Origin of the sequence: Chitinophaga pinensis (assembly GCF_007896845.1) — a bacterium.
Classification (GTDB): Bacteria; Bacteroidota; Bacteroidia; order Chitinophagales; family Chitinophagaceae; genus Chitinophaga; species Chitinophaga pinensis_C.
The window spans coordinates 57,672-115,342 of record NZ_VOHS01000003.1; the positions used below are offsets into that span (position 1 = coordinate 57,672).

Annotated in this window: 51 protein-coding genes (1 of these 51 only partly in view); 34 read left to right on the plus strand and 17 right to left on the minus strand. The window is 44.6% G+C overall.

The genetic code is table 11. The annotated features are described in order from the left end of the window. The 3 genes from FEF09_RS34670 to FEF09_RS03710 form a co-directional block, all read left to right on the plus strand. On the plus strand, positions 1-420 hold the final stretch of the coding sequence (locus FEF09_RS34670; protein WP_409994845.1) for a gliding motility-associated C-terminal domain-containing protein. The gene continues 2,727 nt to the left of window position 1, outside the view; the window shows 420 of its 3,147 coding nt (coding positions 2,728-3,147); its start codon lies off the left edge, out of view; its stop codon occupies positions 418-420. Positions 421-495: 75 nt separating this feature from the next. Continuing rightward, entirely contained in the window at positions 496-1,509 is a 1,014-nt protein-coding gene (locus FEF09_RS03705; RefSeq protein WP_146303859.1) for a PorP/SprF family type IX secretion system membrane protein, read from the plus strand. A gap of 17 nt (positions 1,510-1,526) precedes the next feature. After that, the gene (locus FEF09_RS03710) at positions 1,527-3,542 is read left to right on the plus strand and encodes an OmpA family protein (RefSeq protein ID WP_146303860.1); all 2,016 of its coding nucleotides are present in this window, start codon (positions 1,527-1,529) and stop codon (positions 3,540-3,542) included. A gap of 162 nt (positions 3,543-3,704) precedes the next feature. On the opposite strand, the gene FEF09_RS03715 is transcribed toward FEF09_RS03710, so the two are convergent. Continuing rightward, the gene (locus FEF09_RS03715; RefSeq protein ID WP_146303861.1) at positions 3,705-4,205 is read right to left on the minus strand and encodes a hypothetical protein; all 501 of its coding nucleotides are present in this window, start codon (positions 4,203-4,205) and stop codon (positions 3,705-3,707) included. Positions 4,206-4,619: 414 nt separating this feature from the next. Here FEF09_RS03715 and FEF09_RS03720 point away from each other — a divergent pair, with 414 nt between their 5' ends. Both FEF09_RS03720 and FEF09_RS03725 read left to right on the plus strand, forming a co-directional pair. Further along, positions 4,620-6,023, plus strand: a complete 1,404-nt coding sequence (locus FEF09_RS03720; protein WP_261387316.1) for an MATE family efflux transporter — start codon at positions 4,620-4,622, stop codon at positions 6,021-6,023. Between the two features lie 55 nt (positions 6,024-6,078). Continuing rightward, entirely contained in the window at positions 6,079-7,005 is a 927-nt protein-coding gene (locus FEF09_RS03725; RefSeq protein WP_146303863.1) for a PfkB family carbohydrate kinase, read from the plus strand. A gap of 73 nt (positions 7,006-7,078) precedes the next feature. Here FEF09_RS03725 and FEF09_RS03730 read toward each other — a convergent pair whose 3' ends face one another. Beyond that, the gene (locus FEF09_RS03730; RefSeq protein WP_261387317.1) at positions 7,079-7,879 is read right to left on the minus strand and encodes a S1/P1 nuclease; all 801 of its coding nucleotides are present in this window, start codon (positions 7,877-7,879) and stop codon (positions 7,079-7,081) included. A 110-nt stretch (positions 7,880-7,989) separates the two neighbouring features. Here FEF09_RS03730 and uvrB point away from each other — a divergent pair, with 110 nt between their 5' ends. From uvrB to FEF09_RS03750, 4 genes are all read left to right on the plus strand, one after another. Continuing rightward, positions 7,990-10,044 (plus strand): excinuclease ABC subunit UvrB, encoded by a 2,055-nt coding sequence (gene uvrB / locus FEF09_RS03735; protein WP_146303864.1) that lies wholly within the window; start codon positions 7,990-7,992, stop codon positions 10,042-10,044. A gap of 437 nt (positions 10,045-10,481) precedes the next feature. After that, entirely contained in the window at positions 10,482-11,870 is a 1,389-nt protein-coding gene (locus FEF09_RS03740; protein WP_146303865.1) for an ammonium transporter, read from the plus strand. 269 nt (positions 11,871-12,139) lie between these two features. Then, complete coding sequence (locus FEF09_RS03745) at positions 12,140-13,222, plus strand: porin (protein WP_146303866.1); 1,083 nt, start codon at positions 12,140-12,142, stop codon at positions 13,220-13,222. Between the two features lie 126 nt (positions 13,223-13,348). After that, positions 13,349-14,014 carry a DUF2461 domain-containing protein gene (locus tag FEF09_RS03750; RefSeq protein WP_146303867.1) on the plus strand — a complete coding sequence of 222 codons (666 nt, stop codon included), beginning with the start codon at positions 13,349-13,351 and terminating at the stop codon, positions 14,012-14,014. Between the two features lie 204 nt (positions 14,015-14,218). Here FEF09_RS03750 and FEF09_RS03755 read toward each other — a convergent pair whose 3' ends face one another. Then, positions 14,219-14,470 (minus strand): hypothetical protein, encoded by a 252-nt coding sequence (locus FEF09_RS03755; RefSeq protein ID WP_012788212.1) that lies wholly within the window; start codon positions 14,468-14,470, stop codon positions 14,219-14,221. A 300-nt stretch (positions 14,471-14,770) separates the two neighbouring features. Continuing rightward, a complete protein-coding gene (locus FEF09_RS03760; RefSeq protein ID WP_146303868.1) occupies positions 14,771-15,760 on the minus strand; it encodes an aspartate-semialdehyde dehydrogenase in 990 nt (329 codons plus the stop codon). 124 nt (positions 15,761-15,884) lie between these two features. Between FEF09_RS03760 and FEF09_RS03765 the strand changes: the two genes are divergently transcribed. The 3 genes from FEF09_RS03765 (at position 15,885) to FEF09_RS03775 (ending at position 21,267) form a co-directional block, all read left to right on the plus strand. Continuing rightward, positions 15,885-18,482: a lamin tail domain-containing protein gene (locus FEF09_RS03765; RefSeq protein WP_146303869.1), complete on the plus strand. Its 2,598-nt coding sequence runs from the start codon at positions 15,885-15,887 to the stop codon at positions 18,480-18,482. Positions 18,483-18,598: 116 nt separating this feature from the next. Continuing rightward, positions 18,599-19,249, plus strand: a complete 651-nt coding sequence (locus FEF09_RS03770) for a DUF5606 domain-containing protein (RefSeq protein ID WP_146303870.1) — start codon at positions 18,599-18,601, stop codon at positions 19,247-19,249. A 290-nt stretch (positions 19,250-19,539) separates the two neighbouring features. After that, positions 19,540-21,267, plus strand: a complete 1,728-nt coding sequence (locus tag FEF09_RS03775) for a M3 family oligoendopeptidase (protein ID WP_146303871.1) — start codon at positions 19,540-19,542, stop codon at positions 21,265-21,267. 77 nt (positions 21,268-21,344) lie between these two features. Here the strand turns inward: FEF09_RS03775 and FEF09_RS03780 are convergent, their stop codons facing one another. From FEF09_RS03780 to purN, 4 genes are all read right to left on the minus strand, one after another. Then, a complete protein-coding gene (locus tag FEF09_RS03780; protein WP_089810100.1) occupies positions 21,345-21,770 on the minus strand; it encodes a Fur family transcriptional regulator in 426 nt (141 codons plus the stop codon). Between the two features lie 19 nt (positions 21,771-21,789). Then, a complete protein-coding gene (locus FEF09_RS03785; RefSeq protein WP_146303872.1) occupies positions 21,790-22,419 on the minus strand; it encodes an SCO family protein in 630 nt (209 codons plus the stop codon). Between the two features lie 126 nt (positions 22,420-22,545). Next, the gene (locus tag FEF09_RS03790; RefSeq protein ID WP_146303873.1) at positions 22,546-23,208 is read right to left on the minus strand and encodes a hypothetical protein; all 663 of its coding nucleotides are present in this window, start codon (positions 23,206-23,208) and stop codon (positions 22,546-22,548) included. A 79-nt stretch (positions 23,209-23,287) separates the two neighbouring features. Next, positions 23,288-23,854, minus strand: a complete 567-nt coding sequence (gene purN / locus FEF09_RS03795) for a phosphoribosylglycinamide formyltransferase (protein ID WP_146303874.1) — start codon at positions 23,852-23,854, stop codon at positions 23,288-23,290. Between the two features lie 478 nt (positions 23,855-24,332). On the opposite strand from purN, the gene FEF09_RS03800 reads away from it, so the two are divergent. From FEF09_RS03800 to FEF09_RS03870, 15 genes are all read left to right on the plus strand, one after another. After that, positions 24,333-25,535, plus strand: coding sequence for a c-type cytochrome (locus FEF09_RS03800; protein WP_146303875.1), 1,203 nt, complete (start codon positions 24,333-24,335; stop codon positions 25,533-25,535). A 136-nt stretch (positions 25,536-25,671) separates the two neighbouring features. Next, entirely contained in the window at positions 25,672-28,758 is a 3,087-nt protein-coding gene (locus FEF09_RS03805) for a TAT-variant-translocated molybdopterin oxidoreductase (RefSeq protein ID WP_146303876.1), read from the plus strand. A 119-nt stretch (positions 28,759-28,877) separates the two neighbouring features. Further along, on the plus strand, positions 28,878-30,362 hold the full coding sequence (nrfD, locus tag FEF09_RS03810; RefSeq protein ID WP_146303877.1) for an NrfD/PsrC family molybdoenzyme membrane anchor subunit: 1,485 nt from the start codon (positions 28,878-28,880) through the stop codon (positions 30,360-30,362). Positions 30,363-30,434: 72 nt separating this feature from the next. Further along, positions 30,435-31,028 (plus strand): DUF3341 domain-containing protein, encoded by a 594-nt coding sequence (locus tag FEF09_RS03815; protein WP_146303878.1) that lies wholly within the window; start codon positions 30,435-30,437, stop codon positions 31,026-31,028. A gap of 77 nt (positions 31,029-31,105) precedes the next feature. Continuing rightward, on the plus strand, positions 31,106-31,750 hold the full coding sequence (locus tag FEF09_RS03820; RefSeq protein WP_146303879.1) for a c-type cytochrome: 645 nt from the start codon (positions 31,106-31,108) through the stop codon (positions 31,748-31,750). A gap of 39 nt (positions 31,751-31,789) precedes the next feature. Continuing rightward, on the plus strand, positions 31,790-32,998 hold the full coding sequence (locus FEF09_RS03825) for a quinol:cytochrome C oxidoreductase (RefSeq protein WP_146303880.1): 1,209 nt from the start codon (positions 31,790-31,792) through the stop codon (positions 32,996-32,998). A 91-nt stretch (positions 32,999-33,089) separates the two neighbouring features. Next, the gene (locus tag FEF09_RS03830) at positions 33,090-34,142 is read left to right on the plus strand and encodes a cytochrome c oxidase subunit II (protein ID WP_146303881.1); all 1,053 of its coding nucleotides are present in this window, start codon (positions 33,090-33,092) and stop codon (positions 34,140-34,142) included. A gap of 112 nt (positions 34,143-34,254) precedes the next feature. Then, the gene (locus FEF09_RS03835; RefSeq protein ID WP_222596917.1) at positions 34,255-36,090 is read left to right on the plus strand and encodes a cbb3-type cytochrome c oxidase subunit I; all 1,836 of its coding nucleotides are present in this window, start codon (positions 34,255-34,257) and stop codon (positions 36,088-36,090) included. A gap of 80 nt (positions 36,091-36,170) precedes the next feature. Beyond that, the gene (gene cyoE, locus FEF09_RS03840) at positions 36,171-37,049 is read left to right on the plus strand and encodes a heme o synthase (protein ID WP_261387318.1); all 879 of its coding nucleotides are present in this window, start codon (positions 36,171-36,173) and stop codon (positions 37,047-37,049) included. 24 nt (positions 37,050-37,073) lie between these two features. Then, positions 37,074-37,637 (plus strand): heme-copper oxidase subunit III, encoded by a 564-nt coding sequence (locus tag FEF09_RS03845; protein ID WP_146303883.1) that lies wholly within the window; start codon positions 37,074-37,076, stop codon positions 37,635-37,637. Positions 37,638-37,668: 31 nt separating this feature from the next. Continuing rightward, positions 37,669-38,343, plus strand: a complete 675-nt coding sequence (locus FEF09_RS03850; RefSeq protein ID WP_089810071.1) for a cytochrome c oxidase subunit 3 — start codon at positions 37,669-37,671, stop codon at positions 38,341-38,343. A 50-nt stretch (positions 38,344-38,393) separates the two neighbouring features. Beyond that, positions 38,394-38,798 carry a cytochrome C oxidase subunit IV family protein gene (locus FEF09_RS03855; protein WP_146303884.1) on the plus strand — a complete coding sequence of 135 codons (405 nt, stop codon included), beginning with the start codon at positions 38,394-38,396 and terminating at the stop codon, positions 38,796-38,798. Positions 38,799-38,921: 123 nt separating this feature from the next. After that, complete coding sequence (locus FEF09_RS03860; RefSeq protein WP_146303885.1) at positions 38,922-39,608, plus strand: SCO family protein; 687 nt, start codon at positions 38,922-38,924, stop codon at positions 39,606-39,608. Between the two features lie 180 nt (positions 39,609-39,788). Next, positions 39,789-40,307 (plus strand): DUF420 domain-containing protein, encoded by a 519-nt coding sequence (locus tag FEF09_RS03865; protein ID WP_261387319.1) that lies wholly within the window; start codon positions 39,789-39,791, stop codon positions 40,305-40,307. Positions 40,308-40,351: 44 nt separating this feature from the next. Then, positions 40,352-40,561, plus strand: a complete 210-nt coding sequence (locus FEF09_RS03870; RefSeq protein WP_146303887.1) for a hypothetical protein — start codon at positions 40,352-40,354, stop codon at positions 40,559-40,561. A 95-nt stretch (positions 40,562-40,656) separates the two neighbouring features. Here the strand turns inward: FEF09_RS03870 and FEF09_RS03875 are convergent, their stop codons facing one another. Continuing rightward, on the minus strand, positions 40,657-40,917 hold the full coding sequence (locus FEF09_RS03875; RefSeq protein ID WP_146303888.1) for a DUF2024 family protein: 261 nt from the start codon (positions 40,915-40,917) through the stop codon (positions 40,657-40,659). A 373-nt stretch (positions 40,918-41,290) separates the two neighbouring features. Here FEF09_RS03875 and FEF09_RS03880 point away from each other — a divergent pair, with 373 nt between their 5' ends. Then, entirely contained in the window at positions 41,291-42,556 is a 1,266-nt protein-coding gene (locus FEF09_RS03880) for a chloride channel protein (protein ID WP_146303889.1), read from the plus strand. Between the two features lie 42 nt (positions 42,557-42,598). Here the strand turns inward: FEF09_RS03880 and meaB are convergent, their stop codons facing one another. Continuing rightward, a complete protein-coding gene (gene meaB / locus FEF09_RS03885) occupies positions 42,599-43,501 on the minus strand; it encodes a methylmalonyl Co-A mutase-associated GTPase MeaB (RefSeq protein WP_146303890.1) in 903 nt (300 codons plus the stop codon). A gap of 62 nt (positions 43,502-43,563) precedes the next feature. Here meaB and FEF09_RS03890 point away from each other — a divergent pair, with 62 nt between their 5' ends. Continuing rightward, on the plus strand, positions 43,564-44,436 hold the full coding sequence (locus tag FEF09_RS03890; protein WP_146303891.1) for a glycosyltransferase family 2 protein: 873 nt from the start codon (positions 43,564-43,566) through the stop codon (positions 44,434-44,436). Positions 44,437-44,492: 56 nt separating this feature from the next. Here the strand turns inward: FEF09_RS03890 and FEF09_RS03895 are convergent, their stop codons facing one another. Further along, positions 44,493-45,536 carry a glycosyltransferase family 4 protein gene (locus FEF09_RS03895; protein ID WP_186774182.1) on the minus strand — a complete coding sequence of 348 codons (1,044 nt, stop codon included), beginning with the start codon at positions 45,534-45,536 and terminating at the stop codon, positions 44,493-44,495. A 10-nt stretch (positions 45,537-45,546) separates the two neighbouring features. Then, positions 45,547-46,596 (minus strand): glycosyltransferase family 4 protein, encoded by a 1,050-nt coding sequence (locus tag FEF09_RS03900; RefSeq protein ID WP_146303893.1) that lies wholly within the window; start codon positions 46,594-46,596, stop codon positions 45,547-45,549. Positions 46,597-46,725: 129 nt separating this feature from the next. Between FEF09_RS03900 and FEF09_RS03905 the strand changes: the two genes are divergently transcribed. From FEF09_RS03905 to FEF09_RS03915, 3 genes are all read left to right on the plus strand, one after another. Then, entirely contained in the window at positions 46,726-47,361 is a 636-nt protein-coding gene (locus tag FEF09_RS03905) for an LON peptidase substrate-binding domain-containing protein (protein ID WP_146303894.1), read from the plus strand. 88 nt (positions 47,362-47,449) lie between these two features. After that, positions 47,450-48,004 (plus strand): LPS export ABC transporter periplasmic protein LptC, encoded by a 555-nt coding sequence (lptC, locus tag FEF09_RS03910; protein ID WP_146303895.1) that lies wholly within the window; start codon positions 47,450-47,452, stop codon positions 48,002-48,004. Between the two features lie 363 nt (positions 48,005-48,367). Further along, the gene (locus tag FEF09_RS03915) at positions 48,368-48,706 is read left to right on the plus strand and encodes a tRNA-binding protein (protein ID WP_146303896.1); all 339 of its coding nucleotides are present in this window, start codon (positions 48,368-48,370) and stop codon (positions 48,704-48,706) included. A gap of 786 nt (positions 48,707-49,492) precedes the next feature. On the opposite strand, the gene FEF09_RS03920 is transcribed toward FEF09_RS03915, so the two are convergent. The 3 genes from FEF09_RS03920 to lysS form a co-directional block, all read right to left on the minus strand. Continuing rightward, positions 49,493-51,622: a S9 family peptidase gene (locus FEF09_RS03920; protein WP_146303897.1), complete on the minus strand. Its 2,130-nt coding sequence runs from the start codon at positions 51,620-51,622 to the stop codon at positions 49,493-49,495. 160 nt (positions 51,623-51,782) lie between these two features. Further along, positions 51,783-52,058, minus strand: a complete 276-nt coding sequence (locus FEF09_RS03925) for a hypothetical protein (protein WP_146303898.1) — start codon at positions 52,056-52,058, stop codon at positions 51,783-51,785. 184 nt (positions 52,059-52,242) lie between these two features. Beyond that, on the minus strand, positions 52,243-53,757 hold the full coding sequence (gene lysS, locus FEF09_RS03930) for a lysine--tRNA ligase (protein WP_146303899.1): 1,515 nt from the start codon (positions 53,755-53,757) through the stop codon (positions 52,243-52,245). Positions 53,758-53,894: 137 nt separating this feature from the next. Here lysS and FEF09_RS03935 point away from each other — a divergent pair, with 137 nt between their 5' ends. Both FEF09_RS03935 and FEF09_RS03940 read left to right on the plus strand, forming a co-directional pair. After that, a complete protein-coding gene (locus tag FEF09_RS03935; RefSeq protein ID WP_146303900.1) occupies positions 53,895-54,728 on the plus strand; it encodes a universal stress protein in 834 nt (277 codons plus the stop codon). A 110-nt stretch (positions 54,729-54,838) separates the two neighbouring features. Next, the gene (locus tag FEF09_RS03940; RefSeq protein WP_146303901.1) at positions 54,839-55,582 is read left to right on the plus strand and encodes a DUF4197 domain-containing protein; all 744 of its coding nucleotides are present in this window, start codon (positions 54,839-54,841) and stop codon (positions 55,580-55,582) included. Between the two features lie 77 nt (positions 55,583-55,659). Here FEF09_RS03940 and FEF09_RS03945 read toward each other — a convergent pair whose 3' ends face one another. Together FEF09_RS03945 and FEF09_RS03950 are read right to left on the minus strand one after the other, a co-directional pair. Beyond that, the gene (locus FEF09_RS03945) at positions 55,660-56,544 is read right to left on the minus strand and encodes a flavin reductase family protein (protein ID WP_146303902.1); all 885 of its coding nucleotides are present in this window, start codon (positions 56,542-56,544) and stop codon (positions 55,660-55,662) included. A gap of 9 nt (positions 56,545-56,553) precedes the next feature. Next, positions 56,554-57,561, minus strand: coding sequence for a fumarylacetoacetate hydrolase family protein (locus tag FEF09_RS03950; protein WP_146303903.1), 1,008 nt, complete (start codon positions 57,559-57,561; stop codon positions 56,554-56,556). Between the last annotated feature and the right edge of the window lie 110 nt (positions 57,562-57,671).

Below are 57,671 nucleotides of genomic sequence, written 5' to 3' on the forward strand. Positions count from 1 at the left end.
TCCGGTGCCGCAGGCCTCACACACGTTGTATCGGGTCTGACACCTACTCAGTCAGTAACTATACGTGTAAGAGCATTGGGTAATGCTGATTGTGAAACCAGCGCACTCTCTGCAGCGGTGACCGGCACAGCTGAGAATCCACAGGGTAACAAAATCTTTGTACCAAACATCTTCACGCCAAACGGTGATGGTTTCAACGATGTACACTATGTATATGGCAACACAATTGCCAATGTGGTGGTGAGATACTACAACCAGTTTGGTCAGCAGATCTTTGAGACAAAAGATCAGCGTACCGGATGGGATGGAACAATGGGCGGTCGCCAGCAACCGGTAGGTGTATATATCTGGGTGCTCCGCGCTACACTGCAGGATGGTTCAGTTGTTAACATGAAAGGAACCGTCACAATCGTACGCTAAACGGGTTAGAAACTACATAAGGCCGGGGTAGTCCCCTATCCCGGCCATTCCTTAAAAAGTCAAAAAAGTCTTCCTATGAAGAATAAGAATATACTTTTTGTTGTCGGAACTGTGCTGATTGCATTGATGCCAGGCTGGGTAAAGGCACAGGTAGATCCTCACTTCTCCCAGTATTATGCGTATCCTATGTGGCTGAACCCTGCGCTGACAGGTGTTGTTGATGGCGATTATCGTGTCAGTGCCAATTACCGTAACCAATGGGTAAATATCGGTAAGCCTTTTTCTACAGTAGGTGTATCATTTGATGCAGCCGGACCCAATAATATCGGCGTAGGTTTAAATATCACAAATATGTCTGCCGGTGATGCCGGGTATAATTACCTCAACGCAATGGCCAGTTTTTCATACCGTGGCGTACGCTTTGGTGAAACCGGTACCAGTCAGCTGGTGTTCGGTATCCAGGCAGGTATGATCAACCGCAAAATAGATCCTGCGAAATGGCAACTTGGTAGTCAGTATGATCCGGTGATGGGATTTGACCCATCTAAACCAAGTGGAGAGAATATCAATACAACTTCTTCCAACTCCTTTGATGCAGCCGCAGGAGCCATGTTCTTCGACGGAAACCCTAATCACCAGTTTAACCCATTTGCAGGTTTCTCTGCGGGACATCTTACACAACCACAGGATCCATTTGTTTCTGCCGGTTCTAATAAACGTTTGCCGGTAAGATATATCGGACATGGTGGTACACGTATCAAGCTGAATGAGATATTCAGCCTTACACCGCATGGCTTATATATGCGTCAGGGAAATGCGCATGAAACGGTGGTGGGATTATATGGTCAGGCATACGTGAATGAGGAGCTGGATTTTCTGCTGGGAGCAAACTATCGTATCAAGGATTCCGCTATTCCTTTTGCAGGGTTCCATTTCAAAAATTTCGTGCTGGGGCTCAGTTATGATGTGAACGCCTCCAATCTCAGAAGATTGGTAAACGGTAGTAACAGCTTTGAACTATCCTTATCCTTCATAAGCCGGAAAAAGAAAGTTTACTCTGAAGAGAATTTCTTTTGCCCGCGGTTGTAAAAACAAAAAATACACGGATGAAAAAAAATGTACGCTACTGGCTGGTTATCGCACTATTATGGACTGTTAGCACTGCAAGCGCGCAGTATGTATACGATTATAAGCGGACCGGAGATATTTATTTTGAAGCAAAGGATTATTATTCCGCTGCTCAATATTACAACAGGGCCCTGGGTACTTTTAAGATAAAACCCGAACAGATATTGCCTTACACCGTAGAATTACGTGGAAAGGAGTCTGGTAAACTGAAGGACTATGAAACAGTCATCTATAAACTGGCTGAATCATACAGGAATTATTACGACTATGGCAATGCCGAAAAATATTATGAACAGGCTGTAGGTTTCAATAACAATACACTGTTTCCGCTCGCACGCTTCTGGTATGGTGTGTGTCTGCGTGCCAATGGTAAGTATACTACGGCATTGGAACAGTTTACGAAGTTTAAACAGGAGTACAATAAAACGGATGATATCAGTGCAAGAGCAACACTGGAAATAGCCAGCTGTGAATTTGCGGTATCTGAAGCAAGCAGGATGCCCGGTTATACTATCAGCAAACTGTCCGGTGATGTAAACGCAGGTGGTGCAAACTACGCCCCTGCTGTATTGGGTAAGAATATGCTGTTGTACACCTCTTCCCGTCCTGATAGCAGCGACCTTGAAAAGGAAAAGAAATCAAAAAAGGTAAACCCTTACATCAATAATCTGTTTGTTGCTACCGGTGAAGGCAGTAACTTTAGTAACAGTCATCCGGTAGCCATCCCGGAAGCCAGTGGGATCGATCAGGGTGTGGCTACTGTCAGCCCCGATGGCAATACAATTTATCTGACCCGCTGGACAACAAAAAATGGTATTAAAGCAGCGGCTATTTACAGTAGTAAACGTAAGGGAAATGATTGGGAAGATCCGAAGGTATTAGGGGTAAATGTGAATGTGGACGGATATAGTTCGATGCAACCTTTCATCACCAGTGACGGAAAATATCTGCTGTTTGCATCCAACAGACCAGGTGGTATGGGTAAGAACGATCTCTGGTATTGTGCACTGGAGAATGGTAGTGCTGGTCCGGCGAAGAACTTTGGTACAAACATCAATACCCGTGATGATGAACAGGCGCCTTTTTACGATGGAGAAAAGAAAGCGCTTATCTTCAGTACAGATGGAAGAGTCGGATTAGGCGGACTGGATTTCTTTGTAAGCGAAGGTGATTTCAGTAGCTGGGGATCTCCTAAGAATCTTGGGTTACCACTTAACTCGCCGAAGGATGATGTTTACTTTACTGCAGCTGACAGAGACCATCCGATGGCCGGAGGTTATATCAGTTCTGACAGAGAATCTGTTTGTTGTCTGGAAGTATTCACTATTAAAAAGATCTCCAAAACAATCAATGGTTTAGTATTGGATTGCGATGGTGATCTGCCGTTGACGGGTGCTAAAGTAACATTGCTGGATACAATATTACAGCGTGTGATCGGACAGGTAACATTGGATGAGACAGGTCGTTACCGTTTTGAAGTAGAACCCCTCAAACACTATAAGGTGATGGCTGAGAAAGAGAATTATTTCTCAAAAGCGATCTATGTAAATACAGACGGTCTGACAAAAGTTGATTCATTGGTGAACCCAACTATATGTCTGAAACGTTATGAAATAGGCAAGCCTATTATCCTGAAAGATATCTACTACGATTTCGACAAAGCAACGCTGCGTCCGCAGTCGCTGATCGTACTGGATACTGTAGTCTCAATTATGCAGGATAACCCGAATATCATTATTGAGATGAGTGCACATACGGATAGTAAGGGTAAGGATGAATACAACATGAAACTGTCTCAGAAAAGAGCGCAGTCTTGCGTTGATTACCTTATCAGCAAAGGCATCTCCAGCGATCGTATGATCGCCAAAGGTTATGGAGAAACAAGGCCTATAGCGCCCAATACCCTGCCTGATGGCAAGGATAATCCGGAAGGCAGACAACTGAACAGAAGAACAGAATTTAAAGTGTTACGCGTAACGCAATTAAACCAATAGCGGTCACGCTGACCTCTTTATAAAGTCGGTTTTTCCGATCTACGGATTGGAGCCATATCCTAATGACGAGCGAAGACCATCATGATAATGGCCGGAATATTTCCGGCCATTATTACATTTAGTTGAACCAGTGAGTCTCTAATTTCTTAGCAAAAGATCTGATTATTGCGCAACGCTTTTCAGGATGTTACCGATAGCAATTGTGCTGTCTTTAGTAGCGCTGTAGCGTACTTTAGCGAAAGCGTTGATCTTAAGCGCACTGTCAAAATTGAATTTGCGGGTGCTACCATTTACTACTACCGTCTTGATCTTGTTCCAGATCACTTTAGTAGCTTCTGCGCCATTACCAACGAGGGTATCTTTAGTCAGGGTGTCAGTTACTGGTGCAGCAACGGTACCACCGATCAGATAGAAAGGATGTTTAATGTCTTTCGCAGAAGCTTTCAGGGTGATAGCCAGGTTTACACTGCTGTCTGTGTTTTCAGACAGGGTGATAGTACCTACCTGAGTCGCATCAGTAGCGCTTTTGGTCAGTTTGTACTCTTTAGTACGTCCAGGCGCAGGTGTTGGATTGTCATCATCATCGCTGCAAGCTGCAAAAGTAATACCCATAGCAAGGGCTAATGCTCCTATTTTAAGAGCATGTTTTTTAATCGTAAGCATGGTTTCCGTTTAATTGAATTTTTAGAACTTAGGTTTCCGTGTTTTAATACAATAATGGTTTCTCAGCGCTGATGCAATTGTTAAACGAGAGCGTTAAAGAAAAGTTACAATCATTGTAAAAAAATTATTTAATGTGTTTTGGTCATGCAATGAAGTGCTTAACCGTATTGCATTTGATGCCTTTTAAAAAATGTGTGGAATCAAATGTTTGTTGCCACATCTTATAAAAAAGCAAAGCAGTTTAAAAAAACATCTTTAGCTTTGTAGCCTACAATTTTAAGCGCCATGAAAAGCATCATGTAATACCTGGTCCTCCCAGGTATCCCCCACGCCCACTTTATGAAGGATGTACTATGCACAGTACAGCCTGTTCTCATTTTCTAAAAATTTCTAATAGTTTTCAACATGCAGCATATGCAGGCAGATTCCCACCTGAGCAAGGCGTTTCGGTTGTTTATAATGGCCGTTTCAGGTACGGAGAAAGAATTTACCAGTGGTAATATCAACCGTGCTATTTTTTTATTATCTGTTCCGATGATACTGGAAATGGTGATGGAATCATTGTTTGCAGTAGTCGATATATTTTTTGTAAGTAAACTGGGTAAACATGCGATCACTACAGTTGGATTGACAGAGTCCATGATGACATTAGTATACACCGCAGCATTTGGTCTGAGTATGGCCGCTACAGCGGTTGTGGCACGTCGTACAGGTGAGAAAGATAATGATGCAGCCGCGCATACAGCGGTACAGTCGTTATACGTGGCATTTGCATTGGCGGCGCTGATCGCTGTAACAGGTGTTGTATTTGCCCGTGAGATACTTGCTTTAATGGGAGCTTCTCCTGAAGTGATAGATAACGGATATATATACACGCAGATTATGCTGGGTGGTAACCTGATCGTTATCCTCATATTCCTGATCAATGGTATATTCAGAGGTGCAGGTGATGCCGCTGTCGCAATGCGCTCGTTGTGGATCGCGAATATTCTGAATATTTTGTTGTGTCCTTTACTGATTAATGGATTCGGCCCCATTCCTGCTTTAGGTCTGAAAGGCGCCGCACTGGCTACTACTATTGGCAGGGGAATCGGTGTATGTTATCAGTTATACCACCTGTTCGGTGGTAAGGGATTGATAAAAATAAACAGCCATCACCTGCTGCCGGATATGAGCGTGATCGTACGATTGCTGAAAATTGCTGCAGGCGGTACTGCACAATTGCTGATCAATACCGCCAGCTGGATCTTCCTTGTCAGGTTAATTGCCCGCTTTGGCGAAGACGCAGTAGCAGGTTACACAATAGCGGTGCGTATTATCATTTTTACCCTGTTACCTGCTTCTGGTATGGCTAATGCGGCGGCCGCACTGGTAGGACAAAACCTTGGTGCGGGGCAACCGGATAGAGCAGAGACTTCTGTATGGAGAGCCGCTTTTTTTAATATGCTTTTTCTGGGAGTTGTATCTGTCTTTTTCCTGCTGGCAGCAAGACCGATTGTCATGCTGTTTACACAGGATACAGGTATCATCGCTTATGCCGCCCAGTGTTTACAGCTAGTCAGCGTTGGCTATATATTTTATGCCTATGGGATGGTTCTTTCGCAGTCTTTTAACGGAGCAGGCGATACGCGTACGCCTACGCTGATCAACCTTGTTGGTTTCTGGATGCTACAGGTCCCAATGGCGTGGATCATGGCCGTCAATTATAATATGGGGCCTGCCGGTGTATTCTGGGCGATTGCTATCGCGGAATCCTGTGTAGCGGTTGCGGCAATATTTATATTCAGGAAAGGATGGTGGAAGCGGGTAAAAGTTTAGTTACATTTGCGCTGTTTTGTTTTAAACTAACTAAAACCCAATAAAAAAGATAAGCATGTCGCTAACTGTTGTAGGAACGATGGCGTTCGATGATATTGAGACGCCCTTTGGTAAATCCGGACGAATTATCGGTGGTTCAGCCACTTATATCGCATGGGCCGCTTCAAATTTTGTGAAGCCCATCAATCAGGTATCTGTAATCGGAGGAGATTTCCCTCAGGATGAACTCAACGCGTTGACAGCCAAAGGTGTTGCGTTGGAAGGTGTGCAGGTAAAAAAAGACGAAAAGTCCTTCTACTGGGCGGGTAAATACCATATGGATATGAATACCCGTGATACACTGGCTACAGAGCTGAACGTATTGGGTGAGTTCCAGCCGGTAATACCTGACAGTTATCAGGGCAGCGAATTCCTGATTCTGGGTAACTTGACTCCACAGGTACAGCTGAGCGTAATAAAACAAATGAAAACAAGGCCTAAGCTGATCGTAATGGATACCATGAACTTCTGGATGGAAGTAGCTATGGACGATCTGAAAAAGGTACTGAAAGAAGTAGATGTACTCCTGGTGAATGATGGAGAAGCTCGTCAGTTGACAGGTGAAGTATCTCTGGTAAAAGCTGCCCGTACGATCCTGACCACTATGGGGCCAAAATATCTGATCATTAAGAAAGGTGAACATGGTGCACTGCTGTTCCATGAAAATCACGTGTTCTTTGCTCCTGCCCTGCCACTGGAAGAGGTATTTGACCCAACCGGTGCTGGCGATACTTTTGCTGGCGGCTTTATTGGCCATCTGGCAAAAACGAAAGACATCTCTTTCGAGAATATGAAAACTGCTATCATAGTAGGTTCCGCAATGGCTTCCTTCTGCGTAGAACGCTTTGGTGTAGGCCGTCTGCGTGAAATCACACAGGACGATATCAACGCACGTCTCGATCAGTTCGTACAACTGGTAAACTTCGATATCGATCTGATCTAGTCAGTTCATATCTGCTATAAAAGAAAAAGCATCCGCCACGGCGGATGCTTTTTCTTTTTATACTCGTAACCCATTATTTGTAGATCTGATTCAGGAGTGCTGCCAGACGCAGGCCTCCTTTCAGCAGCTGACTATTCAGGTCGCCGATAAACCAGTAGTTATAACGATAACTCAGTTTATCATTGGCATGTGTCAGTGCATATACTTTATTAGATAGCTGATTGGAATCGTACATCCAGTCAGCGATACTACCACTCTGTATCTTACGCACTTCTACTGCAGATGCCGTATCCAGCGCTTTTGTATATTCGGTATAGCTGAGCTGCTGAAATTCTATCAGTTGCTCATCCCATACACGATGCAGGTTACTCTGCTTATCAAACCACATCACAGCGATCTTATTACCTCCCTGATCTTCATCACGGCCGATGTGTAAAGGCTGATGCATGTCTCCTATCATATGTATAAGGAAGGTCAGTGCAAACACCTTATCCGCTTTAGATGTAGCCGGATCTTTCAGCTTTTTGATCAGCGCTTCGGTCTGCGCATACAGGTTCTCCCCTGTCGTGTACTTTTTCAGTTCCTCATCAAACTGGGCGCGATCAATATTAGCAGGGAAATCCAGATAATGCCACGGGGAAGTATGATCATATATATGAGTAGTGTCTGACTTGATAAAATCAGGCCAGTTGGCTACCATTGCCATACTCTGCGGACCGAGCAGTGCCGCAATAGCTTTACGTGCCTGCGGAGTAAGATGGCGGCTGGCAATTTCTGCCACAACACGATGCCCTGTAACGCCCCAGGCAAAGCTTGTCATGGGAATCAATGGCAATATGACACCCAGTAAAACATGGTACAATTTTTTAAACATAAAGCATGACAAGGTTAATAATATACAAGTGTGTAAAGGTGAGCCAGTTTTTTCAAATGAAAAAGCACTCTCCGATAATTTGTACATTTGATAACGTCATAATTTAAGATATGCCCTTCAAGATACAAGCACCATATGCCCCCGCAGGCGACCAGCCAACAGCAATCAGACAGCTGGTGGAAGGTATTCAGGATGGAGCCCCTGCCCAGACATTGCTGGGGGTAACAGGTTCCGGTAAAACATTCACAGTTGCCAATGTTATCCAGCAGGTACAGCGTCCTACGCTGGTTCTGACGCATAACAAAACACTGGTAGCCCAGCTGTACGGAGAATTCCGGCAGTTCTTTCCGGATAATGCCGTGGAATACTTTGTGTCTTATTACGACTACTACCAGCCCGAGGCTTACATGCCAGTGAGTGATACCTATATTGAAAAGGATCTCTCTATTAACGAAGAACTGGATAAGTTGCGTCTGAGAGCTACTACAAGTCTGTTGTCGGGTCGTAGAGACATTATCGTAGTAGCCAGCGTGTCCTGTATTTATGGTATGGGAAACCCGACGGACTACGAAAATGGTATCATCCGTCTGCATAAAGGCCAGACTATTGGCCGTAATACTGTATTACACGGATTGGTCAATTCCCTATATTCCCGTACCACCGGCGATTTTAACCGTGGTAACTTCAGAGTACAGGGGGATACCGTGGATATTAACCTGCCTTATGTGGATTTCGGCTATCGTATCACCTTCTTTGGAGATGAGATCGAAGAGATAGAAAGCTTTGATGTACAGAATGGTAAGCGTATCGGAACGATGGAAAATGCAGCAATTTTCCCTGCCAATCTCTATATGGCACCTAAAGACATGATGGCACAGATCACTTTTGAGATTCAGGACGAACTGATGGCACAGGTAGAGTATTTTCGGTCTATCGGGAAACATCTGGAAGCACAGCGCCTGTCTGAAAGAGTGAACTACGACCTCGAAATGATCCGCGAACTGGGTTATTGCAGTGGTATTGAAAACTACTCCCGCTTTCTGGACAGACGTGCGCCGGGTACCCGCCCATTCTGTCTGTTGGATTATTTCCCGAAAGATTTTCTGCTGGTAATAGATGAAAGCCACGTAACGATTCCCCAGATCGGCGGTATGTATGGTGGTGACAGATCCCGTAAACTGACACTGGTGGATTTTGGGTTCAGGTTGCCATCCGCAATGGATAACCGTCCGCTCAATTTCTATGAATTCGAGAATCTGGTAAATCAGGCCATTTTTGTCAGTGCGACTCCCGGTGAATATGAACTGAGACAAACCGAAGGTGTGGTAGTGGAACAGGTAGTACGACCTACCGGACTGCTGGAGCCGCCTATTGAGATAAGACCAAGCGTGAATCAGGTAGATGACCTGCTGGATGAGATTGACAAACGTGTATTAAAAGGAGGCCGTGTGTTGGTGACCACCCTTACCAAGAGAATGGCAGAGGAGATGGATAAATACCTGCACCGTATTAATGTAAAATCCCGTTATATCCACTCGGAGGTTGATACACTGGAGCGTATTGAGATATTAAGAGACCTGCGTCTCGGTAATATAGATGTACTTGTTGGGGTGAACCTGCTGCGTGAGGGACTTGATTTGCCGGAAGTAACGTTGGTAGCCATACTGGATGCAGATAAAGAAGGCTTCCTCCGCGACGAACGTTCCCTGACACAGACGGCAGGTCGTGCGGCAAGAAATGCGGAAGGGCTGGTAATATTTTATGCTGACAAGATTACCGATAGTATGCAACGTACTATAGATGAGACGGATCGCCGTCGGGAAAAACAGCTTGCATATAATATAGCTCATAATATTACACCACGGACCGTACTGAAAAGCAAAGAACAGATACTTGGACAAACATCTGTGTTGGAAATCAAGCAGTTCGATGAGAATTCGCCTTATGCAGTACATGATGAGGTCAGTCTGGTGGCAGAAGACGCTATGGGTTATGCGAAACAGGAAGCGGTATCGGCTAAGACCATCCCTCAGATGGAGAAGGCCATTGGTAAAGTAAAGAAGGATATGGAGAAGGCTGCAAAGGATCTTGACTTCATGGAAGCGGCCCGTTTACGCGATCAGATGTTCGCTATGCAACGGGAATTAGAAAATATGAAGCAATAACATCGCAGTGAACCCATTTTTATGTCCTGGATCATAAAAATCACATATATTTAATTGTAATATATTAATATTATTCAACGTAGATCAAAGACCTAGTAAAATCAGCCTAATATATAATGGGCTGATTTTTATTTTATTATATGCATAATGACATATTTGCAGTAGCAACTGTCTCTCCAATGTTAGAAAATTGTTAAACGCACCCCTCTTCTCTTTTTAAATAATTGATATATAAATGTTTGTAAAAGGTCTCTATTACTTTTTCAAACACCTTTTCATGCAAAAAATGATACATATATTATGAATAATAATAATATGGTTAATTTTTGCCCGTCCTACCCATATTTTTGTTCAATCATTTCTATTTTTTGCCTTTTCTATTTGATGACTTGAATATCCTTCATACTTTTATTGAAGAAATTTAAAAATCAATTGCTATGAAGAAAACATCATTTCAAGACTATTTGCCCTTCATTGTGCTGGCATTGATCGCAATATTTGCACTTTTCATTCCGGGGGAGCTTCCTTTTGCTGATCCTGAGGGAAAATACAATTATGGTGATATTGCCTGGATCCTGGTGGCATCCTGCCTCGTATTCCTGATGACTCCCGGATTGTCATTCTTCTACGGTGGTATGGTGAATCGTAAGAATGTGATCTCTACATTGGTGCAGAGCTTTATCGCTACCGGTGTGGTGAGCATAGTATGGGTTGCCGTTGGATTCAGCCTTTCCTTCGGTACATCAATAAATGGTCTGATTGGTGATCCTTCAACCTTCCTGTTCTTTAAAGGAGTACCTTCCGGCCAGCCTTGGTCTCTGGGAACTACTATTCCTTTACTGTTATTCGCCCTGTTCCAGATGAAATTCGCAGTAATCACCCCTGCACTGGTGGTAGGTGCTGTTGCGGAAAGAATCCGTTTTACATCTTATGTATTATTTATGGTGTTATTCAGTCTGCTGGTATATGCGCCAATCGCGCACTGGACCTGGCATCCTGATGGTATCCTGTTCAAACTTGGCGTACTTGACTTCGCAGGTGGTACAGTAGTACACATCTCTGCTGGTTGTGCTGCCCTCGCAGGTGTACTGGTACTGAAACGCCGCAAGGATCATATTGAAAAGAAAGAGCTGCAGCCTGCAAATATTCCTTTCGTATTGTTAGGTACAGGTCTGCTGTGGTTCGGCTGGTTCGGTTTTAACGCAGGTTCTGCCCTGGGTGCTAACGGTCTCGCTGCTTCCGCTTTCGCTACTACAAATACTGCCGCTGCCGCTGCTGGTCTGTCCTGGATCTTCTTCGATGTGATCCGTGGTCGTAAAGCTTCTGCACTTGGTTTCTGTATCGGTGCAGTAGTTGGTCTCGTAGCTATCACACCTGCTGCCGGTTTCGTAGGAATTCCGCAGAGTATCATGATAGGCTTCGCTTCTGCTATCGTATCTAATCTGGTAGCACACTACAAATCTAAAACTGCGATCGATGATACCCTCGACGTATTCCCTTGCCATGGCGTAGGCGGTATGGTAGGCATGCTGCTGACAGGTATTTTCGCCAGCAAAAATGTAAACGGTGCTATCTCTGATGGTCTGTTTTACGGTGGTTTTGAACTCTTCAAAAACCAGGTAATAGGCCTCGTGATCGTAGTAGTATATAGCTTCTCCGTGTCTTACGGTATATTCAAGCTGATTAACCTGATCCACCCACTGCGTGTAAGCGAAGAAGAAGAAGAACTGGGTCTGGATGCTACACAGCACAACGAACAGTACCATCCTGCTATGCTGAGTGTACAAGACAATGGTGCACTGAAAGAAGAGCAGATGGCGCACTAAGCCACGACAACTAAGAGATTAACATAGTTTGACACCCAAAAGTCGAATAGCTAATAATTATTCTGGGAAATAAATAAAGAACGTAGACAGAATTATATTTTATCAACCAGAATTTTTATCAACCAAATATCTATTACTCCATGTAGAATTTTCCTTCCTGGATAATTATTAGCTATTCTTTTCCCTTCATTTCCGGCTATAGAACAGTACGAGCAAAGAACTACGAAAAACAACACACGCACACCATTTTATCAACCAAATTTCGTTTCATGAAAAAAGTTCTATTGGTAGCATTTGCTGCCTGCCAGGGATTTATTGCCTATTCCCAGACCGCTACTGATACAACGCAATCGCCACTGGTAAAGATTTCAGGGTCTGCGGATGTGTATTACCGGTATAATTTCAACGGCAACAACACTGACAACAAAACCAGTTTCACCAACTCCCATAATAGTTTTGAACTGGGTATGATCTCTCTCAAAGCCGAACATGAATTCAAAAAAGGAAGCATCGTAGCTGACCTCGGCTTTGGTAAAAGGGCAGCTGAATTTTCCTATAACGAGACTACCGATAAAACAAACACAGCTGAATTAGCCATCAAACAGTTATATATAGGTTATCAGGTGCTGGACAAACTGAAAATCAGCATGGGTAGCTTTGGTACACATGTTGGTTATGAACTGCTGGACGCTTATCTGAACCGTAACTACAGCATGAGCTATATGTTTAGTAACGGTCCGTTCTTCAGTACCGGTGTAAAGGCTGATATCACAATCAGTTCTGCATGGACAGCGATGATCGGTGTATTCAATCCTACCGACTTTAAGTCCGCATCCTGGACTAATAATAAATATGTAGGTGCACAATTGGGCTACTCCTCTACCAAAGCACCACTGAAACTCTACCTCAATTACCTGGAAGGTAAAGATACTACCGGTGTTCAGAACCATCAGATTGACTTCGTCGCTACTTATCAGATCAATTCTGTATTTGGATTGGGGTATAATGGTACTGTGAGCACCTATAACAATACCCGCGATAAAGAACCGGGTGAAGCTGCCAAACAATGGTGGGGCTCCGCACTGTATGTCAATGTTGATTTCAATGATAAGCTGGGTATGACAGTACGTGGCGAATACTTCGATGATAAAGATGGTCTTAAAACTTTTGCTTCTGCCGGAGGCGGCCATGTGATAGCCGGTACGCTTTCGATGAACTATAAAGTGGGCAACCTTACTATCATACCAGAATTCAGGGTAGATAATGCATCTGTAGATATCTTCAATAAGAAATCAGGGGCTCCTGCTGCTACATCTCCAAGTATCCTCTTAGCTGCAACATATCATTTCTAGTAAATAAAATTTACTGCCCGCGCTCTTCATTCCTGGCTTTCCGGCCAGGGATGAAGAGCATAGTGCATTTATAGATTACTGGAGAACAGAAAATAATTTTTATATTTTGTGTACAAAACTGATTACATGTTACAGCCCCCCACGTTGAAGTTCTTAAAATCATTAGCTAAGAATAATAATAAGGTATGGTTTGATGAACATAAATCCGATTATCAGCATGCGAAAGCAGACTATGAAAGTGTAGTACAACAGATCCTTGACGGGTTGGCCAAACAGGAGCCTTTATTGATAGGTCTACAGGTAAAAGACTGTACTTTCCGTATTTATAAAGACACCCGTTTTTCAAAAGATAAAACACCTTACAAAACCAATATGGGCGCATCTTTTGCTCCGGGTGGCCGTAAGACGCCACGCCCTGGTTATTATTTTCATCTTGAACCCGGCGGTAATAGTTTTGCCGGCGGAGGATTGTGGATGCCTGAAGCACCCGTACTCAAAAAAGTGAGACAGGAAATAGATTATAACTTCGAAGAATTTCAACAGATCATCTCCAATAAAGAATTCATCCGTTACTTCGGTAAAATCGAAGGTGAATCATTAAAGACAGCACCACAGGGCTATCTGCCGGATAATCCTGCCATTGCATATCTGAAGCTCAAAAGCTTCACTGTATGGCATCATATATCCGACGATGCCGCTTTGCAGCCTGCATTAGTCAGGGAGATCCTTAAAATATTTTCGGTAATGCAGCCCTTTGTCAAATTTATGGACAGGGCACTCGATCTGGAATAGTTAATTAGTTTCCCGGGGTGAAAATACTATCATTAGTCACTGTCCGCTATTAGCGGATGGGTAAGCCACAATGCACTGTAATTTTCTCTGGGAGTAACACCGTTTTCAACACGTGAGCAGCATAACCATCTGCCGGGCATATTTTCCGACCGTGGGCACATTCACCGGCCGGCAGATGACTACAGCACAATAATTTTCAACGGATTAGTTCTTGTGGATCAGGAATTCGAATGGCCTTGCCTTGCGGTTCTTCAACAGGTTTTCCTTGTCTGTCTTAGTGTGCGCAAAACGTTGATTATACACGTTGGCTACCTCAATAATCGGGATAATGCCGTCCAGTGTATCATGTTGATCCACAATGTTCATGATGCGGGACACCTGTGAAGAAAAATTAGTACTCCACTCTTCAGTAAATTTGTGCATCAGTAAAAGCTCACGATTGGCGTTGGTTTTCATAGGACTTTAAGGGTGTTTACGGAATTAAGAATTTTTAGTTCTTTCGGCACCTTACTTGCTCACAAAGATAGTTTTTTGGAATCAGTAAGTTGGCATAGGATTATTGATACCAAAATTGGATTTTATCTTCCACAAAGCAATACTACTTCTGTGTAATTTTTGTTAAAGTGATACTTATTTCACATCAAATCGATACTAAAAGAGCAAGTGTAGGTACACTTGCTCTCATCAGTTTAAATAAATCGTTTATACGTTCGCGAAATTATCACCCGAAAGGATAAAGTCAACGGCTATTTTTTATTAAATCCACTTTTGCGCGTGAAGATATTCAGCTATCTGCACCGCATTTGTTGCAGCTCCCTTACGCAGGTTGTCTGCCACGATCCACATATTTAATGTTTTTTCCTGTGTTTCATCACGACGGATACGACCTACGAATACATCATCTTTCTCATGTGCATCTTTCGGCATCGGATACAATGCTTTGGATGGATCGTCTACTACGGTCACCCCTGGCGTGTTTTCCAGTATGCTGCGCACTTCTGCCAGATCGTATTCATTTTCAAAAGCGATGTTCACAGACTCACTGTGACCGCCAATTACAGGGATACGTACAGTTGTCGCTGTTACACGGATATTGCTGTCGCCCATGATCTTCACGGTCTCTTTCACCATCTTCATTTCTTCTTTCGTGTAACCATTATCGAGGAATACATCGATCTGTGGAATTACGTTCAGGTCAATGCGATGTGCATACGCTTTTTCACCCTCAATACCCTGACGCTCATTCATCAGCTGATCTACCGCTTTTACACCTGTACCAGTTACTGACTGATAAGTAGAAACTACCACGCGGTTGATTTTGTACTTATCATGTAATGGGTTCAGTACAAGCACCATCTGAATAGTTGAACAGTTAGGGTTCGCGATGATCTTGTCTTCCGGTGTTAATGTTTTACCATTGATCTCAGGAACTACCAGCTTTTTATCAGGATCCATTCTCCATGCAGAAGAATTATCAATTACTGTAATACCTGCTGCTGCAAATTTTGGCGCCCATTCCAGAGAAGTACTGCCACCTGCAGAAAACAATGCTACATCCGGTTTCATGGAAATTGCTGTATCTGCATTCACCACCTTATAAGGCTTGCCCTTAAATGTTACTTCCTTACCAACGGACTTCTCAGAAGCCACGGGAATCAGTTCTGTAACCGGAAAATCTCTTTCGGTCAATACTTGTAACATTTTTGAGCCTACCAGTCCGGTAGCTCCTACTACGGCAACTTTCATTGTTTTTACATTTTAATTTTTTGGAAATGCAAATTTAACACAAGCATTGCGGTTTTCAATGTGGAATGCAGAATCATAGAAAATCACTAAATTTCTGTCCAAACCAACCCAATTTTTTTAAAACATGCGTACTACCATTGTTTGTGTATGCCTGCTGTTGCAGGTATCTTTCTCATGCGCTCAGGTGAGCGAATCTTTTGATTATCAAAATATTAATGAAGCGGCTATCTGGAAAGGTACAGATACTGCATGGACCTTAGATCAGGGACGACTACGCAGCCGCCTGCCACGAAGCAGTAGTACTTTCCATATTTCAACGCCTTCCTCTCTTGCCAGTAATGCAATATGGGAGTGCTGGCTGCAACTGGACTTCAATACTTCCTCTCTTAATTATGCAGACGTATTCCTGATAGCAGATAGCGCCAACCTTTCCGGATCAGGTTGCAAAGGTTATTTTGTGCGTATCGGTAATACAAAAGATGAAGTCTGTCTTTACCGGAAAGACGGCAGCCTCCCTCCTGTCCTGCTCATTGATGGACGGGATGGTATCACCGATCATACGTCTTCCATTCTCAAAATAAAGGTGATCAGGAAGGATGATAACTGGGAACTATGGACCGATGAAAAGGGCAATGGCACAGGATATATAAGAGAAGGTATTGCAAAAGATAATATGTATGGCAACTCCCGGTTTATGGGATTTACTATACGGCAGTCTACCGCTTCTTTCTTCGGCCGGCATTACTTTGATGATGTGTCAGTGCGCCCGATCCTTGCAGATACAGTACCTCCCTCGTTACTGTCTGTTCAACTGATCAATGCGCACACCATCAGCTGCTGTTTCAGTGAGACACCTGATAGCAATAGTCTGCATAACTACAGCAATTTCAGGCTCAATGGTTCAGATAATACGCCGCGCCGCATCTGGCAGGATAATAATACGCCTTCTTGTATCAATGTGCAGTTTGACCAGCCATTTCCCAACGGCGACAGTTGTCATCTGCTTATGACTGGTATAAGAGATGTTGCCGGTAATGCCTCGCCTGTGCTCAAGGCCTCATTCCTCTATTATCTCTCTTCCGGATATGATGTACTGATACATGAGTTCCTGCCACGGGCCTTACCTTCCGCAGGATTACAAGCTGCGCGCTTTGTAGAACTGAAGAATAATAGTCCGTTTACGCTACAACTAAAAGATTGGCGTCTGGCTAATAGCAGTAAAGAAGTGATATTGCCTGCGCGTCTTTTTCCACCAGATACCTATCTGGTATTGTGTGACAGGCAGTCCGTCAGCCAGTTTCCAACGGATGTCGCCGTAATGGGCATCAGTAATTTTCCATCCCCGGGTGATAGTGATATGATCATTCTCCGTAATGACAGTGGCACACTGGTACATGCTATCGCTTACGATCGTAGCTGGTATCACAATCCGGTAAAGGAAAAAGGAGGTTGGAGCCTTGAAATGGTAGATATACATTGGCCATGTGCCGGAGGCGCTAACTGGCGGCCTTCACTGGCAAAAGAAGGAGGAACACCGGGCAGACAAAATACGGTTAGTGGACAGATTAACACGCCACCACCAGTATCTGCTGTAAATGCGTATGCACCGGATAGTATGCGTGTCGGATTATCCTTTTCCGGTATTATGGACAGTCTGGCGGTAGTTGATGTTGCCCATTATTATTTTGATCCTGCATTGACCGTCATCAAAGCCTCTGCGCAAGCACCATTATATAATAATGTATCTCTGTACTTAGCCACTCCCCTTCAGTCAGGTACTGTTTATAAGATAGCGGTGGATGGCCTGACAGATTGTACCGGACAGCAAGTTCATGTTATACCTGATCTGGCGGTAGCCCGGGTTTTTGAGGCAGATAGTTTTGACATTGTCTTCAATGAAATATTATATGATCCTGCGGCAGGTGTACCAGAGTTTGCAGAGATCTTCAACAGAGGTGGTAAGGCGGTCGATCTTTCCCATCTATTCCTGACAAGAAGGAAAATGGATGGTCAACTGGAAGAAGTGATTGCGTTATCGGGGACTGCCCGTTTGTTACTGCCGGGTACTTATGCGGCTTTTACGACGGATCCGGCCGCTTTATGTGGGCAATATGATTGTCTGCAGCCGGAAAAAATTTATAAAATAAATCTGCCGGCATTGATCAATGGGGAGGGTACAGTTGTATTATTAAACGCGGCCGGAAATATTATCGATGAATTCCATTATTCGGATGCCATGCATATAGCACTGGCCGGCAATACGCGGGGTGTCTCTCTGGAACGTTTACAGGCGGATGCGCCTACACAGGATAAGTATAACTGGCATTCCGCGGCTGCTTCTGCAAAACATGCGACTCCCGGAAGCGTGAATTCCCAACAGCTTCCCGTAGGGAGTGTGCAGGAAATGTTATCCATCCGTCCGGGCATTTTTTCACCGGATAATGACGGATTTGAGGATGTAGCAGTACTCAGTTATCAGTTTCCTGAGCCCGGTTTTGTCATAAATGTCACGATTTTTGATGCTGAGGGGCGGTTTGTCAGGCAATTGGAGAAAAATACAGCCCTGTCTGCCCATGGAGAAATTATCTGGGATGGCCGGGGATCGCAAAACCGCGAACTGGTTACAGGTATATACGTCATCTTTGCCGAGGCTGTAAGCCCCACTGGACAGGTCCGACAATGGAAATTGCCTGTGGTATTAGGAAAAAAGTTAAATAGTTGATGTCGTCAAAAAGAAAGGTTGTTTTTGTCAATTATCAAGAATAATTAAATGAACAGCCTCTCCAATTTGTCGGATAGAAACGATTTTTTATATTTGCGCTTCTTAAAAATTTGAACATGCAGTATAGAGAAATAGTTGCAGTAACCGGTTTGAGTGGTTTGTTTCAATTAATTGCCAGCAAACAGGATGGCGCTATCGTAAGATCTCTGGAAGACAAGAGCACAAAATTTGTGAGCTCCCGCATCCATAATTTTACTCCGCTGGAAAGCATCGAGGTGTTTACAACCGGAGAAAATGTAAACCTGGCTGAAGTATTTAAGGCCATGCTGGACCAGGAAGCTAAAACAGCTCCGGTTGATACCAAAGCTGACAATAATGCGATCAAGTCTTATTTCAAAAGTGTGTTCCCTACTTTCGACGAGGACAGGGTTTACGTTAGCGATATGAAGAAGATGGTGAAATGGTATGCCATCCTCAAAAGCAACGATCTGTTAAGATTCGACGAAGTAGCTGAAGATGCTCCGGAAGCTGCGGCTGAAGAAGTAGCAGTTGCTGCTGATGCAGAAGTTGCTGACAAGCCAGCTAAAAAAGCTGCTAAACCTAAGAAGGCTGCCGCTAAAGAAGGCGCTGAGGAAGTAGCAACTGAAGAAGCTCCGGCTGAAAAACCTAAAAAAGCAAGAGCTAAGAAAGAAGATGCTCCTGCTGCTGAAGGTGAAGAAGCACCTAAGAAAAAGGCTGCTCCTAAGAAAAAGAAGACTGAAGAGTAATTCTTAGATAATTCATTGGTTTCCAATGCCAGACGCTGTGTGTATGTCGCATGCAGCGTCTGGTTTTTTATTGCCCATACTGTACGTATGCGGGCATGTTTCCCCTGTTATCCTGCTCTCCTGATAGTTATCTGATATTAGTCTGATTATAGTCATCCTTCGTTCATCCTTCGTTCAACAACGAAGGATGAACGAAGGATGAACGAAGATTAACTATAGTTTAAGTATTTAAAGATAGCTTCTTGTTCCACCGCTCAGGTCTTTGCCCCGGAATTTCTTATTTTAGTAAAATGAAGACTTTAGACGCAAATATTGAGAAACAGCCACGTAAACTGTTACCAGAAGACTTTACGGTAACGACGTGGGAGGCATTGCAGCCATATTTTGAGGAGCTGCAGCAGCGGCCGCTCGACAGTGTAGCGACCCTGGAGCAATGGCTGAAAGATATCAGTGAACTGGAGGCTGTCATCAGTGAGGATGCCTGCTGGCGCCAGATACGCATGACCTGCGATACAACCGACAAATCTCTGGAGGAAGCATTTGCCTACTTCTGCATGGAAATACAGCCTAAACTGCAACCCTACGCAGATGCGCTGAATAAAAAGCTGCTGGCCAGCGAATGGGTAAAAAGCCTCGATCAGGATCTTTATGCTACTTACCTGCGGAATGTGCGCAAACAGGTAAAACTGTTCCGTGAAGAGAACGTGCCTCTGCTGGCGGAACTGAGTGTTCAGTCTCAGCAGTATGGCGCTATCGCTGGTAAGATGACCATTACTGTGAATGGACAGGAATATACATTGCAACAGGCAGCCCGTTTTCTGGAAGACAGCAACCGGGAACTGAGGGAGGAGGTATTTACCAAAACAGCTAAGCGTCGTTTGGAAGATAAGGATACCCTCGACCAGCTTTTTACGAATCTGATTACAAAACGTGATCAGGTAGCAAAGAATGCCGGTTTTGCCAATTATAGAGATTATAAGTTCGAAGACCTCGGTCGTTTCGACTATACAAAAGAAGACTGTTTTCAGTTCCACACAGCTATAAAAGAGCATATTGTGCCACTGGTAAAGAGTTTGCAGGAGAAACATCGTGATAAGCTGGGTTTGGATGTGCTGAAACCATGGGATTCCGATGCGGAACCGCAGGGCGTAAAACCACTGTCCCCTTTCCAGACAGGAGATGAACTGGTTAACAAGGCGATAGAATGTTTTGATCAACTGGGACCTTTCTTTGGGAACTGTCTGCGTGTGATGCAAAAGCTGGGTCGTCTGGATCTGGAAAGCCGTAAGGGTAAAGCGCCGGGTGGGTATAATTGTCCTCTGGCAGAAACCGGTGTGCCTTTCATCTTCATGAATGCGGCCGGTCAGATGAAAGATCTGACGACCATGGTCCACGAAGGCGGGCATGCGGTGCACTCTTTCCTGAGTCATAATCTGTCGCTGAGTGCTTTCAAGGAATATCCGATGGAGATCGCGGAAGTGGCGAGTATGAGTATGGAGTTGTTTACAATGGACTACTGGAATATCTTCTTTAGCAGTGAAGAGGAGTTGCGTAGGGCCAAACTGCAGCAGCTGGAGCGTGCGATCGTTATTTTCCCATGGATTGCTATCATTGACAAATTCCAGCACTGGTTGTACGAAAACCCACAGCACACTGTGGAAGAGCGCACAGCTGCCTGGGTGTCTATACAGGATGAATTTGCCACCGGCGTAGTAGACTGGAGCGGATGGGAAGATTATAAGGCAATTGGCTGGCAGAGGCAATTGCACCTGTTTGAAGTGCCTTTCTATTATATAGAATATGGTATCGCCCAGTTAGGAGCTATTGCTATGTGGAAACAATTCAAAGAAAACAAACAACAGGCTCTGGATAATTATGTCAATGCATTGAGTCTGGGTAGTACCCGTACTTTGCCTGAGTTGTATAAGGCAGCCGGTATCAGGTTTGATTTCTCCCCTGCTTATGTGCAGGAGCTGGCGGCTTTTGTGCAGCAGGAGATTGCAGCGATCACTAAATAAGCAAATGTCTTATTAAAAATAAAAGCGCCTGATCTGTAAGATCAGGCGCTTTCTTATATAAAGGAATAAGTATCAGCTTATTTACATTCCTTACATACCCCACTTACTACAACATCCACATTATGCGCGGCATATCCTTTAGGCAGGTGAATTTCAGGCACATCGGTATCCAGACAGGTGGTATTACCACATTCTTCACATTTGAAATGTACGTGATGGTCATGATGATCATGCTCCGAACATTCCGATCGGCAGAGTGCATAGCGGATTGAGGTATCTGTAGTCGGGATGCTATGGATGATCCCTTTATCCAGAAAGGTTTGTAATGTGCGGTAAACTGTTACGCGGTCAAAGCTCTGACCGGCCAGTTTTTCAAAACTGCTGTGTTCAAGTGCACCATTGCTGTTCATGAACAGTTCCAGTATCTTCACACGGGTATCCGTAATGCTGAGCTTACTATCCCGGAGCAGTTCGGTAATACTTGCTTTGTTCTTGTTGCTCATGATAATTTATAATGAGTTATTATTTTTCCTTTAGCAGCCGGTCGATGTCAACGATCATTTTGTCTACATCACTTTTTTTCGTGCCTTCATACAGCCCTCTTACGCGGGCCTCGCCGTCCACTAATGCAAACCATTGGGTGTGTACGAAGTCTTCATCACCGGTGAATGTACCATTGTCAACCATATAACCGGCTCTGGCCAGTTTATAGAGTTCTTTCTTGCTACCGGTCAGGAACCACCAGTTGCTGGGGTCAGCACCGTGTTCTTCTGCATACTTTTTCAATACAGGAATGCTGTCAGTTTCCGGATCTACGGTATGAGATAATATACGGAAGCGGGGTTCATCTTTATAGGCTGCGTAGACTTTCGTCATGTTTGCGTTCATCTTCGGGCAGATGTTGGTGCAGGTAGTAAAGAAAAACTCCGATACATATACTTTCCCTTCAACGTCTTTACTGGTGATTGTTTTTCCTGCCTGATTGACAAAAGAGAAACCGCCGATGGTATGGCCGTTGGTACCGAGTATGGGTAATTTCTCTTCTCCGAAGAAGCTGCCTTTCTCACCTTTGATCACATAACCGGAGTAACCGAGGAAGGCAATTGATAAAAGGACAAAAAATATAATATAGAACACATTCTTTTTAGACATAATGCCAGTCGTTTTACATCACAAAGGTAGCACACAATTAGCTAAATACACTTAGGCACCCTGCTGGCAGGCGGGTGGCGGAAGAATAAGGGGTGATATCCGGAAAGTATTGCTGCTGGCGGATTACTATAGGCGTAATCCTATTTTGATGCCAAGGTGCAGGCTGGGCAGTACACTGATGAGGCGTCCATCTCTGGAATCGGCTACACCATTGTTGTCGTAAAAGTTGTTATAGTCGTAGACTTTTGCGCGAACGCCGAGACCAATGTAGGGGTCTATAATGAATCTGTCTCTTGTGATCTGGCGGCCCAGCAGGAACTGGACGGCATAGACGTCTTTATCGCCGGTATTTTCATACTCGGTACCCCGGATATTAATTTTTTCATTGGGGTAGAACACCTTCTTATATAGAAGGACTGGCTGGAAGTAGGTACCCTGGGCACGGGAGATGTCATCTTTCTGGGTGACGAGGTACCAGCGAAGGCTGGCACTGAAACCGAGGCCTCTCCCATCGACGAATTGCTCGGTGCTGATATCTGGTTTTTTCTGACCGATATCTATTTTCCTCGCGAGGATGTAATCGGGGTAGTCTGTGTAAATACCGGCGATACCCAGTTCAAGACTCAGCCGTTGGGTCAGTTCCTGTTCGACGGTGAATTCCAGCTGATTGATCAACCGGGCGGGATTTACCTTAATATAGGTAGACCGGCGAAAGGGCGTTTTGTCCTGGGCATAGAGGGACATTCCACTCAGGCATAACAGGCAAATAACAAGCAGTGGTTGTTTCATATAGTTGTCTGCATTTGACGGCGGCCGTCAGCAATTGTAGGTTCAGAAGGGTGCCTACAGCTGAGCTGAAAGCCCGTGATTATGAGGTCAATAATCGTTCCACAATTAGAGGATACCATTGATGTTCAAGCAGGTGAATTTTAGCTGCGAGGGTCTCGGGGGTATCTTCCGGGGTGATTGTACAACGTTCCTGTAGGATTGTTGCGCCATCATCATATTTTTCGTTGACGAAGTGGATGGTGATGCCACTTTCTGTTTCTTTTGCCAGGATCACTGCTTCGTGTACGAAGTTGCCATACATGCCTTTACCACCATATTTAGGTAAGAGGGCCGGGTGGATATTAATAATACGGTCCGGAAATGCCTGTACCAGATTAGCTGGTACTTTCCAAAGGAAACCTGCCAATACAACGAGGTCCGTGGAGGCGTCCTTTAATACCTTTATATAATGGTCCGTACGGAAAAAGGCGTCTTTTTCGATCAGTACGGAGGGGATACCTTCTTTTTCGGCGATCTTCAGCACGCCGGCTTCCGGTTTGTTACAAAGTATCATAACGACCCTTGCAATGGATGAGTTCCGGAAATGATCAATAATTTTTTGTGCGTTACTACCTGCTCCCGAGGCGAAGATGGCTATATTTTTCAAAGTGTGTATGTTAAATTATAAGACGGCGCAAAAGTAACTAATTGGTCTTATTTATAGAGAGGTTTGAACATTCCGGGTGCCGGGAGGGTTATAAATGGAACCTGATAAGCACAAGGAAGTTAAGAAAACAACAGTCCAGACAAAAATAATACCATTCAAAAGGACACACCATTATATATATAACCAGAACGATGAAGACTGCAAGAGTTTGTCTGGAATCATGACTTTTATCATGTTTTTTCTCATGCGAAAAGCATTGATCAATACGAGCTTTAGCAGAATATATATAGGGAAAAGGAATCAGTGAAGCAAGTAAGAATTTTTTATAATTGTTGATAAATTGTCAACATTGTGTCTTATTTTTGTGAGCACTTTTAAAGAAACTTAAGGTCAAATCTAAACTAAATAGGCTGTGTATCGTCGTGTTTCCATTCTTATGCGCAAGCATTTTGTGAGTGTTCTTGTCCTATGCGTTGCAATGATCGCGTCCTTATCAGTAAGGGCAGCAGATCCAGGCAAGGGTAAAACATTGTTTCAGCAGAATTGCGCCAGCTGCCATAATGTTCACAAACAAGTTACTGGTCCTGCACTGAAGGGTGTGGAAGAACGTTGGTCCGATAAGAAATTATTGCACCAATGGATTCATAATTCATCTTCTGTAGTGGCTTCAGGTGATGCTTATGCTGTTAAACTCTTTAATGATTTTAATAAGCAGGTAATGCCTGGTTTCCCATCATTTACAGATGCTGATATTGATGACATCCTGGCTTACATCGCTGATGAAAGTACCAAAGTTGTTGGTGGTCCTGGTGGTAAACCTGGTGATAAGCCAGTTGCTGAGGCAGATGGTGGTAACAACAGCCTGCTGTTCGGTATCATTACGCTGATCCTCGCTATCGTAGCGCTGATCCTGATGCAGATCAACAGTAACCTGAACAAACTTGCTGGTGATAAGGACGGTGTACCTACTCCGGATCCGGTTCCTTTCTACAAGAACAAAGCTTACATCGCTCTGGTGATCCTGCTGCTGTTCATCGTAGGTGGTTACTATACAATTAACGGTGCGATCGGCCTGGGTCGTCAAAAAGACTACATGCCAGAGCAACCGATCTTCTACTCTCACAAAGTTCACGCGGGTGTTAACCAGATCAACTGTCTGTATTGTCACGCGGGTGCTGAGAAGAGTAAGCATGCTATGATTCCTTCTGAGAACATCTGTATGAACTGTCACAAGACTATCAGTGAATATGGTGGTGCTGACCTGTACACTGCAGAGGGTAAGAAGGTAAATGGTACTGCAGAAATCCAGAAATTATACGATCATGTTGGTTGGGATAAGAAAGCACAGGCTTACACTAAACCTGGCAAACCAATCCAGTGGACCAAAATCCATAACCTGCCTGATCACGTTTACTTCAACCACTCTCAACACGTAGTAGCTGGTAAACAACAGTGTCAGACCTGTCACGGTGCGATCACTGAGATGGACGAAGTTCATCAGTTTGCTGAGCTGTCAATGGGCTGGTGCGTAAACTGTCACCGTACAACTAAAGTGCAGTTCGCAGATAATAAATATTACAGCATTTTTGAACAGTTCCACCAGCAGGTGAAAGAAGGCAAGATCGACAGCGTAACCGTTGAGATGGTAGGTGGTACTGAATGTCAGAAATGTCACTATTAATATAGAGGAAGCAAATCGGGTGAAGGAAGCTTAGGGGATTGTTAGCGAATGTAAATCGTTATGCCGGCATGCTGTACTTCAACGAGGGGTTTCAAAGTTCTAAAACATATATCCGTAACTCGTTAGTATAAATAACATGGAGCAAAAAAAGTATTGGAAAGGCTTGGAGGAGTTGCACAATACCAAGGAACATCAGGAGATTGTGAATAACGAATTTAGAGAGGATCTGCCTTTTGAGGAGAGTGAAAGCCTGTTGAATGCTACTACACCCCGCAGGGATTTCCTGAAATACCTGGGGTTCACTACCGCAGCTGCTACAATTGCGGCTAGTTGCGAAACGCCTGTTAAGAAAGCAATACCATACGTAAATAAGCCGGAAGAAATCACTCCCGGTGTACCTAACTATTACGCTTCCACTTACGCTGTAGACGGAGAATATCTGCCTATAGTTGTTAAGACCCGTGAAGGCCGTCCGATCAAAGTTGATGGTAACGATCTGTCATCTGTAACCGGTACTGCTTCCACAGCAAGAGTACAGGGTTCTGTTCTGAGCCTGTACGATGCAGCTCGTCTGCGTTTCCCTACCATCAACGGTGCGGAAACAACATGGGCAGAGCTGGACAAACAGGTAGGTGCTGCACTGGCTGGTCTGGGCGGTGCTCCTATCGTGTTACTGACCTCTACTATTATCAGTCCTTCTACTAAGAAAGTTATTGCAGGTTTCCAGGCGAAATATCCTGGTTTCCGTCATGTAACATATGATGCAGTGTCCTACTCAGGTATGCTGCTGGCTAACGAAGCTTCTTACGGAAAAAGAGCACTTCCTGTGTACCACTTTGAAAATGCTAAGACTATTGTGAGTCTGGATGCAGATTTCCTGGGTACATGGATCAACCCTGTAGAGTATTCTAAGGGTTATGGTGTTAACCGTAAGATTGATCAGAAGAAACCGGAAATGAGCAAACATTTCCAGTTTGAGAGTATGATGAGCGTTACCGGTGCAAATGCTGACGAAAGATTCACTCACAAGCCTTCTGAACTCGGTGCAGTTGCACTGGCGTTGCTGAGCGCTGTTGGTGGTGCGGTAAGCAAACCAGCTATCGCTGACAAACGTCTGGCAGAAGGTATCGAAAAAGCTGCGAAATCACTGAAAGAAAATCAGGGCAAAGCACTGGTAGTAAGTGGTTCCAACGATGTAAACGTACAGATCATTGTAAATGCTATCAACAGCCAGATCGGCGCGAATGGTACTACTATCGACTGGAATTCTACCGCTAGCTACCGTCAGGGTATCGACAGCGAAATGACCCAGCTGGTAAGCGATCTGAATGCAGGTAGCATCGGCGCATTATTCGTATATGGTGTTAACCCGGCTTACGACTACTTTGACTCCGCGAAATTCGTTTCCGGTGTTAAACAGGCGAAACTGACCGTTACATTCAACGATCGTAAAGACGAAACTTCTGAAATATTCAAATACGCTGCTCCTGCTCATCACTTCCTGGAAAGCTGGGGAGATGCAGAAGGCCGTACCGGATACTTCAGCTTTATACAGCCAACTATCGCACCGCTGTTCAAAACACGTGCGTTTGAATCTAGCCTGCTGGCATGGAGCGGTAACGCTACATCATGGGAAGATTTCCTGAAAAATGAGTGGATCACTAAACTGGGTAGCCAGGAAGCATGGGATAAAATCCTTCAGGATGGTATCATCGAGCCGGCTCAGCCAGCTGCTTTAGGTGGTGCTACTTTCGCCGGCGACGTTGCTGGTGCAGCTGCTAAGATCAACAGTGCCAAGAAAGGCGGTAAGCTGGAACTGGTATTGTATCAGAAAGTGGCTATCGGTAATGGTAAAGAGGCGAACAACCCATGGTTGCAGGAAATGCCTGACCCGATCACCCGTGCTACATGGGATAACTACGCTGTAATCTCCAACACCCTCGCTAAAACGTTCAATACGCAGCTGGGTGATGACTACGAAATCAACAACGACAGAACTGTACTGAAGATCAAAGCAAACGGTAAGGAAATCGAACTGCCGCTGTTGATCCTGCCTGGTATCCACCCTGAAGTTGTGGCTATCGCAGTTGGTTACGGTCGTAATAATAACGCTGGTAAAGCTGCTGCTGGTGTAGGTAAAAATGCCTATCCATTAGTAAGCTTCAACGGCCAGACTTTTGATTATTTCGCTGCTGATGCTGTGGTTGAAAAAACCGGTGCAGTAGCTCAGGTAGGTGTGACCCAGACGCATAACAGCTATGAAGGTCGTCCTATCGTAAAAGAAACTACCCTTGAAGAGTTCATCAAGAACCCTAAAGAGGTAAACGAAGACCGCAGAGAACTGGAGCAATTTGGTCCTGATTTCCGTAAAGACGGTACCCTCTATCCGGATGTTCACCACTATCAGGGTATTAAATGGGGTATGTCTATCGACCTGAACACCTGTTTCGGTTGCGGCGCTTGTACTATTGCATGTCAGGCTGAAAACAACGTATCTGTAGTTGGTAAAGAACAGGTGCTGAAAGCACACGAAATGCACTGGCTGCGTATCGACCGCTACTTCGCAGGTGATGAAAACAACCCTGAAGTAGTATTCCAGCCGATGCTGTGTCAGCACTGTGATAACGCTCCATGTGAGAACGTTTGTCCGGTAGCAGCTACCAACCACAGCTCTGAAGGTATCAACCAGATGGCTTACAACCGTTGTATCGGTACCCGTTATTGCGCTAACAACTGTCCGTATAAAGTTCGTCGCTTCAACTGGAGAGACTGGAATGGTGCTGACAGCTTTGAAAATAACCTGTATGACGTAGCAGGTATGAACGATGATCTGACACGTATGGTACTGAACCCTGATGTAGTGGTTCGTAGCCGTGGTGTAATGGAAAAATGTTCTTTCTGCGTACAGCGTTTACAGGATGCTAAACTGACTGCTAAGAAAGCTGGTCGTCCGATGAAGGATGGAGAAGCTAAAACAGCTTGTCAGGTTGCATGTGCTGCTGATGCGATCGTATTCGGTAACATCAACGACAAAGAAAGCCGCATCGCTAAACTGCGTACAGAAGAGCAGACAGAAAGGATGTACTATGTACTGGAACAAACCCATACATTACCTTCTATCAACTACCTGGCTAAGATCAGAAACAAAGATGCTGAGCCTAAGTTGAAAGGACATCATGAAGAAGAAGCTCATCATGAAGCAGCAGCAAAACACGAAGCGTAAGCCGGGGTTGAGCTGATTAGATTGAAAGATTAACAGAGAGATAAAGTTTTAAGTTTAGAACAATTAAAGCTCCTTATTCTGCATCCAGGTGCAGGTTAGGGGTAAAAGCTTAAAGAATTATGCATTTAAAGTACGAATCCACACTAAGAGAACCATTAGTTGATGGGGTGAAAGATTACCACCAGGTAACAGAAGATATCATCAGCCCGATTGAAGCCAAGCCTGGTAAATTGTGGTATGTTGGCTTTTTCATTTCCCTAATGCTGCTGGCATTTGGTGCCTTCTCCGTAACCTGGGAAGTTTACTACGGTACGGGTGTGTGGAACCTGAATAAAACGATCGGTTGGGGTTGGGACATTACCAACTTCGTATGGTGGGTAGGTATCGGTCACGCCGGTACACTGATCTCCGCGATCCTCCTCCTCTTCCGTCAAGGCTGGCGTACTGGTGTAAACCGTGCAGCTGAAGCGATGACGATCTTCGCGGTAATGTGTGCGGGTCAGTTCCCGATCTTCCACATGGGTCGTGTATGGATGGCTTTCTTTGTACTGCCTTATCCAAATACACGTGGTCCGCTGTGGGTGAACTTTAACTCTCCCCTCTTATGGGACGTGTTCGCGATCTCTACTTACTTCACAGTATCTCTCCTGTTCTGGTATTCCGGTCTGATCCCTGACTTCGCAACTGTACGTGACAGGGCTAAAACCAAACTGCGTAAGTTATTATATGGTGTTGCTTCTTTCGGCTGGACAGGTTCTACCAAACACTGGCAGCGTCACGAGGCACTGTCACTGGTACTGGCGGGTCTGTCTACTCCACTGGTACTTTCCGTACACACCATCGTATCTTTTGACTTTGCTACTTCCGTAATCCCTGGTTGGCATACTACCATCTTCCCTCCATACTTCGTGGCGGGTGCGATCTTCTCCGGATTCGCAATGGTACAGACCCTGCTGATCATCGTACGTAAAATATTAGGTCTGGAAGACTACATCACCCTGGGCCACATGGAGGCTATGAACAAGGTGATCGTACTGACCGGTTCCGTAGTAGGTTGTGCTTACCTGACTGAGTTATTCATGGCATGGTACGCAGCAGTTCCTTATGAATTCGATACTTTCTATAAATACCGTGCAGCGGGTCCTCTGGGTTGGTCTTACTGGATCATGATGACCTGTAACGTAATCACTCCACAGGTATTCTGGTTCAGCAAAATGAGAAGAAACGTAGCCGTAACCTTTGTGATGTCAATCATCGTAAACATCGGTATGTGGTTCGAGCGTTTCGTAATCATCTGTACTTCCCTGTATCGTGACTACCTGCCATCCAGCTGGAGCTACTATCGTCCATCATGGCCAGAAGTTGGTTTCTACATGGGTACTTTCGGTCTGTTCTTTACCTGTTTCTTCCTGTTCGCCAAGTACTTCCCGGTTATCGCTGTTGCTGAGATCAAGAGTGTACTGAAAACTTCCGGCGAAAGCTTCAAGAAAGGCATGGAGCAGTATGAGCAGCAATCTGCTGAAGAGTTTGAAGCTGGTTTACACCACGATGATGATCATCATCATGATGCTCATGGTGCAGTAGCTCATGCTCATCATAACTAATCTATGACGGGGACATCCCCGGATAAGTAAAGAATCGGATTTCGTTTTTTAGACTAAGAATTTTTTAAACATATGGCGGTTAAAAATTTTGTTGTAGCAAGTTTTAGTGATGAGGCGGTATTGTTTCCGGCAGTGAAAAAAGTAAGAACTGCGGGTTACAAGTTACACGATGTGTACACACCATTTCCGGTGCATGGTCTGGACCATGCAATGGGTCTGCGCGAAACCAGCCTGCACACTGCCGGCTTCATATACGGTATCACCGGTACTACTACGGCATTATCCTGCATGAGCTGGGTATTTAACTCTGACTGGCCTATGAATATAGGTGGTAAGCCACACTTCCCGCTGCCAGCGTTCATTCCTATCACTTTCGAGTTGACGGTATTGTTCTCTGCAGTAGGTATGGTGCTCACATTCTGCTACCTGTGTCAGCTGGCTCCTTTCGTAAAGAAACATATCTTCAATCCACGTCAGACGGACGATAAGTTTGTAATGGCGATTGAAGTAACTGCTAAAACTAACGCTGAAGAACTGAAAAGGTTCCTGGCAGGTGTAGGCGGTGAGGATGTGAACGAACAGCGTGTAGAATCAGGTTGGTGGTTCGGTCGTTTTGACCGCGAAGACCGCCTGTTTGAGACAAAAGTTGAGGCTGTAAACGCATAAACAGAATTTAAAACTTTCCGGAGGACTTATTCCCCGGGAGGAGCACACAGAACATAAGCTTGAATTATAATAAACAGATGAAAAGGACTTCCAACATATTGATCGCGGCTGCTGTGGTAAGTGGAGCTATGTTATCGGCATGCGGAAAAGACAACAGGAAACCCGGCAAGCATTATATGCCGGACATGGTTGAATCCCGTGCATACGAGTTCTACAGTGAGCGTCTTTCTACACTGAAGCCAGTAGATGGAACCGTAAAAAGAGGAGAACTGCTGCCTTACCATCTGAAAGCGGCAGATACCGCTTTGGCTAATGCAGTAAAGAATCCGCTGATTCTTTCAAAAGCGGATCTGGAGGAAGGAAAACGTCTATTCAATATCTACTGTGCTATCTGCCATGGTTCCAAACTGGACGGTAACGGTCCGTTGTACAATGGTGGTGCTGGTCCATACGTAGCAGCTCCTGCCAACCTGGCAAGTGGTGCGAAAGCCAGCTACACTGAAGGACGCCTGTTCCACGTAATGACCTTCGGTTATAACGCGATGGGTAGCTACGCCAGCCAGCTCGACAGAGAACAGCGCTGGAAAGTAGCGGCTTACATCCGCAGCGTACAGAACGGCGGCGCTAACGCCGGACCAGTGGCTAATGAAGCAACACAGACAGCTCCTGCTGCACCTGCAGCAACGGCTCCTGCGGCGACTGACTCATCAGCGAAACACTAAGATAAACTAGCATTCAATCAAGTATTTTAATATACAGTAATGAAGGACCAATTTGTAGTACCGGCAAGATTAAAAAGGACCAGCTTCGTGTTAATGGGTGTTGGCTTGCTGACTTTGTTGATCGGAATTTTTGCATTTCATGGCGAGCATGGCTCTACACGTTTCTGGGCTGGCCTCCTCCAGAACAGTTCATTCTTTTTGTTGGTAGTATTAGCCAGTGCCTTCTTTATCGGAGCTACTACCCTGGCACATGGTGGATGGCAGATTGGTTTCCGTCGTGTACCGGAAGCAATTTCCATGGCAGTACCTGTACTGGGAGCGATCTTGTTCGTGATCCTCATGTTAATTGCGTTCACCGGTAAAGAGAATATCTACCACTGGTTAAACGCGGAGCATGTTAAACATGACGAAATATTAAGCTGGAAATCAGCCTTTTTGAATAAAGGAATGTTCACTGCGTTTTCGGTTGTTACAATCGGTGCATGGAGCTTCTTTGCAGTAAAACTGCGTAAAATGTCCATCGAAGAAGATGGTTGGGATCTGTCCGCAGCTACCGGTCGTCGCATCGTATGGAGAAATACAGTATGGTGCGGTGGATTCATCGTGGTTTATGCACTGACTGTAGGTTCTACTACCCCATGGTTCTGGTTGATGAGTATCGATGCACACTGGTATTCTACCATGTATAGCTGGTACACATTCGCAAGCAGCTGGGTTTCTGGTATCGCACTGATCATTCTGTTCCTGGTTCACCTGAAACGTAATGGTTACCTGCCGATGGTAAATGAAGAACACCTGCATGACCTGGGTAAATTTGCTTTTGCATTCAGTATCTTCTGGACATACCTGTGGTTCTCTCAGTATATGCTGATCTGGTATGCAAACATGCCTGAGGAGATCGTCTACTTCAAACCACGTGTGTGGGGCGAGTGGAGACCAATCTTCTTCCTGAATCTGCTGATCAACTTCATTACTCCATTATTATACCTGATGAAGCGTGATACAAAACGTAACTACTCTTCTATGGTGTTTATCTCTATAGTAATTCTGGTTGGTCACTGGTTAGATTTCTGGCAGATGGTAGGACCTGGTACTTACAAGCACCTGGTGTTCCCTTGGTACGAATTCGGTCTGGGTCTTGGTTTCGTTGGTGTGATTATCTATGTGGTAATTCATCAGCTGACAAAAGCTCCACTGGTTCCAAAGAATCATCCTTATCTGAAAGAAAGTATTGTACACCATACCTGATCATCGAGCAAGTAACGGAGATTCCGATGTATCATCGGAAGTGATAGGTAATAACGTAAAGCATTAGATAACTTAATTATTTCAAATAGCAATGTCAGGATATTTAGCAGTCTTAGTTGTTGTGCTCATATTCGTAGTCATCTTCCAGATTGCGAAGGCCAGCGAGTATGTGTCCATATTGAAGGGAGAAAAGAAAGCGCGTCAGCAATCCAACCGCGTGAACGGTTTCCTGTTGATCATCTTCCTGTTACTGGGCCTGATAGGTGTTTACTACTGTAACGATGCCCTGAAAGGAAAGATTTTCTTTGAAGCCGCATCTGAACAGGGTGAGGGTATTGACAACATGATCAAATGGACGTTGTGGATTACAGGTATTGTATTCATCATTACACAGATCCTGTTGTTCTGGTTCTCATTTAAATATCAGGAGAAGGAAGGTCAGCAAGCCTTTTATTTCCCTCATAACAATAAACTGGAGTTAATATGGACAGTTATTCCTGCCATAGCACTCACTATCCTGGTGGCTATCGGTTTAAGACACTGGTTCCGTATCACTTCCGATGCACCAAAAGATGCTGCAGTTGTTGAGATCACTGGTAAACAGTTTAACTGGCTGATCCGTTACCCAGGTAAAGATGGTCAGCTGGGTCGTAAATTCTTCAAGAATATCAACGACGCTAACAACCCTGTAGGTCAGGATTGGGATGATCAGCTGAACAAGGATGATTTCATGGCAACAGAAATGCACCTGGTAGTTGGTAAACCGGTAAAACTGATCATCGGTTCCCGCGACGTAATCCATGACGTAGGTCTGTCTCATTTCCGTCTGAAAATGGATGCTGTTCCAGGTATCCCTACTACACTGTGGTTTACACCTAAGTATACTACAGCTGAAATGAAGGATAAAACTGGTAATCCTGATTTCGTATATGAAATCTCCTGCGATCAGATGTGTGGTTCCGGTCACTACTCCATGAAAGCGAATATCGTTGTGGAAACACAGGAAGAGTTCGACGCATGGACAGCTAAGCAGGTGGCTCAGTATGGTGTAGCTCACCCGGCAGAAACGCCGGCAGCTCCGCTGGCAACACCTGCTGCTACTGATACTACACAGAAAGTAGTGGCGGCTAACGAGGCGAAATAGTAATTTTGCCTTGCAGAAGAGATTAAATTAATTGACGCAGGAATTTTAAAAATTATAAGATAAACTGGTAGCGGTACTCCCCGATGACAGTTTTATATAAATAGAACCGATTATGAGTAACGAAGCAACATTGCACAGTCAGGAGGTAATTCATGGCGCAGCGCATGCGCACGACCACGGTCACGGGCACGATGATCATGAGCATCATGAAGGCGGCTTCATTTCGAAGTATGTTTTCAGCCTTGACCACAAAACTATTGCCAAGCAGTTTCTGATTACCGGTATTATCTGGGCGATCATAGGTGCTTTCTTCTCTGTACTGTTCCGTTTGCAGCTGGGTTTCCCTGATGCTACTTTCCCTTGGTTGGAAAGCATCCTGGGTCACTGGGCAAAAGGCGGTCGTATCACCCCGGAAGCGTATTATGCACTGGTAACCATGCACGGTACCATCCTGGTATTCTTCGTATTAACAGCCGGTTTGAGCGGTACCTTCTCTAACCTGCTGATTCCTTTGCAGGTAGGTGCCCGCGATATGGCTTCTCCCCTGATGAACTGTATGAGTTACTGGGCGTTCTTCCTTGCGAGTGTCGTAATGATGGCTTCCCTGTTTGTTCAGACAGGTCCTGCATCTGGTGGCTGGACTTCTTATCCTCCGCTGAGTGCACTGGGTGACGCTTCAATCGGTTCTAAAATAGGTATGGACTTATGGTTGATCTCTATGGCGCTGTTCGTTGTTTCACAGCTGCTGGGTGGTCTGAACTATATCTCTACAATCCTGAACATGCGTACTAAAGGTATGACTATGACCAAGATGCCTCTGACTATCTGGAGCTTCTTCTTCACTGCCGTACTGGGTGTACTTTCCTTCCCTGTATTATTGTCTGGTTTCATCCTGCTGCTGTTTGATCGTCACGCAGGTACCAGCTTTTACCTGAGCGATCTGTTCGTTGCCGGTAAAGCACTCTCTAACGAAGGTGGTAGTGCTATCCTGTACCAACACTTGTTCTGGTTCCTCGGTCACCCTGAGGTATATATCATCATCCTCCCTGCGATGGGTATGGTTTCTGAGATCCTGGCGGTTAACTCCCGCAAGCCGATCTTCGGTTACCTCGCGATGGTGGGTTCTATGTTTGCTATCGTTATCCTGGCGTTCCTGGTATGGGCGCACCACATGTTCGTTACTGGACTGAATCCGTTCCTGGGTGCATTCTTCGTACTGTTAACATTGCTGATTGCGGTTCCATCAGCCATCAAGGTGTTCAACTGGATCACAACCATCTGGAGAGGTAATCTGCGCTTTACGCCTGGTATGCTGTTCTCTATCGGTTTCGTGAGCACATTCATCTCCGGTGGTCTGACAGGTATCTGGTTAGGTAACTCTTCTATCGATATTCACCTGCACGATACATACTTCGTAATTGCGCACTTCCACATCGTAATGGGTGTATCTGCGTTCTTCGGTACGTTCGCCGGTGTATACCACTGGTTCCCTAAAATGTTTGGTCGTTATCTGAACAATACCCTTGCTTACATTCACTTCTGGTCTACGCTGATCGGTGCTTACCTGATCTTCTGGCCAATGCACTATGAAGGTATCGCAGGTATGCCAAGAAGATACTACGACTACACCAGCTGGGAATCGTTCAAACAGTTCGCTGATCTGAACCACTTCATCAGTATTGTGGTAATCGCAGTATTCGCTGCTCAGCTGCTGTTCGTATTCAACTTCTTCTATAGCATCTTCAAGGGTAGAAAAGTAACTACTACTAACCCATGGAACTCTACTACACTCGAGTGGACTACTCCAATCAATCCTGGTCACGGTAACTGGCCTGGTGAGATCCCTGAAGTATATCGCTGGCCATATGACTACAGCAAGAACGGTAAAGATTTCGTTCCTCAGACTGTACCATTGTCTCCAGACGAAGAAAAAGAAGGACATCATTAATAGTTTGAATTTTTGGGCAAGCTACGGGGTCACACCTGTGGGCATGGGCTGAAGAAATGATAAGAGAAAACTCGATAAAATTGTCGACATCGTACGCAGTAGCCAGTAAGGTGAGGGATTATTCTCAGTTGATGAAGTTTAATCTCACCATCATGGTAGTGTTTTCAAGTGTAGTGGGATATCTGCTGGTGCCGGGAATCGGGTTCAATCTCATAAAAGTTCTTACTTTATTTGCCGGTGGATTGCTGGTGTCTGGCGCAGCCAACACGATCAATCAATTACTGGAAAAGGAAACGGATAAACTGATGGCGCGTACAGCCGTACGCCCTTTACCGGCCGGCCGGATGTCTGAAACAGAAGCTATTATCTTAGCTTTCGTTACAGGGGTATCCGGTCTGGTTATCCTTGCACTGGGCTTTAACCTGTTGTGTGCAGGTCTGAGTCTGCTGTCACTGGTGTTATACGGTTTCGTATACACACCGTGGAAGAAATGGAACTCACTGGCAGTGCTGGTGGGTGCAGTGCCTGGAGCGTTACCACTGCTCATCGGATGGGCTGGTGGTGCTGACGCAATTGGTGAAGGCGGATGGGCTTTGTTTGCAATTCAGTTCCTGTGGCAGTTCCCCCACTTCTGGGCTATCGCCTGGATCGGGCATAAAGACTACACAAGAGCAGGATTCAAACTGTTACCAGCCGGAGGAGAACCTAACAAACTGATCGCATTACAGGCAGTGTTGTACACTTTGCTGCTGATCCCTGCAGGATTATTACCATATTACCTGCGTATCAGTGGCCCGGCTTCTGCGATCATTGTACTGCTGGTTACATTGTTCTTCCTGTACAGAGCAATCAATCTGTATAGAAAAGCAGATGTGCCTGCAGCACGCAAACTGATGTTTGGTTCATATATTTATCTGATGATCATGCAGTTTGCACTACTGTTTGATAAGATCGGATAATTCAATTTTTGAAATCAAGGAGTGATGGACGCAATGAGCTTACAACGCAATAAAATACATCCGCATAAATATTCTCTTTGGATAGCAATGGGTAGCATTACCATGATGTTCATTGGGTTTACGAGTGCTTATGTTGTGAAGCGTGCCCAGGCCAACTGGTTCACTTTCAATCTGCCGATGATCTTCTGGATCTCTACTGCGATCATTCTGACCAGCAGTGCTACTATCCAGATGGCAGTGAAACAGTTCCGTAACAGGAACATGCAGCGGTACAAACAGCTGATCACGCTGACCGCAGTATTGGGTGTTGCCTTTGCCTTGTGCCAGTGGGTTGGTTTCCAACAAATGAATGATAGTGGTCTGAGACTGAATGGTCCTGCTTCTGTATCTTTCATCTACGTTATAGTGAGTGTACACCTGTTACACGTACTGGGTGGTGTTGTTGCACTGCTGATCATGTTTGGCAAGGCATTTCGCACCCGGGTCCGTTCATACAGCTCCGTTCCTATAGAAGTTGCCGCTACGTATTGGCATTTTGTGGACGGGTTATGGATTTACCTGTTGATATTTCTGAGTATTGCCAGATAAACTTTCTTAAAATTAATTTACAAAACAAACAATGGATACAGCAGTTACAGCGAAGAAAAAATGGTGGTCCGGGGGACATTCTCCTTTTAATGTGAGCTACGGAAAGTTGATGATGTGGTACTTCCTGATGTCAGATGCCTTTACTTTTGGTGCATTGCTGATAGCATATGGTACGATCCGCTTCATGAGCCCATCCTGGCCTGATCCTAACGTGGTATTCCACTCATTCCCTGGTATGGGGCATGCAGATCTCCCGCTGGTATTCGTGAGCTTGATGACCTTCATCCTGATCATGAGTTCTGTAACAATGGTATTGGCTGTACACGCCGGTAAAATGAGAGACCGTCAGGCAGTTGTAAAATGGATGGCATGGACCATTCTCGGTGGTGCTGCATTCCTGGCCTGTCAGGCATGGGAGTGGACACACTTACACGAATCAGGTGCATGGTGGGGTCGTAACCCTTTCCTGAACGTTGACGGTACACAGGCATCTACCAACTTTACCAACTTCTTCTTTACTATTACTGGTTTCCACGGTTTACACGTAACTTCTGGTGTTGTATTGAATATCATCATCCTCGCTAACGTACTGAAAGGTACTTATGAAGAAAGAGGTCATTATGAAATGGTGGAGAAAGTAGGTTTATACTGGCACTTTGTAGATCTGGTTTGGGTATTCGTATTCACCTGTTTCTATCTGCTCTAAGAAAAGTCAGTAGCTATTTGTAAATCTGGAACTTTAAAAGAAAAAAACTAATGGAACATACACATACAGGAGCGGCGCACGAGGAACATGCTCACGATTCATCCACTAAAAGTATCTGGAAAACGTTCTGGATATTATTAGCAATCACTGTTTTTGAAGTAGGTCTGGCATTCCTTTATCTGGAATACGACTTCATGGCAAGATGGGCACTCAACGGCATTTTCGTTTGTCTGACGCTGGTGAAAGCTTTCTTCATCGTAGCTGAATTCATGCACTTACGTCATGAGATCAGAAACCTGATTATGACCATCCTGATTCCTTTGTTACTGTTCGTATGGTTCATTATCGCTTTCCTGGCTGATGGTGATTCCTGGAAGAATATGCGCAAAGACCTGTCTCCTGGTACGCCTGTAGCTCCGACTACACACGTTACCAACGAGCCTGCACATCACTAATAACAACTTTATATATTACGCTTTACGAATCCTGCTGTATCTTTACGGCCGTATTTGTAAAGCGTATTTTTTTCTGACACTTTAAAACTTCAGGCCATTACCAAGAGAGGATTATTAGGAGCGATGTTGGCAATATTAGTGCCATTGGCGGGATACCTGATTGTAGATCATTACAGTAAAAATGTAGTACCTATCCCACGGTACTATATCCCGGAAGGGGTAGATACTGTAGTGAAAAACGGAACTACTACCTACGATACTACATTCCATGTAGTGAAAGATATCACCCTTACTAACCAGATGGGCCGCCAGGTAAGTCTGAAAGACCTTCCTAACAAAGTAATACTGGTTAATTTCTTCTTCACTTCCTGCCCCAGCATATGTCCGCGTATGATGGCAAATCTCGAAAAGATCCAACAGGCTTATATTAAGAACGATACCCTCTTACAGCTGGTATCGCTGACCGTAGATCCGGAGAGAGATTCATCTGAAACGCTGCGCATGTATGGTGTAAAACATGGTATCAATCCGGATAACTGGTGGTTACTCACCGGCGCCAAGAAAGATATTTATGACTGGGCAAGAAATGAGGTGTATGTAAGTGTGGTAAAAGGAGACGGCGGACCAGATGACTTTATCCATACCGAGAAACTCGTACTGCTGGATAAAAACCATAATATCAGAGGCTATTATGACGGCACAGATTCAAACGCCGTACGTAAATGTGCCAATGATATCGCGGTACTGCACCTGGAGAAAGATAAACACAGACCGGGTTTGTTAAAAAGACTGTTTTCAACAACGGAATAATGAGCACATACGTTAGTATGTTCTAAATACATAAACGATGAAATGTAAATGTAAAAAGTGAAATGTGAAAACGCCCTGATACGCGTTCACATTTCACTTTTCACATTTAAGGCAAAATCAAACACTGCTATGGATATAAAAAGCAAAAATCTTAATCTGCCTATTGCAATCATTTCGATTGTGATACCAGTACTTGTAGCCATCCTCTTCTACCTGCCAAGACCAAATATTGAAGCAGGATTCAACGTACAGATATTGCCGCTTTTCCATGCGGTGCTGAATTCCGCAACAGCGGTAATGCTGCTTGCCAGTCTTTACTTTATCAAAAGAGGACAGATTAAAGCGCATAAAGTGACAAACCTGATTGCAGTGGCACTGTCTTCTGTATTCCTGTTGTCTTATGTAACATATCACTTCTTTACTGAAAGCACCAAATATGGCGATGTGAACCATGATCAGGTGGTGGATGCAGCTGAGAAAGCAGCCATCAGCGGTAGCGCCGGCATTTATTATTTCATCCTGCTGACGCATATCGTACTGGCTGCTGTGATTGTACCACTGGTACTGTTTACATTGCTGCGTGGTTTTCAGTCAGACTTTGAAAGACATAAAAAGATTGCCCGTTATACGTGGCCGATCTGGTTTTATGTAGCAGTGACCGGCGTAGTAGTGTATGTAATGATCTCTCCATACTATTGACGAATGGTAATGGGGTGAATGACAAGAATGCTTAATTTTACCTTATGAAAAAGACAGCGCAGATATCAGCGATCATTTTATGCTTCAGTGTGCATGCAATGGCACAGTGCTCTCTTTGTACAAAAACAGCTCAGCAACTGGGTGAAGGTCCGGCGAAAGGGTTGAATAACGGTATCCTGATGCTGGCAGCCACCCCGCTGATCATCATCGCTATACTGGGATTCCGGTACTGGAGAAATAACCGCACAGCATAAACACATAAACTCTTTATAAGTCAAAGGAGGTCCGGCTAGATGCCAGACCTCCTTTTTTGTGTTTGATTAGGATACGGTTTAGTGGTATATATCTTCTATCTGCAGCCTTCCAGTTCATAGATATGATAGCCCTGCTGACGGATGTTCTGTTCCCATGTGGGAATCATTTCCTGTACATGACAGAACCGACATTCCCTGGAAGAGACAGATTGTTTTTCAATTGATTTTGACTTGAGATATGCGTTTCCGAAGGTTAGCACGTTTTCATAATTGGTATCAGCGGATACTATGATGTCAAAGTGCATGTAGCCGCCTTCACGGCGCTTCACGTAGGTGTCAAAGATAGCAACGTCCATGATAGTCTATACTTTTAAGGTCATAGAATATGAGAATCAAATAATCAAATAATGGATCAATGGTAGGCCACAAATGTAAGAATGGTGTAAAACTGGTCAAATTTTTAACATCTCATTTACCACAGCTAAAGTGGATAACTTGAATAAGTAGTAATAAGACTAATCTTTGTAATATCATTAATTAATAAATTAAACTTATTAATAACGTACCTGTAGAATTCCTTTATTTCTTAACATCGGATTAACATCTGATATACGCAAATTATGCGGTGGACCATCTAATTCTGTTTATACTTGTAAATCTGACAGCAAAAAGATAGTGTGCAGTAATACATAGATATACGTATATTGAACATTTAAAAAATCATCCAAAATGAGAGAGAATATCCGGGTCTTTGTGAAAGAAGGTATCCCCCTGATGGATACTGCCGGACTAAACAAACCATTGTCTGAAACCCCCGTTAAAAACAGACAACTCCCCCTGTTATTTCTGTACACCGTTCTGCTATCGGCAGGGACTTCCCTCCTGCTGTTCGGATTGACCGCTGTTATGAATTTCATTCCTACCTATTGTGGGTTGCCCGGCATATCCCGGGACCTCGATGAAGGAGACTGGCTGGTGCTGTCAGTACCAGTTATAGCAGCCCTGTGTATCGCCGGAGTACAGTATTACACAGGCGACAAAACCAAACAGCTATTGAGGCCTTTTCAGGGCCTGTTAATGATTAACGCAGGTATTCCGCTCGGCCTTGAAGGTCCGGTAGCTGATATGCCCTTTGCCATCGCGGAAGCTCGAAACCAGCCCCTGCAGAAAAGACGGATATTGGCTGCTGCCTGTATGACCAGCGGACTGGCATTTCTTTTCGGAGCTCCCCTGATGGCCATAGCGCTGGTTGTTGAACTGCTGGTGATAACGCTGAACTGGATAGGTATTGTGGCAATTGTATCGGGTGGCGCAACCGGTCTCTTGGTGCATTACTGGCTGATAGGCACCGCACCCGTTTTTCTTACACCGGAAATACCGGCCGCCAGCTTTCAGCTGTTACTGGTATATACCGGAACCGGCATACTGGTCGGACTACTTGGAATGCTGACCCGGTGGATGATGAATGGGGTCAGAAAGCTATTTAAAAGCCTTCCTTTTGATAAATCATGGCCGCCGGTAGTCATTGCCCTTATTGTGGGTATTACGGGCTATTTTAAGCCCGAATTGACGGGTGCGGGATATGAACATATAGACAGTCTCTTATTAGGCCAGATTACCCTCCAATTTCTTGTGGTTATGATGATAGGCAAGATGCTCCTCATGAGTATCAGTATCGGTAGTGGCATACCCGGTGGTACGATGACGCCGCTGGTTATTGCGGGAGGGGCAGCCGGACTATTTATTACTTTCCTGCTACAATTCGCCTTTCCTGCACTACATCTCAACTTTGCAGTAGCCGCATTGGTGGGGATGTCGGCTATGTTTGCCGCAGGTAACAGGGTATTGATCGCGCCGATGCTGTTTGCCATAGAAACGACACACGCTTTGCATGCATTGCTGCCTGTGATCTGTGCATGTGCTGCTGCTTATGCACTGGTATTTGTGCTGAGCAAAAAGAAAGAAAGTCAGGCCTACGAGATGTTGGGCTCTTAGTATGTTGTATCGGGGTAGCCTACATGCATCATAAAGTATGTACTATATGAGCGTATTGACAAAGCGGTATAAGTTAAATGTTCCATTGGCCAGTTCCTGCGTGATCTGTTGCTGTAGCACACGACGGTTTATATTTTGCATACGGCGATGCTGTAATAACTGATATGCTTTCTCCGCCAATAACAAGGCATGATGGGTATTGGTGCCGCTTACCTGTTGCTGATGTGCATCGATCTTTGCTACCAGTGCCTGTAATCCTTCCTCTTTTGTAGCGATCGTTTTCAGTACTGGAATCTCCCAGTTTTCTTTTTGCCTGATATGCGCGAGCATGCGCAGGTTTTTTACAAATTCATCTGCATTATCCCTGTCGGCTTTGTTCACCACAAAGATGTCCGCAATCTCCATCAGTCCTGCTTTCATCGTCTGTATCTCATCTCCTGCTTCAGGTACAACAACGACAATTGTTGTATCTGCAATACCGGCAATCTCCACTTCACTCTGCCCCACTCCCACTGTTTCAATAAACAGGTAATCAAATCCTGCCGCCTTTATAATATCACTTACCTCGATGATCTTCGGACTTAAACCTCCCAGCGCCCCCCTGCTGGCCATAGAACGGATGAATACGTTTTCGTCACCAAAGTGTTGAGACATCCTGATACGATCACCCAGCAACGCGCCATAGTTGAATGGTGAAGACGGATCTACAGCAATGATTGCAATACGTTTCTGCTGTTGCAGCAGAAATGTTATCAGAGAATTAACGAGGGTACTTTTCCCTGCGCCGGGAGGACCGGTAATACCAATTACCCGGGTCGTCTGCTGTACGGGAAGATCTTCCAGCAGGCGTTCATAGCCGGCGGACTCATTTTCAGCAAGTGAAATACATCTTGCCAGAGACCGGATATCTCCATGCTGTAAACCATTGATGAGGGAGGCTTGCATGCTCCGAAATTAAACAATTCACAATGATTATATATCTTCGCAAACAATATATATCTGTCTATATGAAAGTATCCGGGTTCACTTTTGTTCGGAATGCCGTTAAATATGATTATCCTGTAGTGGCGTCGATAAAATCTATCCTGCCGCTATGTGATGAAGTGATTGTCAGTGTGGGCAACTGCGAAGACGGTACACTTGAACTGATCCAGTCCATCGGATCTCCTAAGATTAAAATCTTTCATTCTGTATGGGACGATTCACTGAAAGAAGGCGGACGTGTATTGGCCGTAGAAACGGACAAAGCATACGCACACGTAAGTGCAGATTCAGACTGGGCTTTTTATATACAGGCAGATGAAGTTGTACACGAACAGGATTATGATGCAATCCGTGTTGCTATGCAGCAATATCGTGATGATAAACGTGTAGAAGGATTGCTCTTCAGATACACACATTTCTTCGGTAGCTATGACTACATCGGAGATTCCAGAACATGGTATCAGAACGAAATCAGAATCATTCGTAATGATAAACGTATTGCTTCTTACCGCGATGCACAGGGATTCAGAAAGGAAGGTCAGAAGTTGCATGTAAAACCGGTGAATGCACGTATGTATCACTATGGTTGGGTAAAAGATCCGAAAGTGCAGGCGAAGAAAGTGAACAACTCATTTCAGATGTATCACGGATCGAATGAAACGGATGTAAACGGACCTGTATCAGCAGATGCATTTGATTACGGTGATGTAGATTCACTGGCGGTATTCAAAGGCACTCACCCTGCTGTTATGCAGGAACGCATTCATCAGAAGAACTGGCAGTTCTCACATGATATCAGCAGAAAAAAAATGTCGTTTAAAGATACCGTCCTGTATTGGGTAGAGAAGATAACAGGGAAGCGTTTATTTGACTATAGAAACTACAAAGTTATCTGATAAGTTAAACCGGCAATCACAGTTAGTAAACGCTGCAATTGCCGGTTGTTTTTATATTAGTACAGACTTCTGTACAGCTCCATATATTTTCTTGCGTTAGTATCCCAGCTGAATTTTACAGCATGTTGTTTTATCTTTTCAATTGGTTGGTTGCTTGCATAGTGTTGCATGCCTGCTTCAAATACACCACGCATATATTCGTCGTCGAAATCCTTAAAATAATACGCTGCATCCCCTCCTATTTCCGGCAGACTTGTACGGTCTGAGAGGAACACCGGTTTGCCGAAATGCATGGCCTCTACTACCGGTGCGCCAAACCCTTCCGCAACAGATGGGAACATAAATGCCGCACAGTTTTTATAGTACCAGTATTTTTCTTCATCTGTGATACTGCCGAGCATTCTAACGCGTGCGGATACACCGAGTTTAGCCGCTTCTTCTTCTATCTTCTTCACATAATCTCCCTGTGTTTTTCCTGCGATCAGTAATTCGAAATCATTATGTGCCAATAACCGTGGTAATACATGGAAATTCTTCTTCGGCAATATCATGCCGATAGAGAACAGAAACGGTACTGATGGCCTGTAAGCAGGCGCATCAAATCCCGTGAATTCCTTTATCTCAGAGCCCTGATAGATGATGCTGCATTTGTTGTCAGGTATCTGCAGATGCTCATGAATCGTCTTTAATGTAAACTCAGATATCGCAACAATATGATCCGTTTCATCCACCTGTTTCTGAATGGCATCGAGTGCACTCTTTTTCTCGCGGTCACTTTTGTTTGGTTCGAACAAAAAGTTTAAATCGTGTATTGTAACAATTGTCTTCTTTGCTTTTTTTCTCGGCCATACATTTCCATTCTGGTGAACGGCATGCCATATATCCATTTCCGGTGGATTGAACATATAACGGTCATACCATTTGTAAGGAATCTTTTTGAAGTCACCTTTATAATTATTGAATGTATCTGGCAGATAGTATAACAGCTGTTCATCTGCTGTTTTAAATTGCAGCAGACGCTGTCCCAGTTGTACACAGAAAGTGTACAGTCCGTTATGAGGATATTTCAGCTTTTCTAAGTCTATTCCGATGCGATGCATATAAAATAAGTTAGTACAGACTACGATATATCTGCAGATAATTGTTGGCTGCATTGTCAACATTCAGCGATGCGGCATGTGCTTTCATCGCTTCTCCCGGATTGGTTTTGTTGAAATGCGCCATGCCTTCTGCGAAGGTTTGCTGCATGACAGTAGCTGTAAATTCATGGAAGTAATAACACAGAGGACCACCGACTTCCGGCAGACTTGTTCTGTCAGAAAGGAAGCAAGGTTTGCCCTGACTCATGGCTTCAACAACGGGGATTCCGAAGCCCTCCGCCAGAGATGGAAAAGCAAAGGCTGCGCAATGGCGAAAATACCAGTATTTACTTTTGCCGGAAATACTGCCTAATATTTTTACCCGATCTGCAACACCGTATTGCTCAGCTGTTGACAATATTTTCTTTTTGTATTCTTCGTCAAAGATGGGACCGGCAATCACCAGTTCATAATCATTGTGTTGCAAAAGCGGTGTTAACACATGCGCATTTTTCTTCGCATCAATGCTACCGATATTGAAGATGAATGGACGTTGCGGACGATATTCCGGCGCATCGAAATCAGGGAATGTTTCCAGTGTGATACCATTGTAGATGACACTGGCAGGTTTGTTGCGCAGATCAAGATGACGTTTTACATCTTCCAATACAAATTGGGAAATGGTAACGATATGATCGGCCCGGTCAATATTGCGCTGTACTTTTTTGAGAAACGAAGCCGTTTTTTCTGGTGCTCTTTTCTCATGAATATAGTTCAGGTCATGTATGGTGAGTACATGACCGGTATTCTTATTAGAGGGTCTGTAATGTGTAGATTGAAAAGTAGTATGCCATACATCAAGATGAGAGAACGGCGGCATTATCAGACGATGCAGTTTACTGTTGATGATATAAGCGTGCTCTTCTCCAAAAAGGCCTTTCAGACGGGAAGGAACGTAATAGGTTATTTTCTCGTCTTCAGATTTGTTGCTGAGAAGTGCATGCCCCAACTGTTTACAATACTCATAGAGTCCTGTATTGGCATACTTCATCATCTCGCAATCAAACAATATATGATGCATGGAAAATATTTAGCTTGATGCTGAACGCTTTACAGGCCCGTATAGTCCTGGTTTTCAGCATATCGGGCAAATATAGAGAACATCTTTATATATTTCATTGGTAACGAGTAATTCTATAATTTAGGTTATATGACCAATTTTATTCCCATATTCCCGCTCGGCATCGTAGTGTACCCGGATGAGCAGCTGAATCTGCACATTTTCGAACCAAGGTATAAACAGCTTATCAAAGAATGTATTGCTGAAAATAAGCCTTTCGGTATCCCTTCTGTAGTTGACAGACGGGTAGCTGAATACGGAACACTGGTGGAAATTGTCAGGGTTGAAAAGACATATGACAATGGAGAAATTGATGTGGTAACACGTGGTATTAAAGTGTTCCGGATACTGGAAGTGATCAAAAGCATTCCCGATAAAATGTTTGCAGGCGCTATTGTAAGTTACCCTGACAATCAGTTCAGTAACAATGCACGTTTACATGCTCAGGTGATACACGCCATGAGAGAACTGCACAGTATTCTTCAGATCAGCAAGAACTTCCAGAAAGAAGACGATGCCTTATCGTCCTATGATATGGCACATCATGTGGGCCTTTCTCTGACTGAGGAATATGAATTACTGCACCTGTTCCAGGAATTACAGCGACTGGAATACCTGAAACGTCACCTATTAAAGGTGATTCCGCTAATGGCTGAAATGGAACGCTTAAAGGACAGGGTGAAGCTGAACGGACATTTCAGGAACCTGTCTACAGGGGAAGCATAGCTGTTCAACCGGCTTCGTTCCTCTTTTGCCGGGGATTATCTACATTTGGGGCCGAAAATGCCCGGACAGGCATTCTTTAATCAGTATTATGAATAACATTATAGCGCGCATCGCGTTGTTCTTTTCCCTGCTGACAATAGTAGCCTGTGAAAATGACATCAATGCCATCATGAACATGGATAAGCAGCTGGCCGCCGTAGAGGAAGGTAAGGATATTGAGTCTATGTACAGTCAGACTGGCCGTGTAAAAGCCAAACTGACGGCCCCTACTATGCTCAGGCACCTGAAGCCGCCGGTATTCGTGGAATTCAATACCGGACTTAAAGTGCTGTTTTACAATGACACACTCGGAGTGGAAAGTACGCTGACTGCCCGTTATGGTAAATACTTCGAAAACGACGCCAACGTTTTCCTGAGAGATCACGTGGTGGTTATCAATAAGAAAGGAGAAAGACTGGATTGTGAAGAGTTAAACTGGGATTCCAAACAACAAAAGTTCCTTTCCAATAAACCGGTGCGTATCAGTACAGTAACTGACACATTATATGGTACCGGACTGGAATCAAATCAGGATTTTAGTGACTATACAGTACTGCATCCGAGTGGTCCGTTTGTGATTCAGGACAGCACAATGATGCAATAAGAGATAGCCTTTCAGGCCTTAACGACAACGGCCCGACATTGTATGATACAATGTCGGGCCGTTTCGCTTTAACCTATTTTTAACCTAAAATTTTGTCTCTATAAAAACGCAAGAACCATGCCATTAAGTATGTGGAAGTAGAAGGTTTTTTTATGATATAACAACTTAAGACCATCTGTTGTACATATGCTGTATTTCGTTGCATTCACACGGGAAATTGGGTGTTTTCACCAAATGGTGGTTTTGTGGTACTTATGAGCGGAATATATTTGCGCAGGTTTTTCATAGGATATGGTTTAAATTATTGGGCGGTAGTCTTACCTGCCCTTTTTTTATTCTGTTAATTTTCATAGATTTAGCTCCATGGATACAATCAACTGGGCAGATTTTGAAAAAATAGAGATTAGAGTAGGAACAATCATCGAAGTAGCCGATTTTCCCAGGGCTAAGCATCCTGCCTACCAGTTGACCATAGATTTTGGACCCGGACTGGGCATTAAACGTTCCTCCGCGCAAATCACCACGTTGTATCAGCAGGAAGAGCTGATCGGCAAACAGATTGTCGCCGTTGTTAATTTCCCCGTAAAACAGATTGCAAACTTCTTTTCCGAATGTCTGGTTTTAGGCGTTTATGGGAATGATAAGGAAGTCATCTTACTCCAACCAGACAAGACAGTGGCAAATGGCCTAAAAATCGGCTAAAACGCTAACTCCTTGATACTATATTCACTATTATATATGCAATAAATACAATTATATTTTAAGATAATATGATAATATTTAGTATATGATGGCTGACCTATCCAAACTGACCATTTTACGAACTAAAATATAACGTTCACGGAAATGGGAGGTTACCGCATGAGGGCCTGCTATATCTTTGGTTCAGGTTTTTCATAGGATATGGTTAAAATTATTACAAGGGCGGTATTCTTACCGCCCTTCTACTTTTAAAGCCGGTTTTGCCCCTTTTTCTCCTTCTTTTTAGCTAATACGCTTATAATCAATAAAAACATAAAAAACACCCCCTGAAAATGGGTATTTTTTCACCCGCAGATCCTTATACGTTCACCTTCTTTTTCTATACGTTCCCCAACTAAAATATAGCATTCACTAGAATGCCCTTTGCGTGTATGCAAAATACGCGCACCTTTGGTTCAGGTTTTTCAATAAAGATATGGTTAAAATTTTTCGGGGCTGTAGTCTTGCAGCCCCGTTTCTTTTTTAGAAACTCCACTCCTGCTACATTTCTCCTTATTTCATGATACCTTACCGTTGACGTTGCCTGATGGATTGCTCCTTATAGCATACCCTGCTTCCGGCCTTCTTCAGCTGCCTGAAGTCTCAAAACGTTAAACCGGAAAATTCATACGTTCACCGGAAAAAGACCCACGTTGAACCGGATCCCCCCTTTTCAGACATTCCCACTCATAAAACGGCCGGTCGAAACAATCCGACCAGCCGTATAAAAAGCTATTTACAGTGCGATTACTTTGTGAAGCTCTCAGGAAAAGGACGCTCCAGCAGGTTGCGATAAATGAAACGGTAGGCCTCGTTATCGCTATGTAGTGATTTAACACTTCTCCAGCCATGACGTTCGCCCGGATATACCATAAACTCAAAATGCTTGTTCAGGTTCTCCAGTTTATCTACCAGTTGAATACTGTTCTGCATGTGTACGTTATCATCCATAGTACCATGTACAATACGGATCAGCCCTTTATAGCGATCCGCATAGGTCATCGGAGATGTAATACGGTATCCTTCAGGATTCTCCTGTGGGGTATCCATATAGCGCTCTGTATAGTGGCTGTCATACAGCCGCCAGTCAGTTACCGCAAAATTGGCCATTCCATGGGTAAATACATCCGCACCATAGGTCAGGGCCATACAGGTCATATAACCGCCAAAACTGCCTCCCGTCATACAAATTTTGGTCGTGTCAGTCCATGGCTGTGATTTCAGCCAGTTTGCAGCGTCCATATAATCTTCGATCTCATGTTTACCCAGCTGGCGGTGTATATAATTCATACCCATCTTGCCCAGCTGACCGGAGCTACGGTTGTCTATCGCTACCTGAATGACGCCTTCTTCTGCCCACCATTGGGGAGTCAGTGACATCTTCCACGTATCATACACGGAGCCCGCATCCGGACCGCCATAAATACTGATCAGAATAGGGTATTTTTTGCCCTGTTCCATGTGTAAAGGCATAGTGATGGTCATGGGCAATTCCAGACCGTCACGGGTCTTATAATACTGTAATCTGGTCGTTGCCAGATTATATTGATCAAACTGATTGCCTTTGGCGTTACCCAGTTCACGGATCACTTTTCCTTTATTGTTCAGCAGCGCCATACGTGGAGGCGTAGCCAGATTGGAATAAGTGGTAATAAAATAGCTGCCGTTCGTACTCACATCTACCGAGTGCATATAATCACCGAAGGTCAGACGGGTAACCGCCCCGGTTTTCAGGCTCACCTGATACAGATCTGTACGTGGAGAAGCCTCCTTACGGGCCGTGAAATAGATCAGCTGCTGTTTATTATCGATCGAACGGATGTCCTTTACGGTCCAGCTGCCATCGGTCAGCTGCTTTTTCAGCGTACCATCCATATTATGCCAGTACAGGTGTGCCCAGCCGGATTTATCGCTTCTGAGGATAAATCCTTTGCCGTCTGCCAGAAATGGGATGGCATCATACCAGTCGATCCAGGTCTTCTGCTTTTCGTCATAGATCTCTTTCTTTTTCCCGGTATCCGGATCAATCTCATAGATCTTCAGATTGTCCTGTCCACGGTTCATCCATTGCACCCAAAGGCGTCCTTCCGGCGTAAAGAATGGTGCGCCAAAGTACTGGTCTTCATTTTCATTGAAATCTGACCAGAGGGTAGCGCCACCCCCAACAGGTACAGTACCTATTTTCACAGCAGGGTTGGTATCGCCGGCTTTTGGATAACGGGTGTTTTCCAGATAACCATGCTGACCTTTTTCACTGTAGATCGGGAATACAGGCACTTTGGAGTCATCAAAGCGCATATAAGCGATATAACGGCTGTCAGGGCTCCACCAGAAAGCACGATATTTAGAAGCGCGACCGAGGATCTCTTCATAGTATACCCAGGATGCCCAACCGTTATAGATAACATCAGAACCGTCAGTAGTATATCTGATCTCTTTTTTAGTGTTGATTTCCACCGCGTACAAGTCATTGCCGCGGGTGAAGGCTACATATTTTCCATCCGGAGAAAGTGTCGGATTTCTCTCCTGAGCAGTGTCACTGGTTAGCTGTGATTGCTGTCCTTGCGGGGAAGTATAGAACACGTCATTGTTGCGCACTTCTACAGTAGCGCCTTCCGGAGGAGTTACATAAGGTTCAGACTTGCCGGTGGCTGCATCTACTTTCCATGCCTTTGAAGCGCCTCCTTCTGTACGGTACTGGATGTAATGGGTATCGTCTGCCCATCCTTTGATATTTGGTAATGGTTGATAAAGGCCGGTTGCCTCTCCTTTGAATATCTGCCGGAACGTAAGGTCTTTCTTGTCCTGTGCCTGCAGACTCAGACCGAGCAGGCTCAGTGCGGTAAAACACACTGACCCGTAACGTGTTATATGCATAGTTTAGCTATTGTTGTAAGAAACAGCTAAAATAATTAAATAAAGAAAAGCTCAGTCTGAAATTACGGATGGATGGAGTAAAGCGGCTATTTTCCGGTATTACCGACAATGATTGCTCCGGCAAGCAATCCTACATCTTTCATAAACATTGTCAGTGAAGTCAGATCTTCAAATGCATGTGGTGTATGTACAAGTAGAATGACCAGAAAAATATAAATGCCAGCAGGTAACCGGCTAGCCTGACATAACGGTTGATAATAAAGGCTATACCTGCCAGCAGCAATGCCAGTCCGGTGATATATAACCAGATCTTTCCACCGGGAATGGGGACCGCCGCCACCATAATATCAGCATGTACAATGTGAATCAGGCCAAATAACACCATGACGATGCCGTAGAGGATAACAGCGAGTCTGGTAGGAATGAGTGCTTTCATACAGGCTGGGTTTACGCCAAAGGTAGCGCAATGTAATATATTGACAATGAAGGTGAAATGGACATGAGGTGGACTTGATGCGTACCTGATCAGTTATTGATGCAGAACGGGGCTTCTCCTGTAGCAGAGAAAGCCCCGTTTATATTGTCAGCAACCGGAATACGGTTGCGTGGTAATCAAAGCATTATACTGTTTTCTCAGGTTTCATCTGAGGGAAGAACAGTACATCCTGAATAGATGGCTGATTGGTCATGATCATGGTCAGACGGTCAATACCAATACCGATACCGGAAGTTGGCGGCATACCATATTCCAGTGCACGCAGGAAGTCGTAGTCGATATACATCGCCTCGTCATCACCACGTTCCATCAGTTTAACCTGATCTTCGAAACGTGCGCGCTGGTCGATAGGGTCGTTCAGCTCACTGTACGCGTTTGCCAGCTCTTTACCGTTAACCATCAGTTCGAAACGTTCTACCAGACCAGGTTTGCTACGGTGCTTTTTGGTCAGCGGACTCATTTCTACCGGATAATCCGTGATGAAGGTAGGCTGTACATAATGGTGCTCACATTTCTCACCAAAGATCTCATCTATCAGCTTGCCTTTACCCATGCTAGGCTTCACATAGATACCCAGTTGCACACAGGTTGCACGCAGCTGATCTTCATCCATATTGGTCACATCGATACCAGTATGCTCCAGAATAGCTTCAAACATCGTTACTCTGCGGAAAGGCGCTTTGAAGTTGATCACCTTCTCCCCAACAGTTACTTCAGTAGTACCATGAAGGGCGATAGCAATCTTTTCCAGCAGGGTTTCAGTAGTATCCATCATCCACTCGTAGTCCTTGTACGCAGCGTACATTTCCATTACGGTGAATTCCGGGTTGTGGGTACGGTCCATACCCTCGTTACGGAAGTCTTTCGCAAATTCATATACACCATCAAAACCACCTACGATCAGGCGTTTCAGGTACAGTTCATTCGCAATACGCATGTATAAAGGAATATCCAGTGCATTATGATGCGTCGTGAACGGACGGGCAGTTGCACCACCCGGGATCGGCTGCAGGATAGGTGTTTCCACTTCCAGATAGCCCATTTCGTTATAGAAATCACGGATGGTCTGCATGATGCGGGTACGTTTGATGAAAACGTCCTTCACCTGCGGATTTACGATCAGGTCTACATAACGCTGACGGTATTTAAATTCCGGATCGGTTACCGCGTCAAACACCTCTCCTTCTTTCTCACGCACTACCGGCAACGGACGGATAGATTTAGCAAGGAAATCCAGTTTGGTAACATGGATAGATAATTCTCCGGTTTTGGTGATAAAGGCATAACCTTTCACCCCGATAATATCGCCCAGATCAATTAATTTCTTGAATACGACGTCAAACATCGTCTTATCATCGCCTTCGCAGATATCGTCACGGCGGATATACACCTGTATCTGTGAGGTATGGTCCTGTATCTTCGCAAACGCCGCCTTTCCCATGTCACGCACAGCCATAATACGGCCGGCTATACAAACCTCCTTGAACTGGTCTTTGGTTTCCTCCGTATACAGGGCCTTTATATTGGCAGCCGTATTGTTCACCGGATATTTTTCCGCCGGATAAGGGTTGATGCCCAGTTTCTCCAGTTCCTGCAGTTTCTCCCTGCGTATGATCTCTTGCTCGGATAATTGTGTCATGTGTACTGATTACAATAATTGGAGTGCAAAAATAGTCGATTTAAAGGGTAAATGAGCGAAACACGGGTTTGGCATCAAATTTTCATTATGTATGAGGCCCCCAATCAGGGATTCATCAGCTTTAAAACACAAACAGGATGAAAACCATCATCGTACCTACAGACTTTTCCGCTACCGCCTATAATGCCGCCCGTTATGCACTGGGACTGGCAGCGCAGATGGGCACCGCCCGTATCCTGCTTTACCATGCTTACGAACTGATCGTGCCCATCCCCGATGTGCCGACCTCCATCCCCATGGTAGATCCCAATGAGCTGAAAGCCGCCAGTCTGGAAGGACTGGAACACATGAAGCAGGATCTGCTACCCATATTACCGGGTGGTGTGCAACTGGAATACCGGGCAGATAATAATCTGCTGGCAGCCAATATTGACACCCTCAGTAAAGAGGAAAGGGCTGATCTCATCATCATGGGCACTACCGGAGGCAGCCAGCTGGAAGAGATACTGATCGGTTCCAATACGATCGACGTGGTGAAACATACCTCCTGCCCTGTGATGATCATTCCTTCCAACGTCTCCTTTCAGCCGATAAAAAAGATCGTTTTTGCCTGCGATTTCAAAAAAGTAGGCACAGGCACGCCTATTTATCCTCTGAAACGACTATTGAACGTATTTGACGGAGAACTACATGTACTAAATATCGATAAGGAAGGAAAAGGCCTCGCCGGCGACACACCAGAAGCCAGTCTGTTGCTCGATACCCTGCTGGAAGGGCATCATCCTAAATATCATTTTATTGATCATCCGAATGTAGTACAGGGTATTATGGAGTTTGCAGATAAGGAAAAAGCCGATCTGATCATTACGATTCCCCGTAAACACGGACTGTTTGAAAGTATCTTCAAACGTAGTCGTACGGCTCAGCTGGCATTCCATACGCATATTCCTATGCTGGCAATACATGAATAAATACCGCTTGTCCTTCCATTAAACCTGGAGGGTTCTTTTTGTTCTAACTTTATAGTAGCGCTTCTAAATATTGTTACTATTTTGCATATAAAACCACAACAATCCAGTCTATGTACAAGAAACTATGCGTTCTATTATTATCAGGTATAGCTTTCGTGCCCGCTACCCAGGCACAACTGCTGAAGAAATTAGGTGAAGCAGCAAGCAATGCAGCTTCCAAAACCGGTACCTCCAATGTTACCCAGTCTGAAGCAGGCAGCGCAATCAAAGAAGCGCTGGCGAAAGGTGTAGCAAATGGTATCGCTAATCTGAACAAAACTGACGGCTTCTTCGGAAACGAACTTTATAAAATGTTGCTCCCGCCAGATGCGGTGAAAATCGGTAATACCCTCCGTGGTGTGGGTATGGGTGCGCAGGTAGATAAGGCGATCCTTTCTATCAACCGTGCTGCTGAAAAAGCAGTAGGTTATGCTGCCCCGATCTTTGTGGATGCGATCAAGGAAATGAGCATCACTGATGCCCTGAAACTGGTATCCGGTGGTAATAACTCTGCTACTGAGTACTTCAAAGGCAAAACAACTGACAAATTGAAAGCGGCCTTCTCTCCTGTGGTGAAAGGTTCACTGGATAGCACCAGCGCTACAAAATATTATGGCGATATCGTTAATGCGTACAACAAACTGCCAACTACCTTCAACAAAGCAAATCCTGATTTACAGGACTATGTAACAGGTATGGCCGTGACTGCGTTGTTTGACCAGATTGCGAAGGAAGAATCCAATATCCGCGCTAATCCTGCTGCAAGAACAACTGACCTGCTGAAGAAAGTATTCGGCAGCAGCACCAGCAAATAAAGGGTTGTTGAACTATTTATAAAAAAGCCTCGTATCATTGATACGAGGCTTTTTTATTGTAATGTATTTACGCAGACCTATTGTGCGCCGGCCAGTAATACCTGCCAGGCATCCTGTATGTGTCCTTTTTCCAGTAGTTGCTGTGCATGACGATGGAGTTCTTTTTCCATTTCATCAGGCGTGATACTGTAGTACTGAAAGATGTTTTTCAGATGATCATCTTCAAACGCCGGATCTATTTCCGGCTGTACATGTACGTTGGCCAGTTGCCCCAGATTATTGCCGGTAAGAATGCTGCTTTGTCTGATAGATAACGGCAGTGCATCTATACCGATCCCAAGTGATGTATTGGGCTTGGCTACTTCGAATACGGCTGCGCCGGATGCACGGCAATAATAATCGCCCCCCATACGGGCTACGAGGTCAATCTTATGCGGATCGATACTACCGGCTTCATTCAGGATCTCATCGTTAATATGGATCATGACTGCTTCACAGATGATCAGATTACCGGCGCCACCTTCTGTACCTTGTGTCAGTACTTCCTTCACTTTACATTCAAACTGCACAGGACTTTCTTTTACCCGGAAAGGTTTCACTATCTCAGCAGCGACAGGCGTAAATCCTGATTTCTCAAATTCATTGGTTCCCTTTGGATATTCACAGCTTGAAAGAGAGGCCTGTTGTACCATAGCATAGTTCACCACATTGATGACCACCTCCATTGTTTCAAGGATATTTTCCAACGTGTGTTTGGTAGTATTATCACGTACCCTGCGTGCAGGTGAAAAGATCAGCGTAACAGGGTTGCTGCCAAATATATTGAAGAAGCTGAAAGGTGACAGATTGGGTTTCCCCTCTTTGTCAACAGTGCTGGCAAAGCAGATGGGTCTCGGAGCAACAGCGCCCTGCAGATACCCCTGCAGCGCGGCTGTTGGCAACTGTCCTGGAATGATTTGCATGTACTTATATTATTTTTTCAACTGCAGAATGGAGAAGTCTGTTTCTTCTGCCACGATTGTATTTTTCAATGTACCCAGTCCGTCGATATCCATTTCGACTACATCGCCCGGTTGTAACCATTGTTCCTGATAATCAGGATTTTCGCGTTTGCCCGTGCCATTCAGTTCCAGAAAACAGCCGGTGCCTACAGTGCCGCTGCCGATCACATCTCCCGGATAGATATTAGCGCCATATGCACAACGTTCGATGATCTCTGCGAAGGTCCAGTCCATATCGCCCATGTTGCCTTCACTTACCTGTACGCCATTGACGCGGCAGGTCATCTTCAGATTATAATTATTGCCCGTATGACCCGGTTTTGCCGGAATGAGCAAGTGTTCCAGTTCATCAGGTGTTACCAGCATAGGACCTATCACGGTACTGAAGTCCTTGCCCTTGGCAGGTCCCAGATTGAGTTTCATTTCTTCCATCTGCAGGGTACGGGCGCTCATGTCGTTCATGATCATGAAACCGCCGATGTAATTATCTGCTTCTGCTGCCGGTATATTGCGACCAAATTTGCAGATAACAATCGCTGCTTCCAGTTCGAAGTCAAGTTTATCGAAATGGTCAGGCATGCATAATACATCACCGGGACCCTGTATCGCATTATGGTTAGTGAAGTAAAAGATCGGATACTGATCAAATTCAGGGATCATGTCTACACGACGGTTACGTCTTGCAGCAGCAACATGCTGTCTGAAAGCATAACCATCACGACAGGATGTAGGGGCTGGAACCGGTGCCAGTATTTCCACCGAATCGTAAGGGATCGGTGTGGCGGAACCTATATGTTTTCCGGCTTTCAGCTGTGCATCAATTTCAATTGCAAGATCTATTACTTCTTCCCATGATAGCAGGAACATCTGCATGTTGCCGGGCAGATTGGGGTGCAGATCCTGTGTGTTGTACAATTTATCGCCAATTAAGATGGCCAGGTGGTCAGCTTCATCCCGTAGATAACTAACAAGTTTCATAATAAGTAGTTGGTTCTGGTTGTATGATCTGTAAATATATGGCAATTAGAAATCAAGAGTTCAGAATCAGGAACCAGGAATTTATTCATCAATAGGCTTTAGGTATAATT

Excerpts from the sequence above, each read along its gene's own strand:
- FEF09_RS03705 (WP_146303859.1), top strand. The coding sequence starts at position 496 with ATGAAGAATAAGAATATACTTTTTGTTGTCGGAACTGTGCTGATTGCA.
- FEF09_RS03710 (WP_146303860.1), top strand. The coding sequence starts at position 1,527 with ATGAAAAAAAATGTACGCTACTGGCTGGTTATCGCACTATTATGGACT.
- FEF09_RS03715 (WP_146303861.1), bottom strand. The coding sequence starts at position 4,205 with ATGCTTACGATTAAAAAACATGCTCTTAAAATAGGAGCATTAGCCCTT.
- FEF09_RS03720 (WP_261387316.1), top strand. The coding sequence starts at position 4,620 with ATGCAGGCAGATTCCCACCTGAGCAAGGCGTTTCGGTTGTTTATAATG.
- FEF09_RS03725 (WP_146303863.1), top strand. The coding sequence starts at position 6,079 with ATGTCGCTAACTGTTGTAGGAACGATGGCGTTCGATGATATTGAGACG.
- FEF09_RS03730 (WP_261387317.1), bottom strand. The coding sequence starts at position 7,879 with ATGTTTAAAAAATTGTACCATGTTTTACTGGGTGTCATATTGCCATTG.
- uvrB (WP_146303864.1), top strand. The coding sequence starts at position 7,990 with ATGCCCTTCAAGATACAAGCACCATATGCCCCCGCAGGCGACCAGCCA.
- FEF09_RS03740 (WP_146303865.1), top strand. The coding sequence starts at position 10,482 with ATGAAGAAAACATCATTTCAAGACTATTTGCCCTTCATTGTGCTGGCA.
- FEF09_RS03745 (WP_146303866.1), top strand. The coding sequence starts at position 12,140 with ATGAAAAAAGTTCTATTGGTAGCATTTGCTGCCTGCCAGGGATTTATT.
- FEF09_RS03750 (WP_146303867.1), top strand. The coding sequence starts at position 13,349 with ATGTTACAGCCCCCCACGTTGAAGTTCTTAAAATCATTAGCTAAGAAT.
- FEF09_RS03755 (WP_012788212.1), bottom strand. The coding sequence starts at position 14,470 with ATGAAAACCAACGCCAATCGTGAGCTTTTACTGATGCACAAATTTACT.
- FEF09_RS03760 (WP_146303868.1), bottom strand. The coding sequence starts at position 15,760 with ATGAAAGTTGCCGTAGTAGGAGCTACCGGACTGGTAGGCTCAAAAATG.
- FEF09_RS03765 (WP_146303869.1), top strand. The coding sequence starts at position 15,885 with ATGCGTACTACCATTGTTTGTGTATGCCTGCTGTTGCAGGTATCTTTC.
- FEF09_RS03770 (WP_146303870.1), top strand. The coding sequence starts at position 18,599 with ATGCAGTATAGAGAAATAGTTGCAGTAACCGGTTTGAGTGGTTTGTTT.
- FEF09_RS03775 (WP_146303871.1), top strand. The coding sequence starts at position 19,540 with ATGAAGACTTTAGACGCAAATATTGAGAAACAGCCACGTAAACTGTTA.
- FEF09_RS03780 (WP_089810100.1), bottom strand. The coding sequence starts at position 21,770 with ATGAGCAACAAGAACAAAGCAAGTATTACCGAACTGCTCCGGGATAGT.
- FEF09_RS03785 (WP_146303872.1), bottom strand. The coding sequence starts at position 22,419 with ATGTCTAAAAAGAATGTGTTCTATATTATATTTTTTGTCCTTTTATCA.
- FEF09_RS03790 (WP_146303873.1), bottom strand. The coding sequence starts at position 23,208 with ATGAAACAACCACTGCTTGTTATTTGCCTGTTATGCCTGAGTGGAATG.
- FEF09_RS03800 (WP_146303875.1), top strand. The coding sequence starts at position 24,333 with ATGATCGCGTCCTTATCAGTAAGGGCAGCAGATCCAGGCAAGGGTAAA.
- FEF09_RS03805 (WP_146303876.1), top strand. The coding sequence starts at position 25,672 with ATGGAGCAAAAAAAGTATTGGAAAGGCTTGGAGGAGTTGCACAATACC.
- nrfD (WP_146303877.1), top strand. The coding sequence starts at position 28,878 with ATGCATTTAAAGTACGAATCCACACTAAGAGAACCATTAGTTGATGGG.
- FEF09_RS03815 (WP_146303878.1), top strand. The coding sequence starts at position 30,435 with ATGGCGGTTAAAAATTTTGTTGTAGCAAGTTTTAGTGATGAGGCGGTA.
- FEF09_RS03820 (WP_146303879.1), top strand. The coding sequence starts at position 31,106 with ATGAAAAGGACTTCCAACATATTGATCGCGGCTGCTGTGGTAAGTGGA.
- FEF09_RS03825 (WP_146303880.1), top strand. The coding sequence starts at position 31,790 with ATGAAGGACCAATTTGTAGTACCGGCAAGATTAAAAAGGACCAGCTTC.
- FEF09_RS03830 (WP_146303881.1), top strand. The coding sequence starts at position 33,090 with ATGTCAGGATATTTAGCAGTCTTAGTTGTTGTGCTCATATTCGTAGTC.
- FEF09_RS03835 (WP_222596917.1), top strand. The coding sequence starts at position 34,255 with ATGAGTAACGAAGCAACATTGCACAGTCAGGAGGTAATTCATGGCGCA.
- FEF09_RS03845 (WP_146303883.1), top strand. The coding sequence starts at position 37,074 with ATGGACGCAATGAGCTTACAACGCAATAAAATACATCCGCATAAATAT.
- FEF09_RS03850 (WP_089810071.1), top strand. The coding sequence starts at position 37,669 with ATGGATACAGCAGTTACAGCGAAGAAAAAATGGTGGTCCGGGGGACAT.
- FEF09_RS03855 (WP_146303884.1), top strand. The coding sequence starts at position 38,394 with ATGGAACATACACATACAGGAGCGGCGCACGAGGAACATGCTCACGAT.
- FEF09_RS03860 (WP_146303885.1), top strand. The coding sequence starts at position 38,922 with ATGTTGGCAATATTAGTGCCATTGGCGGGATACCTGATTGTAGATCAT.
- FEF09_RS03870 (WP_146303887.1), top strand. The coding sequence starts at position 40,352 with ATGAAAAAGACAGCGCAGATATCAGCGATCATTTTATGCTTCAGTGTG.
- FEF09_RS03875 (WP_146303888.1), bottom strand. The coding sequence starts at position 40,917 with ATGGACGTTGCTATCTTTGACACCTACGTGAAGCGCCGTGAAGGCGGC.
- FEF09_RS03880 (WP_146303889.1), top strand. The coding sequence starts at position 41,291 with ATGAGAGAGAATATCCGGGTCTTTGTGAAAGAAGGTATCCCCCTGATG.
- meaB (WP_146303890.1), bottom strand. The coding sequence starts at position 43,501 with ATGCAAGCCTCCCTCATCAATGGTTTACAGCATGGAGATATCCGGTCT.
- FEF09_RS03890 (WP_146303891.1), top strand. The coding sequence starts at position 43,564 with ATGAAAGTATCCGGGTTCACTTTTGTTCGGAATGCCGTTAAATATGAT.
- FEF09_RS03895 (WP_186774182.1), bottom strand. The coding sequence starts at position 45,536 with ATGCATCGCATCGGAATAGACTTAGAAAAGCTGAAATATCCTCATAAC.
- FEF09_RS03900 (WP_146303893.1), bottom strand. The coding sequence starts at position 46,596 with ATGCATCATATATTGTTTGATTGCGAGATGATGAAGTATGCCAATACA.
- FEF09_RS03905 (WP_146303894.1), top strand. The coding sequence starts at position 46,726 with ATGACCAATTTTATTCCCATATTCCCGCTCGGCATCGTAGTGTACCCG.
- lptC (WP_146303895.1), top strand. The coding sequence starts at position 47,450 with ATGAATAACATTATAGCGCGCATCGCGTTGTTCTTTTCCCTGCTGACA.
- FEF09_RS03915 (WP_146303896.1), top strand. The coding sequence starts at position 48,368 with ATGGATACAATCAACTGGGCAGATTTTGAAAAAATAGAGATTAGAGTA.
- FEF09_RS03920 (WP_146303897.1), bottom strand. The coding sequence starts at position 51,622 with ATGCATATAACACGTTACGGGTCAGTGTGTTTTACCGCACTGAGCCTG.
- FEF09_RS03925 (WP_146303898.1), bottom strand. The coding sequence starts at position 52,058 with ATGAAAGCACTCATTCCTACCAGACTCGCTGTTATCCTCTACGGCATC.
- lysS (WP_146303899.1), bottom strand. The coding sequence starts at position 53,757 with ATGACACAATTATCCGAGCAAGAGATCATACGCAGGGAGAAACTGCAG.
- FEF09_RS03935 (WP_146303900.1), top strand. The coding sequence starts at position 53,895 with ATGAAAACCATCATCGTACCTACAGACTTTTCCGCTACCGCCTATAAT.
- FEF09_RS03940 (WP_146303901.1), top strand. The coding sequence starts at position 54,839 with ATGTACAAGAAACTATGCGTTCTATTATTATCAGGTATAGCTTTCGTG.
- FEF09_RS03945 (WP_146303902.1), bottom strand. The coding sequence starts at position 56,544 with ATGCAAATCATTCCAGGACAGTTGCCAACAGCCGCGCTGCAGGGGTAT.
- FEF09_RS03950 (WP_146303903.1), bottom strand. The coding sequence starts at position 57,561 with ATGAAACTTGTTAGTTATCTACGGGATGAAGCTGACCACCTGGCCATC.